Source organism: Nocardioides ferulae (assembly GCF_003660455.1).
Classification (GTDB): domain Bacteria; phylum Actinomycetota; class Actinomycetes; order Propionibacteriales; family Nocardioidaceae; genus Nocardioides; species Nocardioides ferulae.
This window is the reverse complement of sequence record NZ_QZVR01000002.1, coordinates 282,633-337,581: the sequence shown is the minus strand read 5'-3', so window position 1 is coordinate 337,581 and position 54,949 is coordinate 282,633. Positions and strand designations below refer to the sequence as shown.

The 54,949-nt window shown below is 72.2% G+C and carries 57 protein-coding genes and 1 riboswitch (2 of these 58 only partly in view); of the genes, 29 read left to right on the top strand and 28 right to left on the bottom strand.

The genetic code is table 11. From position 1 onward, the window contains the following. The 3 genes from D6B71_RS04680 to D6B71_RS04670 form a co-directional block, all read left to right on the top strand. Positions 1-203 carry the end of a sensor histidine kinase gene (locus tag D6B71_RS04680; RefSeq protein WP_121252477.1) on the top strand. Its footprint begins 1,414 nt before the window's first position, so 203 of the gene's 1,617 nt are visible here — the last part of the coding sequence; the start codon falls outside the window, past its left edge; the stop codon is at positions 201-203. Next, a complete protein-coding gene (locus D6B71_RS04675) occupies positions 200-856 on the top strand; it encodes a response regulator transcription factor (protein WP_121252474.1) in 657 nt (218 codons plus the stop codon). Before D6B71_RS04680 ends, D6B71_RS04675 begins: the two co-directional genes overlap by 4 nt. Before the next feature lie 146 nt (positions 857-1,002). Then, positions 1,003-1,212 carry a Flp family type IVb pilin gene (locus tag D6B71_RS04670; protein ID WP_121252472.1) on the top strand — a complete coding sequence of 70 codons (210 nt, stop codon included), beginning with the start codon at positions 1,003-1,005 and terminating at the stop codon, positions 1,210-1,212. On the opposite strand, the gene D6B71_RS04665 is transcribed toward D6B71_RS04670, so the two are convergent. The 5 genes from D6B71_RS04665 to D6B71_RS04645 all read right to left on the bottom strand — a co-directional run bounded on the left by D6B71_RS04665 (position 1,143) and on the right by D6B71_RS04645 (position 6,619). Continuing rightward, positions 1,143-2,483 (bottom strand): M48 family metallopeptidase, encoded by a 1,341-nt coding sequence (locus D6B71_RS04665; protein WP_121252470.1) that lies wholly within the window; start codon positions 2,481-2,483, stop codon positions 1,143-1,145. The genes D6B71_RS04670 and D6B71_RS04665 overlap by 70 nt on opposite strands. Then, complete coding sequence (locus tag D6B71_RS04660) at positions 2,480-3,730, bottom strand: hypothetical protein (RefSeq protein ID WP_121252468.1); 1,251 nt, start codon at positions 3,728-3,730, stop codon at positions 2,480-2,482. The genes D6B71_RS04665 and D6B71_RS04660 overlap by 4 nt, the downstream gene beginning before the upstream one ends. After that, positions 3,711-4,694, bottom strand: a complete 984-nt coding sequence (locus tag D6B71_RS04655; RefSeq protein WP_121252466.1) for a C40 family peptidase — start codon at positions 4,692-4,694, stop codon at positions 3,711-3,713. Before D6B71_RS04655 ends, D6B71_RS04660 begins: the two co-directional genes overlap by 20 nt. 14 nt (positions 4,695-4,708) lie before the next feature. After that, a riboswitch (cyclic di-AMP (ydaO/yuaA leader) is annotated at positions 4,709-4,873 on the bottom strand. Between the two features lie 194 nt (positions 4,874-5,067). Next, a complete protein-coding gene (locus D6B71_RS04650) occupies positions 5,068-5,274 on the bottom strand; it encodes a hypothetical protein (protein ID WP_121252974.1) in 207 nt (68 codons plus the stop codon). A gap of 76 nt (positions 5,275-5,350) precedes the next feature. Further along, a complete protein-coding gene (locus tag D6B71_RS04645) occupies positions 5,351-6,619 on the bottom strand; it encodes an NYN domain-containing protein (RefSeq protein WP_121252464.1) in 1,269 nt (422 codons plus the stop codon). A 133-nt stretch (positions 6,620-6,752) separates the two neighbouring features. Here D6B71_RS04645 and D6B71_RS04640 point away from each other — a divergent pair, with 133 nt between their 5' ends. From D6B71_RS04640 to D6B71_RS04630, 3 genes are read left to right on the top strand one after another with little or no spacing between them, the layout of a single operon-like run. Beyond that, complete coding sequence (locus D6B71_RS04640) at positions 6,753-8,534, top strand: DEDD exonuclease domain-containing protein (RefSeq protein WP_121252463.1); 1,782 nt, start codon at positions 6,753-6,755, stop codon at positions 8,532-8,534. Between the two features lie 40 nt (positions 8,535-8,574). Further along, positions 8,575-8,853, top strand: a complete 279-nt coding sequence (locus tag D6B71_RS04635; protein WP_121252461.1) for an Lrp/AsnC family transcriptional regulator — start codon at positions 8,575-8,577, stop codon at positions 8,851-8,853. Positions 8,854-8,857: 4 nt separating this feature from the next. Beyond that, the gene (locus D6B71_RS04630) at positions 8,858-9,484 is read left to right on the top strand and encodes a YgjV family protein (RefSeq protein WP_121252459.1); all 627 of its coding nucleotides are present in this window, start codon (positions 8,858-8,860) and stop codon (positions 9,482-9,484) included. Positions 9,485-9,488: 4 nt separating this feature from the next. Here D6B71_RS04630 and trpD read toward each other — a convergent pair whose 3' ends face one another. The 3 genes from trpD to D6B71_RS04615 are packed head-to-tail and all read right to left on the bottom strand — an operon-like array spanning position 9,489 to position 11,971. Then, the gene (gene trpD, locus D6B71_RS04625; RefSeq protein ID WP_240641076.1) at positions 9,489-10,562 is read right to left on the bottom strand and encodes an anthranilate phosphoribosyltransferase; all 1,074 of its coding nucleotides are present in this window, start codon (positions 10,560-10,562) and stop codon (positions 9,489-9,491) included. Between the two features lies 1 nt (position 10,563). Beyond that, entirely contained in the window at positions 10,564-10,977 is a 414-nt protein-coding gene (locus D6B71_RS04620) for an Rv3143 family two-component system response regulator (RefSeq protein ID WP_121252458.1), read from the bottom strand. Positions 10,978-10,987: 10 nt separating this feature from the next. Then, the gene (locus D6B71_RS04615; RefSeq protein WP_240641075.1) at positions 10,988-11,971 is read right to left on the bottom strand and encodes a cytochrome c oxidase assembly protein; all 984 of its coding nucleotides are present in this window, start codon (positions 11,969-11,971) and stop codon (positions 10,988-10,990) included. Between the two features lie 65 nt (positions 11,972-12,036). Here D6B71_RS04615 and ctaE point away from each other — a divergent pair, with 65 nt between their 5' ends. From ctaE to qcrB, 4 genes are all read left to right on the top strand, one after another. Continuing rightward, positions 12,037-12,684, top strand: coding sequence for an aa3-type cytochrome oxidase subunit III (gene ctaE, locus D6B71_RS04610; protein WP_121252454.1), 648 nt, complete (start codon positions 12,037-12,039; stop codon positions 12,682-12,684). A gap of 72 nt (positions 12,685-12,756) precedes the next feature. After that, positions 12,757-13,626 carry a cytochrome bc1 complex diheme cytochrome c subunit gene (gene qcrC / locus D6B71_RS04605; RefSeq protein WP_121252452.1) on the top strand — a complete coding sequence of 290 codons (870 nt, stop codon included), beginning with the start codon at positions 12,757-12,759 and terminating at the stop codon, positions 13,624-13,626. Beyond that, positions 13,623-14,708 (top strand): cytochrome bc1 complex Rieske iron-sulfur subunit, encoded by a 1,086-nt coding sequence (gene qcrA / locus D6B71_RS04600; RefSeq protein WP_206051558.1) that lies wholly within the window; start codon positions 13,623-13,625, stop codon positions 14,706-14,708. The genes qcrC and qcrA overlap by 4 nt, the downstream gene beginning before the upstream one ends. Then, positions 14,705-16,459, top strand: coding sequence for a cytochrome bc1 complex cytochrome b subunit (gene qcrB / locus D6B71_RS04595; protein ID WP_121252450.1), 1,755 nt, complete (start codon positions 14,705-14,707; stop codon positions 16,457-16,459). The genes qcrA and qcrB overlap by 4 nt, the downstream gene beginning before the upstream one ends. Positions 16,460-16,558: 99 nt before the next feature. On the opposite strand, the gene D6B71_RS04590 is transcribed toward qcrB, so the two are convergent. The 4 genes from D6B71_RS04590 to ctaC all read right to left on the bottom strand — a co-directional run bounded on the left by D6B71_RS04590 (position 16,559) and on the right by ctaC (position 20,969). Continuing rightward, positions 16,559-17,806: a L,D-transpeptidase gene (locus tag D6B71_RS04590; protein WP_121252448.1), complete on the bottom strand. Its 1,248-nt coding sequence runs from the start codon at positions 17,804-17,806 to the stop codon at positions 16,559-16,561. Between the two features lie 141 nt (positions 17,807-17,947). Further along, entirely contained in the window at positions 17,948-18,364 is a 417-nt protein-coding gene (locus D6B71_RS04585; RefSeq protein WP_121252446.1) for a cytochrome c oxidase subunit 4, read from the bottom strand. Then, on the bottom strand, positions 18,361-20,106 hold the full coding sequence (gene ctaD / locus D6B71_RS04580; protein ID WP_121252968.1) for an aa3-type cytochrome oxidase subunit I: 1,746 nt from the start codon (positions 20,104-20,106) through the stop codon (positions 18,361-18,363). Before ctaD ends, D6B71_RS04585 begins: the two co-directional genes overlap by 4 nt. A gap of 17 nt (positions 20,107-20,123) precedes the next feature. Next, positions 20,124-20,969 carry an aa3-type cytochrome oxidase subunit II gene (gene ctaC / locus D6B71_RS04575; protein WP_121252444.1) on the bottom strand — a complete coding sequence of 282 codons (846 nt, stop codon included), beginning with the start codon at positions 20,967-20,969 and terminating at the stop codon, positions 20,124-20,126. Between the two features lie 148 nt (positions 20,970-21,117). On the opposite strand from ctaC, the gene D6B71_RS04570 reads away from it, so the two are divergent. Then, positions 21,118-22,302, top strand: coding sequence for a cysteine desulfurase family protein (locus tag D6B71_RS04570; protein ID WP_121252443.1), 1,185 nt, complete (start codon positions 21,118-21,120; stop codon positions 22,300-22,302). After that, entirely contained in the window at positions 22,299-22,538 is a 240-nt protein-coding gene (locus tag D6B71_RS04565; protein ID WP_121252441.1) for a sulfurtransferase TusA family protein, read from the top strand. Before D6B71_RS04570 ends, D6B71_RS04565 begins: the two co-directional genes overlap by 4 nt. Positions 22,539-22,551: 13 nt before the next feature. Here the strand turns inward: D6B71_RS04565 and D6B71_RS04560 are convergent, their stop codons facing one another. Next, positions 22,552-23,535, bottom strand: coding sequence for a carbohydrate kinase family protein (locus D6B71_RS04560; protein ID WP_121252966.1), 984 nt, complete (start codon positions 23,533-23,535; stop codon positions 22,552-22,554). A gap of 64 nt (positions 23,536-23,599) precedes the next feature. Here D6B71_RS04560 and D6B71_RS04555 point away from each other — a divergent pair, with 64 nt between their 5' ends. Then, positions 23,600-23,869 (top strand): hypothetical protein, encoded by a 270-nt coding sequence (locus D6B71_RS04555; protein ID WP_240641073.1) that lies wholly within the window; start codon positions 23,600-23,602, stop codon positions 23,867-23,869. 283 nt (positions 23,870-24,152) lie between these two features. Here the strand turns inward: D6B71_RS04555 and erpA are convergent, their stop codons facing one another. Together erpA and D6B71_RS04545 are read right to left on the bottom strand one after the other, a co-directional pair. Beyond that, positions 24,153-24,515, bottom strand: coding sequence for an iron-sulfur cluster insertion protein ErpA (gene erpA / locus D6B71_RS04550; protein WP_121252439.1), 363 nt, complete (start codon positions 24,513-24,515; stop codon positions 24,153-24,155). A gap of 104 nt (positions 24,516-24,619) precedes the next feature. Next, entirely contained in the window at positions 24,620-25,705 is a 1,086-nt protein-coding gene (locus tag D6B71_RS04545; RefSeq protein ID WP_121252437.1) for a glycerate kinase family protein, read from the bottom strand. A 127-nt stretch (positions 25,706-25,832) separates the two neighbouring features. On the opposite strand from D6B71_RS04545, the gene D6B71_RS04540 reads away from it, so the two are divergent. Together D6B71_RS04540 and nadA are read left to right on the top strand one after the other, a co-directional pair. After that, positions 25,833-26,732, top strand: a complete 900-nt coding sequence (locus tag D6B71_RS04540; RefSeq protein ID WP_206051557.1) for a GNAT family N-acetyltransferase — start codon at positions 25,833-25,835, stop codon at positions 26,730-26,732. Positions 26,733-26,801: 69 nt separating this feature from the next. Next, positions 26,802-27,962 carry a quinolinate synthase NadA gene (gene nadA, locus D6B71_RS04535; protein ID WP_121252435.1) on the top strand — a complete coding sequence of 387 codons (1,161 nt, stop codon included), beginning with the start codon at positions 26,802-26,804 and terminating at the stop codon, positions 27,960-27,962. Positions 27,963-27,981: 19 nt separating this feature from the next. On the opposite strand, the gene pspAB is transcribed toward nadA, so the two are convergent. The 4 genes from pspAB to D6B71_RS04515 form a co-directional block, all read right to left on the bottom strand. Beyond that, positions 27,982-28,575 carry a PspA-associated protein PspAB gene (gene pspAB / locus D6B71_RS04530; protein WP_121252433.1) on the bottom strand — a complete coding sequence of 198 codons (594 nt, stop codon included), beginning with the start codon at positions 28,573-28,575 and terminating at the stop codon, positions 27,982-27,984. A 16-nt stretch (positions 28,576-28,591) separates the two neighbouring features. Then, entirely contained in the window at positions 28,592-29,521 is a 930-nt protein-coding gene (gene htpX, locus D6B71_RS04525; protein ID WP_121252432.1) for a zinc metalloprotease HtpX, read from the bottom strand. 87 nt (positions 29,522-29,608) lie between these two features. After that, the gene (pspAA, locus tag D6B71_RS04520) at positions 29,609-29,887 is read right to left on the bottom strand and encodes a PspA-associated protein PspAA (RefSeq protein WP_121252431.1); all 279 of its coding nucleotides are present in this window, start codon (positions 29,885-29,887) and stop codon (positions 29,609-29,611) included. Next, a complete protein-coding gene (locus D6B71_RS04515) occupies positions 29,884-30,675 on the bottom strand; it encodes a PspA/IM30 family protein (protein ID WP_121252429.1) in 792 nt (263 codons plus the stop codon). The genes pspAA and D6B71_RS04515 overlap by 4 nt, the downstream gene beginning before the upstream one ends. Positions 30,676-30,932: 257 nt before the next feature. Here D6B71_RS04515 and D6B71_RS04510 point away from each other — a divergent pair, with 257 nt between their 5' ends. Beyond that, complete coding sequence (locus D6B71_RS04510; protein WP_240641072.1) at positions 30,933-31,535, top strand: DUF3043 domain-containing protein; 603 nt, start codon at positions 30,933-30,935, stop codon at positions 31,533-31,535. A gap of 33 nt (positions 31,536-31,568) precedes the next feature. On the opposite strand, the gene D6B71_RS04505 is transcribed toward D6B71_RS04510, so the two are convergent. Further along, on the bottom strand, positions 31,569-32,573 hold the full coding sequence (locus D6B71_RS04505) for an aldo/keto reductase family protein (protein WP_121252427.1): 1,005 nt from the start codon (positions 32,571-32,573) through the stop codon (positions 31,569-31,571). An 83-nt stretch (positions 32,574-32,656) separates the two neighbouring features. On the opposite strand from D6B71_RS04505, the gene D6B71_RS04500 reads away from it, so the two are divergent. The 4 genes from D6B71_RS04500 to D6B71_RS04485 all read left to right on the top strand — a co-directional run bounded on the left by D6B71_RS04500 (position 32,657) and on the right by D6B71_RS04485 (position 34,660). Continuing rightward, positions 32,657-33,208, top strand: a complete 552-nt coding sequence (locus D6B71_RS04500; protein WP_121252425.1) for a GNAT family N-acetyltransferase — start codon at positions 32,657-32,659, stop codon at positions 33,206-33,208. 109 nt (positions 33,209-33,317) lie between these two features. Then, positions 33,318-33,575 carry a hypothetical protein gene (locus tag D6B71_RS04495; RefSeq protein WP_126688183.1) on the top strand — a complete coding sequence of 86 codons (258 nt, stop codon included), beginning with the start codon at positions 33,318-33,320 and terminating at the stop codon, positions 33,573-33,575. A 72-nt stretch (positions 33,576-33,647) separates the two neighbouring features. Continuing rightward, complete coding sequence (locus tag D6B71_RS04490) at positions 33,648-34,343, top strand: AzlC family ABC transporter permease (protein WP_121252421.1); 696 nt, start codon at positions 33,648-33,650, stop codon at positions 34,341-34,343. Next, positions 34,340-34,660: an AzlD domain-containing protein gene (locus D6B71_RS04485; protein ID WP_121252419.1), complete on the top strand. Its 321-nt coding sequence runs from the start codon at positions 34,340-34,342 to the stop codon at positions 34,658-34,660. Before D6B71_RS04490 ends, D6B71_RS04485 begins: the two co-directional genes overlap by 4 nt. Before the next feature lie 76 nt (positions 34,661-34,736). On the opposite strand, the gene D6B71_RS04480 is transcribed toward D6B71_RS04485, so the two are convergent. Beyond that, a complete protein-coding gene (locus D6B71_RS04480; RefSeq protein ID WP_121252417.1) occupies positions 34,737-36,728 on the bottom strand; it encodes a PTS mannitol transporter subunit IICBA in 1,992 nt (663 codons plus the stop codon). Positions 36,729-36,945: 217 nt separating this feature from the next. Between D6B71_RS04480 and D6B71_RS04475 the strand changes: the two genes are divergently transcribed. Continuing rightward, entirely contained in the window at positions 36,946-38,004 is a 1,059-nt protein-coding gene (locus D6B71_RS04475) for a zinc-dependent dehydrogenase (protein WP_121252415.1), read from the top strand. Between the two features lie 335 nt (positions 38,005-38,339). Here D6B71_RS04475 and D6B71_RS04470 read toward each other — a convergent pair whose 3' ends face one another. Beyond that, on the bottom strand, positions 38,340-39,947 hold the full coding sequence (locus D6B71_RS04470; protein ID WP_121252413.1) for a M4 family metallopeptidase: 1,608 nt from the start codon (positions 39,945-39,947) through the stop codon (positions 38,340-38,342). A 140-nt stretch (positions 39,948-40,087) separates the two neighbouring features. Beyond that, entirely contained in the window at positions 40,088-40,843 is a 756-nt protein-coding gene (gene dapB, locus D6B71_RS04465; RefSeq protein ID WP_206051556.1) for a 4-hydroxy-tetrahydrodipicolinate reductase, read from the bottom strand. A gap of 98 nt (positions 40,844-40,941) precedes the next feature. On the opposite strand from dapB, the gene D6B71_RS04460 reads away from it, so the two are divergent. The 3 genes from D6B71_RS04460 (at position 40,942) to D6B71_RS04450 (ending at position 42,661) form a co-directional block, all read left to right on the top strand. Then, entirely contained in the window at positions 40,942-41,457 is a 516-nt protein-coding gene (locus tag D6B71_RS04460; protein WP_121252411.1) for a class I SAM-dependent methyltransferase, read from the top strand. 68 nt (positions 41,458-41,525) lie between these two features. Next, the gene (locus D6B71_RS04455; protein WP_206051555.1) at positions 41,526-42,122 is read left to right on the top strand and encodes a sigma factor-like helix-turn-helix DNA-binding protein; all 597 of its coding nucleotides are present in this window, start codon (positions 41,526-41,528) and stop codon (positions 42,120-42,122) included. After that, positions 42,119-42,661, top strand: coding sequence for a hypothetical protein (locus D6B71_RS04450; protein ID WP_121252410.1), 543 nt, complete (start codon positions 42,119-42,121; stop codon positions 42,659-42,661). The genes D6B71_RS04455 and D6B71_RS04450 overlap by 4 nt, the downstream gene beginning before the upstream one ends. Positions 42,662-42,685: 24 nt before the next feature. On the opposite strand, the gene D6B71_RS04445 is transcribed toward D6B71_RS04450, so the two are convergent. The 4 genes from D6B71_RS04445 to ptsP all read right to left on the bottom strand — a co-directional run bounded on the left by D6B71_RS04445 (position 42,686) and on the right by ptsP (position 48,841). Beyond that, entirely contained in the window at positions 42,686-44,080 is a 1,395-nt protein-coding gene (locus D6B71_RS04445; protein ID WP_121252408.1) for a M16 family metallopeptidase, read from the bottom strand. A gap of 7 nt (positions 44,081-44,087) precedes the next feature. Continuing rightward, positions 44,088-46,310: a polyribonucleotide nucleotidyltransferase gene (locus D6B71_RS04440; RefSeq protein ID WP_121252406.1), complete on the bottom strand. Its 2,223-nt coding sequence runs from the start codon at positions 46,308-46,310 to the stop codon at positions 44,088-44,090. Positions 46,311-46,641: 331 nt separating this feature from the next. Beyond that, positions 46,642-46,917 (bottom strand): 30S ribosomal protein S15, encoded by a 276-nt coding sequence (gene rpsO / locus D6B71_RS04435; protein WP_121252404.1) that lies wholly within the window; start codon positions 46,915-46,917, stop codon positions 46,642-46,644. 178 nt (positions 46,918-47,095) lie between these two features. Next, entirely contained in the window at positions 47,096-48,841 is a 1,746-nt protein-coding gene (ptsP, locus tag D6B71_RS04430; RefSeq protein ID WP_121252954.1) for a phosphoenolpyruvate--protein phosphotransferase, read from the bottom strand. A gap of 85 nt (positions 48,842-48,926) precedes the next feature. On the opposite strand from ptsP, the gene D6B71_RS04425 reads away from it, so the two are divergent. From D6B71_RS04425 to D6B71_RS04415, 3 genes are all read left to right on the top strand, one after another. Beyond that, positions 48,927-49,694: a DeoR/GlpR family DNA-binding transcription regulator gene (locus D6B71_RS04425; protein WP_121252402.1), complete on the top strand. Its 768-nt coding sequence runs from the start codon at positions 48,927-48,929 to the stop codon at positions 49,692-49,694. Next, the gene (locus tag D6B71_RS04420; RefSeq protein WP_121252400.1) at positions 49,691-50,650 is read left to right on the top strand and encodes a 1-phosphofructokinase family hexose kinase; all 960 of its coding nucleotides are present in this window, start codon (positions 49,691-49,693) and stop codon (positions 50,648-50,650) included. Before D6B71_RS04425 ends, D6B71_RS04420 begins: the two co-directional genes overlap by 4 nt. A gap of 64 nt (positions 50,651-50,714) precedes the next feature. Further along, positions 50,715-50,972, top strand: a complete 258-nt coding sequence (locus D6B71_RS04415; protein ID WP_121252398.1) for an HPr family phosphocarrier protein — start codon at positions 50,715-50,717, stop codon at positions 50,970-50,972. On the opposite strand, the gene D6B71_RS04410 is transcribed toward D6B71_RS04415, so the two are convergent. Next, complete coding sequence (locus D6B71_RS04410) at positions 50,922-53,117, bottom strand: MMPL family transporter (RefSeq protein WP_121252396.1); 2,196 nt, start codon at positions 53,115-53,117, stop codon at positions 50,922-50,924. The two genes, D6B71_RS04415 and D6B71_RS04410, sit on opposite strands and share 51 nt — an antisense overlap. Before the next feature lie 157 nt (positions 53,118-53,274). On the opposite strand from D6B71_RS04410, the gene D6B71_RS04405 reads away from it, so the two are divergent. After that, positions 53,275-54,453, top strand: a complete 1,179-nt coding sequence (locus D6B71_RS04405; protein ID WP_240641161.1) for a sensor histidine kinase — start codon at positions 53,275-53,277, stop codon at positions 54,451-54,453. Then, a protein-coding gene (locus D6B71_RS04400; protein WP_121252392.1) for a LuxR C-terminal-related transcriptional regulator crosses the window boundary here: on the top strand, positions 54,405-54,949 show its 5' portion. The gene runs 97 nt beyond the window's last position; only the first 545 of its 642 coding nucleotides appear in the window; the start codon lies at positions 54,405-54,407; the stop codon falls past the right edge of the window. The genes D6B71_RS04405 and D6B71_RS04400 overlap by 49 nt, the downstream gene beginning before the upstream one ends.

The following is a 54,949-nucleotide window of genomic DNA, read 5'->3' as shown; positions in this document are numbered from 1 at the left end:
CTGGCCGTGACGACTCCCAAGGCCTGGAGATCATGCGGGAGCGGGCCCGGCTGATCGGCGCCGAGCTCTCGATCGGGGCAAGCGACCGCGGCGGGGTCGCGGTCTCGGTGCGGTTGGGCGAGCCGCCGGCTGCGGATCCGTCCCGGGACGGCACAATGGCCGGTGGCCGAGCGACCGACGACCCCCACAAGGTGAGTGCATGACCGAGCAGTCGATGACCCGTGTGCTGCTCGTCGACGACCACGAGCTGATCCGCAACGGCCTGGCGGGCGTCTTCGACCTCGAGCCCGACATGAGCGTCGTCGGCACCGCGGCCTCGGTCGCCGAGGCGCTGAGCACCTATGCCGAGCTGCAGCCCGATGTGGTGGTCGCCGACCTGCAGCTCCAGGACGGCACCGGCCTCGACATCGTCCGGGCGATCCGCCGCGAGAGCGACCGGGTCGGCATCGTGATCCTCACCATGCACTCCGGCGACGACCAGATCTTCGCTGCGATGGAGGCGGGGGCCTCCGGCTTCGTCGGCAAGGACGCCCCCTCGACCGAGGTGGTCAAGGCCGCCCGGCACGCGAACGTGTCCCCCCGCTCGTTCGTGTGCGCCGGGCTGGTGCAGGCGATGGTGCGGCGCAGCACCGGCGAGTCCAGCCGGCTCTCCGAGCGCGAGCACGAGGTGCTGGTGCTGCTCGCCGACGGTCTGGGCGCGGCGGCGATCGGCGAGCGGCTCTATCTCTCGGAGTCGACCGCGAAGTCGCACATCGCGCGGATCTACCAGAAGCTCGGCGCGGCCAACCGGGCCCAGGCGCTGGTCACCGCGATGCGGATCGGGCTGCTCTCCTCGGTGCGACCCACCGACCTCTGAGAGCCCCGGTCGCCTGGGGTGCCCTGGCCCGTTCGGGCTAGGCGGATTCGGCCGTTGGGCTGGTCAGGTCCGGCGCCGGCCTGCCGATCATTCTCGATGACCGGCTCGGCGCCCCCCGCGGAGCCACACCTCTCGAGGAGAACCCAGTGATCCAGTACCTGCGCATCCTGCTCGCGCCCTACCTGCCCGACCGCGACGACGAGCGCGGTGCCTCGGCCGTGGAGTACGGCCTGCTCGTCGCCGGAGTTGCGGCCGTTATCGTCGTCGCGGTGTTCCTCTTGGGGGACTACGTTGGAGGCGCTTTCGACGACACCAACACCAAGCTCGAGCAGGGTGGCGTTGTCGAAAGGCCCTGATCGTCCGGTGGCTTGACACCGGCCATTGCTCGAACCCCACACATCGCTTTGACGAGGCCCAGACGCGAACGTGACGACGGGTGACTCGAGAACCACCAATGCAGTAGCGCCGGTGGGGTGGGGTCGGCCAGTGACCTCTGCGCCAGCCGCCGCTGGACGGCGACGAACGCCTCCGGGTCCTGCGTGACCCGCAGCGCCTCGACGTCGGCCCGCAGCTCGATCCGCCGGCTGATCCCGTTCTCGATCGGCGCGGCGAGCAGTGATCCGACCGCGAAGAGCGCCAGCAGCAACGGCACGACGGCCGGCCCCATCGGGGCCGGCCGTCGTCGTTGCGCCCCGAGCACCACCAGCGCAAGCAGCCCCGCGGCCGCAACGACCCCGGCCGCGCCGAGCACCGATCCGACGACCACGTCTTGGTGCTTGGCGTGGGCCAGCTCGTGCGCCACCACCGAGAGCGCCTGGTCGGCCGGAAGGTCGTCGACCAGCGTGTCGTAGAGCACGACCCGGCGGGTGTTGCCGAAGCCGGAGACGTAGGCGTTGAGCGTCGTGGTGCGACGGGACGCGTCGACGACCAGCACGTCGTCGAGCGCCACCCCCTCGGCCTCGGCGACCTCCAGCACCGCCGTGCGCAGCTCGCCGCCGGGCAGCGAGTCGAAGTCGTTGAAGATCGGCTCGACCAGCAGCGGATAGCCGAACGACGCGACCAGCACGAAGGCGCCCAGCAGCCCGCCGACCACGGCGGGCCAGGCCCGGCGCCAGCGCCGGGCGACCGCCAGCACCACCACGAGCGCGACGCCGGTCACCATGATCGAGAGCGCCTCGCTCTTGGCGAGGTCGACCGCGAACCCGTCCCACGACTGCGTCGAGAGCCCGTAGTCGAGGCGGTGCTGGCGCTGCGCGACCGCGAACGGCAGCGTGACCAACCGGCGCAGCAGCTCCACAGCCGCCACCGCCAGCAGCGTCTGGGCCCACCACGGGCCCGGGAGCCGCTGCACCAGCCGCTGGCCGTGCCGGCTGAACCCGAGGAAGCACACGAACGCCAGCGACACCGCCAACGACCCGTAGCTCCACACCCGCGCCCACCGGGAGAACTGCTCGGCCCGCTCGATCTGCTCAGGGGTGAGCACGTCGGTGGCAGGCACCGGCTCCAGCGGCCCTCCGGGGATCGGATCCCACGGGACCAGCCACACCGCCAGCGCTACGAACAGTGCCCCGCCCACGAGCGCGGCCCACCGCGCGGTGACCTGGCCGGGTTCGCGGTCGGTGCTCACCCGGCCAAGTCTCGCAGGCGCTCCTGCCACAGCCGGGTGAGGTCGGCCTCGGTCAGCCCCGTCTCGTCCCGCAGCACCCGGCCGAGCGGCTCGCCGCCCTCGACGCGTCGGTAGAGCCCGACCAGCGCCTGCTCTCCCGCGCGCTCGGCCAGCAGCACGCAGGCCTGCCAGGCCGCTTCGTAGGTGGCGCCCAAGTGGCTCCGGGTGGTCTCGAACTCAGCCGGGCCGGGGAGCGCCGCGGGCGGGCCGTCGCGCCGGACCTGCTCGATGATCTGCCCGGCGGTGGTGCGCAGCGGCAGGTCGACGTCGCGCAGCGCGACGTAGTCGGCGAATCCCTCGGCCAGCCACAGCGGCAACACCGCCTGGGCGGCGCCGGTGGCGACGTGCACGGCCTCGTGGCTCATCACCACCTGCGCACCGGTCGGACGCAGCCCGCCGAAGACGGCCGGGTTCACGAACACGTGCACCGGGGCCTCGGGCGCCAGCGAGCCGTCGACGCTGGTGGTCACCGCCGCGATGCCGTCGTAGGTGCCCGGTGCCGCCGCCAGGGCCTCGTGCAGCTGCCCCGGGTCTGCGGGCACCTCCACCACCAGCCCGCCGCGCCACCCCGGCAGGACGCGCCGCACCACCGTGACCGCGCGCCGTGCCCACGCGGCGTACCGGTCCGGTGACTCGCCGCCCGCGGCCAGCACCAGCGTGCCCGGCCCGCGGCCGACCTCGAGCGGGCCGGTGAACCAGAGGGGGGTTCGGCCGTCGCCCCCGCCCACGGACGTGACCAGCACCCGGCCCTCGTGCAGGCGGAACCCGAAGGTCACCTCGCTGCGGGCCGCCGTTCGGTAGAGGCCGGCCAGCCGCCAGCGCACCTCCACGGCCGCCTGCCACGACCCGTCGGCTCCGGCGGCCGCCTCGTCGACGTAGCGCAGGTCGAGGTCGCGCAGCCGCAGCGCGACGCCGTTGTCGACGACGGCGGACAACAGCGCGCGAGCCGCGTCGTCGGCACCGAGGACGGCACCCGCCGGGGTGTCCCCGCCCTCGATGGCCCGCTCCAGCCGCTCGACCGCCTCGGCAGCCAAGGCAGGCGCGGACCGTTCGCCGTCGGTTCGGTCGCCCGGGGCGACGTAGGGCTGCTCACGCTGCAGCCACCAGGCGCCGGCGAGCACGGCCACCAGGAACAGCGAGAGGCCGGCCACCCACCATCGGGGGCGACCGGCCTCGGCGCGGTGCGGGTCAGCCAGGGCGGACCGCACCCACGTAGGGCATGGAGTAGAGCGGGGACACCACGACGCCGGTGCCCGGGTTGGCGGCGTGCACGATCATGCCGTTGCCGATGTACATGCCGACGTGGCTGATCGGGCTGTAGTAGAAGACCAGGTCGCCGGGCTGCAGCGCGCTCGCCGCGATGTGCGGGCCGCTGCCGTACTGGGCGCTGGAGGAGTGCGGAAGCGCCACGCCTGCCTGGGCCCAGGCCATCATCGTCAGGCCGGAGCAGTCGAAGGCGCTCGGGCCCGCGGCGCCGTAGACGTAGGCGTCGCCGACCTGGGCCATCGCATAGCCGATGGCCGCGCCGGCGCGGCCGGAGGTCGACACCGAGCTGGGCATCCGGTCGGTGTCGCGGGAGAGCAGCGCCTCGCGCTCCTCGGCCTCGAGCTCGGCGAGGAGCGCCTCGGCCTCGGAGTGCTTCTCGTCGATCTCCTGCTTCTCCTCGGCCAGCTGCTCCTTGAGCTCGCCGACCTGGGCGATGCGGTTCTCGGTGGCCGAGCGGCGGATCTCGAGTGCCTTGGCCTCGGTGGCGAAGCTGTCGTAGCGCTCGCTCTGCAGGTCGTTGTAGGCCGACATCGTGGAGAGCTGCGCGAGGAACGCCTGGGGGTCGTCGGAGACGACGACCTCGCCCACGGCGGAGAGCCCCTGGCCTTGGTACTGGTCGATCAGGGACTCCTGGACCTGCTCGCGGACCACGTCGAGCCGGGCGCCCTGGCGGCGCTGGTCGGCGCGCAGGGAGCGCAGGTCGCCCTGCAGGTCGGCCAGCTCGAGCCGGACGTCGTTGTAGCGCTCCGAGGCCTGCTCGGCCTCGTGGTAGAGCCGGTCGACGCGGGCCTGGACGTCCTCGATCTCCGGCTCGGCGCCCGCGGGGGCGCTGGGCACCAGGCCGACGGTGGCGACCAGGGCGAGACCGGACAGGGTGGGGATGAGTCGCTTGCGACCGTTGAGCACGAGCGCGCGGTCTCCTTGCTGGTGTCGTACGCCTACCGGGTGAGCTGACGGGTTCGGGCACGACTTGCCCTACGCCCGATCCTCGGCGGCCTGCGAACAGACCACCGCCTCGCGGGCGATTCACCCCAGGTGGGTTGGTTCCCCGGTTCTCGGTCCACCGGAGTGGGCCGAGACTCGACGCGGTGCCCGCGTGGACCGGTCGGACCACTCTCACGAGCACCTGGGAGCAGGTTAATCGGGATCGCCGGACGCTGCCCAATCTTCACCGGGTCGTGAGCGGTGTTTCTCGACATCCGGGCCAACCTTTGCCGACCCGCCGCCCCATCAGCCCCACGGGTCACACCGGCCCCGCGGCGGGCTGGCGTCTCGGGCATCAGGCGGACTGCACGTCCGGACCGTCGACCGGCCGGACCAGCCGCAGCGGCGGCACCAGGCCGCTCTCGGCCAGCACCTCCAGCGCGCGGCGCTCGTCGTCGTCGAACGCCAGCTCGGGAGGTGGCCCGAGCAGCACGGTCACCACGCAGTCACCACAGGCCGGGCCGCGCACCACGCAGGTGTCGCAGTCGATTCGCGTCGTCATGGCGGACACGCTGACAGGCACCGCCGACATCGGGTCTGGATCCCGGTCCCCCGAGGGCGGACCCATTGGGCCCGGCTCACCCGCTGCGGGTCAGCAGCCCCTGGAGCGCAGCGGCGCTGACCACCCGCGCACCCGAGGCGGCAGCGTGGCGGGCGACCTCCTGGTCGTCGGAGACCACCATCACCACGCGCCCGGGAGGCTCGGCCGCGACCAGGTCGCGGATCACGTCGTCGGCGATCACCCCGGGCGGGCTGAACAGCACCCTGACGCCACGGGGTGCGGGCACCACCGGCCGACTGGTCGCCGCGGCGGCGTCGAAGACCACGGTGGTCTCCGCCCCGGTGCGCGCCACCAGCGGGGCGAGCCCGTTGACGAGTCGCAGCCGCTGGGCCTCCAGCGAGGAGGCCGGCCAGGCGCTCTTGCTCACGTTGTAGCCGTCGACGATGAGCCGGGCCCGAGGCAGGGCGAGGTGCTGCTCCACGATGGCCGGGCTCGCCGACGGCGTGCGCGGGCGACCCCGGTCGGTCCCGTCGGCGGCAGCGGCCAGCTCCGCCTCGACCCGGTCGCCGGGCGCCCCCGTCGCCGAGGGCAGCGCCAGCTCGCGGCGCAGACCGGAGGCGGCGTCGATCACCGTGTCGAGCAGCAGCCTGGCCCGGAGAGTGGCCTCGTCACGCTCGACCCGGGAGGTCCGGCGCGCCACCTCGACCTGGGCCTCCAGCCGGGCGACCTCGGCGCGCAGCCGACGCAGCTCCTTGTCCTGGGAGCGCACGGTCGCCTCCGCACGGGCGAGGGCCTCCTCGTCGGCGGCGACCCGATCGGTGACCTCGGCCCGCGCCGCGCGCTCGGCGACCCGTGCCTCGCCCAGCTTGCGGCGCAACGAGGAGTTCTCGCGCTTGAACTCCGCCACCTGCTCGCGGTGGGCACTGCGCAGGTCGCGGATCGTCTGCTCGGCCTGGCCCAGCTTCTCGCGCAGCCGCGCGACCTGCTCGGCGTCCACCGCGCCCGCACCTCGCGCGGTCGACGCCTCGACGGCCTCGGTGAGCCGCTCGCGCCATCCGTCGCCGCGGACCAGCCAGGCCCGAGCCGCGCGGTCGACCGGGTCGGGAGAGAGCTCCTCCGGCCCGACCTGCACGCCCACCCGGCGACGCAGCTCGGGGTCGCGCAGCGCCGACAGGATCGCGCTCTCACCGGCGCGGGCCCGACGGGCGGGGGCGAACGCCGCCACCTTGCGCAGCGAGGCCGGAAGGTCCGCCACCGAGGGGAGCACCTCGGCGGCCAGGGCGGCGACGCGGGCCCGCACGGACGCCGGCAGCTGACCGATCGCGACCTCGGAGGTCTCGGTCATCGCAGACTCCTCCCTCCGTGGTCCGACGCGCGGTCGCGCGGCAACGCCTGCTCCCCCGTGCAAGTCCTGTCAGACAGACCCTAGTCCGCGCGCCGCCGCCGCGATGTCGGCGCCGACATCTAGCGTCACCGGCATGAGCACCGCCGTTCAGAGTGCGCCGCCCCGGTGGGAGTCGCAACGCACTTTCGACGAGCTGGGGCGGCCGCTGCGAGAGCTGACCTTCTGCGTGGTCGACCTCGAGACCACCGGAGGCTCGGCCCAGGGTGGCTCGCGCATCACCGAGATCGGTGCGGTGAAGGTCCGCGGCGGCGAGGTGCTCGGCGAGTTCCAGACGCTGGTCAACCCCCACACCGAGATCCCGGCGTTCATCGCGGTGCTCACCGGCATCAGCAACTCGATGGTCGCCGACGCCCCGCCCATCGAGTCCGCGCTGCCGGCGTTCCTCGAGTTCGCGGCCGGCTGCGTGCTGGTCGCCCACAACGCCCCGTTCGACGTCGGATTCCTGCGCTACTTCGCCGAGGAGCAGGGGCGGCCGTGGCCGCCGTTCGAGGTGCTCGACACCGCGCGGCTGGCCCGGCGGGTGATCACCCGCGACGACGCCCCGAACTGCAAGCTCTCCTCGCTGGCCCGGGCATTCGGCTCCGCCACCACCCCCAACCACCGCGCGCTCTCCGACGCCCGGGCCACCGTCGACGTGCTGCACGGCCTGATGGAGCGGCTGGGCGGCCTGGGGGTGCACACCCTCGAGGAGCTGCAGACGTTCTCCTCCCGGGTGACCACCGCCCAGCGCCGCAAGCGGCACCTGGCCGAGGCGCTGCCGCACGCTCCGGGGGTCTACCTGTTCCGCGACGACCGGGCCCGGGTCCTCTACGTCGGCACCTCCGGCGACCTCCGCACCCGCGTGCGCTCCTACTTCACCGCCTCCGAGACCCGCTCGCGGATGGGCGAGATGGTCGGCCTGGCCGCCGAGGTCACCGGCATCGAGTGCGCTACCGCCCTCGAGGCCGAGGTCCGCGAGCTGCGGCTGATCGCCGAGCACAAGCCCCGCTACAACCGGCGCTCCCGGTTCCCGGAGAAGGTCCACTTCGTCAAGCTCACCCGTGAGCCCTGGCCACGGCTCTCCCTGGTGCGACGGGTGCTCGACGACGAGGCCGACTACCTCGGCCCGTTCTCGTCGAAGAAGGCCGCCGAGAAGTGCCTGGCCGCCCTGCACGAGACCTTCCCGGTGCGCCAGTGCAGCGACCGGTTCGGCCGGAGCCCCGCGCGCACCCCCTGCGTGCTGGCCGAGATGAACCGCTGTCTCTCCCCCTGCGACGGCTCCGTCGACCACGACGCCTACGCCGAGGTGGTGCGCCAACTGCGCGACACCCTGCTCCGCCGCCCCGACGAGGTGGTCGAAGCGGTCAACCGCCGGATGGCCCTGCTCGCCGACGACGAGCGGTTCGAGGAGGCCGGTGTCCACCGCGACCGGTTGGCCGCGTTCATCCGCGCCGCGGCCCGCACCCAGCGCCTGACCGCCCTGACCCGGTGCCCCGAGGTGGTGGCGGCCCGCCGCGACGACGACGGCCGCTGGGCCGTGCACGTCGTCCGCCACGGCCGCCTGGCCGCGGCCGGGGTGATCCCCCCGGGCGCCGACGCCCACCGCTACGTCGCCGACCTGCGGGCGTCGGCCGAGACCGTCTCGCCCGGCCCCGGCCCGGTGCCGGCCGCCAGCGCCGAGGAGACCGAGCGGGTGCTGCGCTGGCTGGAGTCGCCGGGTGTCCGCCTCGTCGCCGTCGAGGGCGAGTGGACCTGCCCAGTGGGCGGGGCCACTCGCCACCTCGCCCTCCACGACGCCGTGGCCGCGTCGCGGTCCACGCTGGTGCCGTTCGCGGAGCGGCGCGACCTCGCGCCGGCGCACCAGCCGGCACGCTGACGATGGGGTCTGCTGCGCGTCTCCTGGATACGCTCAGCCCATGATCACCGCCATCGTGTTCGTCAACGCCGACGTCGCGCGCATCCCCGAGGTCGCCGAGGCGATCGCCGCCCTCGAGGGCGTCACCGAGGTCTACTCCGTGACCGGCCAGATCGACCTGATCGCCCTGGTGCGGGTGCGCCGGCACGAGGACGTCGCCACCGTGGTCGCCGACCGCCTCAACAAGGTGCCCGGCGTGCTCGAGACCGAGACCCACATCGCCTTCCGTGCCTACTCGCGGCACGATCTCGAGGCCGCGTTCTCACTCGGACTCGACTGATCCGGTGGACTTCCTCGCCGACCACTGGCTCGACATCCTGGGATGGGCCGGCAGCGCCCTGCTGGTCTTCTCCCTGCTCCAGGCCCGGGTGCTGCGGTTCCGCACCCTCAACCTGGTGGCCTCGTTCACACTCGTCGTCTTCAACGCCCTGATCGAGGTCTGGTCGATGGCGGCGATGAACGCCGTCCTGGTCGCGATCAACGCCTGGTTCATCGCCCAACTGGTGCGGCAGCGGCACGACGAGCAGACCTTCGACGTGCTCGAGGTCGGTCCGCGCGACGAGTTCCTGCGCCATACGCTCCGCGTGCACGGCGCCGACATCCTGCGCTTCCAGCCCGACTTCCTCTTCGACCCCGAGGAGCCCGGGGTGCACGCCTTCCTGGTGATGAGGGGTGATGAGACCGTCGGTGTCGTCGTCCTGCGCGAGGACGGCGACATCGCCCAGGTCGAGCTCGACTACGTCACTCCGCGCTTCCGCGACTTCTCCCCCGGCGAGTTCGTCTGGCGTCGCAGCCGGGTGCTGCGCGACCTCGGGTTCCGTCGCGTCGTGACGCCGCCGAACATGGTGGGCGCCTACTACGAGAAGGTAGGCTTCCGCAGCCACGGCGACCGCTTCGTGCTGGACCTCTGAGCGCTCAGGCGGCCGAAGCGGCCACCCACCGCTCCAGCACCGCCAGCGCGGCGCCGGAGTCGATGGCGGCGCGGGCCTTGTCGATGCCGGCCGCCAGCGCCTGCTCGACAGGCTGACCGGGTGCGTCGTGGACGGCGAGTGCGGCGCCGGCGTTCAGCAGCACCGCGTCGCGCACCGGCCCCGGCTCCCCCTCGAGCAGGCGGCGCACCACCCGTGCGTTGTGCTCGGTGTCGCCGCCCCGCAGGTCGCCCGGCGTGGCCCGGGCGATGCCGAAGTCGGCGGCGTCGAGCCGCGCCTCGGCGACCTGCCCCCGCGAGACCACCCAGACCGAGGAGGTGGTGGTCGTGGTCAGCTCGTCGAGCCCGTCGTCGCCGCGGAAGACCCACGCGTCGACGCCCCGGCGGGCGAAGACCCCGGCCATCACCGGAGCCATCGAACGGTCACCGCAGCCGATGGCCTGCGCCTGCGGCCGCGCGGGGTTCGCGAGCGGGCCCAGGATGTTGAAGGTGGTGCCGATGCCGAGCTCCTTGCGGGGCACGGCGACATGCCGCATCGCGGGGTGGAAGGCGGCGGCGAAGCAGAACGTGATGCCGACCTCACCGAGCAGCTCGGCCACTCGGGTGGGCGGCAGGTCGAGCCGGATGCCGAGGGCCTCGAGCACGTCGGCGGAGCCGGACTTCGACGACGCCGAACGCGAGCCGTGCTTGACCACCCGGGCTCCGGCCCCGGCGGCGACCACCGCCGACATCGTCGAGATGTTGACCGAGAAGGACCGGTCGCCGCCGGTGCCGACGACGTCGAGCACCCGGCCCTCGACCGCGAACGGCGTGGCCGCGGCATACATCGCCCGGACCAGACCGTCGACCTCCTCGACGGTCTCGCCCTTGGCCCGCAGCGCCACCGCGAAGCCGGCCACCTGCGCCGAGGTGGCCTCGCCGGCGAGGACCTCGCCCATCGCCCACGTCGTCTGCTCCACACTCAGGTCGCGGCCGGCGACCAGGGTGCCGAGGACGTCGGGCCAGCTGGACGCCGGTGCCGGATCAGCGTGCCGAGAGGCAGGGGTCAGGTCAGAGGCCACGTCAGGCGGGGACCCGCGAGCGCAGCAGGCCGATCACGGTCTCGGCGAGCTGGATCGGGTCGAGCGGGTGCGGCACGGCCGCCTCGGCGCGCGACCAGGTGGCCAGCCAGGCGTCCTGCGGCCGTCCGGTCAGCACCAGCACCGGCGGGCAGTCGAAGATCTCGTCCTTGAGCTGCTTGGCGATGCCCATGCCACCGGCCGGGGCGGCCTCGCCGTCGAGGATCGCCAGGTCGATGTGGCCGGCGTCCATGTTCGCGATCACGACCGGCTCGGTCGCGACCTCGACGTACTCGAGCTCGGGCAGATCGGGGTGCGGGCGCCGACCCAGCGCCAGGATCACCTGCTGCCGGGTGTTCACGTCGTCGCTGTAGACGAGCACCTTCAGCGGGGCGGTCTTCGAGTTCGCGTCGGTCACGGCCCCGATGCTACCGCTCCGTGCCGGTGTCGACCGGACCGCCCGCGGCTCCCGCGGCCGCGGCGCGCTCCCGCGCCTCCAGCCGGTCCAGTCGCCGATCCTCCCGGACCGCCTCCTTCATCGACGAGCGCACCCACTGCACGAACAGCACTGCGAAGAACGCCAGCGCGATCAGGTCGCCGCTGCCCCACAGGATGCCGCCGGCCAGGTGCTGGTCGTCGAGCGGGTCGGGCAGCCACGCGCCCATGGGTCCGGTGTGCAGCGACGGGTAGTGGTCCCCGCCGAGCAGCTCCTCCTGGTCCATGATCGTGATCCCCAAGAACGCGTGGAACGGCAGGGTCAGCAGGATCAACAGCATCCGGAACGGATAGCCCACCCGGCCGGGCACCGGATCGACGCCCATCAGCGGCCAGAAGAACAGCGTCCCGACCAGCACCAGGTGCACGTGCATCATCTCGTGCACGTAGGTCGAGCTCAGCGACGCCTCGTACCAGCCCGAGAAGTAGAGCGCCCACGGCGAGACGATGTAGAGGACCAGCGTCAGCGGCGGGAACGAGAGCACCTTGGCGACCCGGGAGTGCAGCACCGCCAGCAGCCAGGCGCGAGGCCGGCGCGGCAGCGTGCGCAGGGCCAAGGTGACCGGGGCCCCGAGGGCCAGCGCCAGGGGGACCAGCATCGACAGCACCATGTGCTGGACCATGTGCACGCTGAGCAGCGTCTCGTCGTAGGCGGCCAGACCCGACCCGGTGGCGAGGTAGAAGAACCCCATGCCGGCGCCGACGAACGCGATCGTGCGCCCCACCGGCCAGCGGTCCCCGCGCCGGCGCAGCGTGGCCACTCCCCAGAGGTAGACGCCGGCGATCCACACCGTCAGGATCGTCGTGAACGGAGCCCACGACCACTGGGTGAAGAACGTGTCGAACCCGAACGGAGGCAGGTTCGTGGAACTATCCAGGGCGAGCGGTGAGACGGGGAAGAGGCGAAGGTCCTGCACGCTGTGAACCTTATGACCACGATTCCCAGGGGGTCGGGGTGCCCTTCGAACGGAGCCAGGACATAATGACGCCCGTGGCGAGCACAGCAACCATTCCTGCATCCCGTCTGCACGGGCACCATGACCGACCGAGCATGGTCAGTGTCGGGACCATCATCTGGCTGTCCAGCGAGTTGATGTTCTTCGCGGCGCTCTTCGCTGCCTACTTCACGATCCGGTCGGTGAGCCCGGAGCTGTGGGCCGAGAACACCGCCGTCCTCGACGTGCCGTTCGCCTCGGTGAACACCACGATCCTGGTGCTCTCCTCGCTCACCTGCCAGCTCGGCGTGTTCGCCGCCGAGCGCGGCCAGGTCGGGCGCACGGGCTCGCTGCTCTCGGTCAAGGGCTGGGGTCTGCGGGAGTGGTTCGTCCTCACCTACATCATGGGCGCGGTCTTCATCGCCGGCCAGGCGGTCGAGTACGCCAACCTGGTGCAGGAGGACATCACGATCCAGGACTCCGCCTACGGCACCATGTTCTATCTCACGACCGGTTTCCACGGGCTGCACGTCACCGGCGGCCTGATCGCGTTCCTGTTCGTCCTCGGCCGCACCCTGCTCGCCCGCAAGTTCACCCACGAGCAGGCGGTGAGCGCGATCGTCGTCTCCTACTACTGGCACTTCGTCGACGTGGTGTGGATCGGCCTGTTCGCGACCATCTACCTCATCAAGTAGTCCCCCGGGCTCGCCCGAACCGCCTCCCGTTCCCGACCCGGCCCAGATCCCGGACCAGACCAAGGACTGATCGTGCGTTTCCTGAACCGCTCCGCAGGACGGCTCTCCCGGCACCGCCGGGGCCCGCTCGCCGGGCTCGTCGTCCTGCTGCTCGGCCTGCTGATGACCGGCGGCCTCTACGCCGCCCTCTCCCCCGCCCAAGCGGAGGAGGCCCAGACCGACGCCGAGCTCGTGGCCAAGGGGAAGGAGCTGTTCCTCGTGGGCTGCTCGTTCTGCCACGGCCGCAACGCCGAGGGGGTGCTCACCCAGAACGGCAACCAGCTCGGTCCGTCGCTGGTCGGGGTCGGTGCGGCCGCGGTCGACTTCCAGGTCGAGACCGGCCGGATGCCCATGGTGCGTCCCGGCACCCAGAACCCGCCCAAGCCCGAGGCCTACGACGACGAGGAGACCGCCGCGCTCGCCGCGTACGTCGCCTCGCTCGGCCCCGGTCCGGCGATCCCCGCCGAGAGCGACTACAGCATCGACGGGCTCAGCGGTGAGGAGCGGGAGGCCGCGATCACCCGCGGTGGCCAGATCTTCCTCACCAACTGCACCGCCTGCCACAACTTCGCCGGTGCGGGCGGCGCGCTGCCCCGCGGCCGCTGGGCGCCCAGCCTGCAGGGTGTCTCCGAGAAGCACATCTACGAGGCGCTGCTGACCGGGCCCTCGCAGATGCCGGTCTTCTCCAACGGCAACCTCTCTCCCGAGGAGAAGCGCGACGTCATCGCGTACCTCAAGAGCCTCGAGGAGCAGCCGTCCTACGGCGGCTTCACGCTCGGCCAGCTCGGTCCGGTGAGCGAGGGCGCCGCCGCGTGGCTGCTCGGCATGGGCACCATGGTCGGCTTCGCCGTCTGGATCGCCGCCCACACGACCCGCACGAGCAAGAAGAAGGTGGACGCGTGAGCGAGCACACCTCCGACAACCTGCCGGTCGGACCGTCCGGCGAGGAAGAGCCGATCGCCAACCCGGGCCTGCCCGAGCACACCTGGCGCCCGACCGACGTCGACGCGAAGGCCGAGAAGCGGGCCGAGCGACAGGTCGCCTTCTTCTTCGCGCTCTCCGCGATCTGCGCGGTGCTCTTCGTGGTCGCCTACTTCTCCCTCGACGTCGGCGACAACTGGGACACCTTCCTCGGGCTCGGCGCCAGCAACCTCGCGCTCGGCACCTCCCTGGGCGGCGCCCTGCTCTTCATCGGCATCGGCGTGATCCAGTGGGCCCGCAAGCTGATGGGCGACCACGAGATCGTGGAGATGCGGCACCCTGCCCGCTCCTCCGACGAGGACCGCGAGGGCACGCTGGCCGCGCTGGCCGCCGGCCTGGAGGAGTCCGGCATCAGCCGCCGTCCGCTCGTGCGCAACTCGCTGCTCGGCTCGCTGGCGATGCTCGGCCTCCCCGCGATCGTGGTGCTGCGCGACCTCGGCCCGCTGCCGGGCGACGTCTACGACGACGAGGAGTACGAAGGCGCCGGCCTGGAGCGCACCGTCTGGAAGAAGGGCATGCGGGTCGTCCGCGACGTGATCGGCACCCCGATCAAGCCCTCCGAGGTCGAGATCGGCGACCTGATCAACTGCGAGCCCGCGATCCTCTTCGAGACCGACGAGGAGGGCGAGCCGCTCCTGCACGGCGTCGAGGTGCAGATCGCCAAGTCCAAGGGCGCGGTGATCCTGGTGCGCATGGAGCCGGGCGACATCACCCACGGCGAGGGCCGCGAGAACTGGGCGGTCGACGGCATCGTGGCCTACTCCAAGATCTGCACCCACGTCGGCTGCCCGATCTCGCTGTACGAGCAGTCCACCCACCACGTGCTCTGCCCCTGCCACCAGTCGACCTTCGACCTGGCCGACAGCGCGCGGGTGGTGTTCGGGCCGGCTGCCCGGGCGCTCCCCCAGCTCGCGCTGGAGGTCGACGAGGAGGGCTACCTCGTGGCGCAAGACGACTTCAACGAGCCTGTGGGCCCGAGCTACTGGGAGCGTGACTCCGAATGAGTGTGGACACCAGCAAGGTCGCGACCACCAACGCGACCACGCCCGCCACGGGTGCGAAGAAGCCCGGTCGCGGCGGTGTCGTCGCGAACTGGGCCGACGAGCGCCTCGGCCTCGGCGGGCTGATGAAGAAGAACCTGCGCAAGGTCTTCCCCGACCACTGGTCGTTCATGCTGGGCGAGGTCGCCCTGTGGAGCTTCGTCGTCCTGCTGCTGAGCGGTGTCTTCCTGACGCTGTGGTTCAACCCCAGCATGGGCGAGATCGAGTACCAGGGCTCCTACGACCAGTTGCGCGACATCCCGATGTCGGAGGCGATGGCGTCCACGCTGCACATCTCCTTCGACGTCCGCGGCGGTCTGCTCATGCGGCAGATCCACCACTGGGCGGCGATGCTGTTCATCGCTGCGATGTTCGTGCACCTGATGCGGGTCTTCTTCACCGGAGCGCACCGCAAGCCGCGCGAGCTGAACTGGGTCATCGGCAGCCTGCTGCTCCTGCTGGGCAGCCTCGAGGGCTTCACCGGCTACTCGCTTCCCGACGACCTGCTCTCGGGCACCGGCGTTCGCGCCGCGGACGGCTTCATGAAGTCGATGCCGGTGGTCGGCACCTACATGTCGTTCTTCCTCTTCGGTGGCGAGTTCCCCGGCGAGTCGATCATTCCGCGGCTCTACATCGTGCACGTGCTGCTGATCCCGGGCCTGTTGCTGGCGCTGATCGCCGCTCACATGCTGCTGCTCGTCTACCACAAGCACACCCAGTGGCCCGGCCCTGGCCGCACCGAGCAGAACGTCGTGGGCTTCCCGATGCTCCCGGTCTACATGGCCAAGGCGGGCGGCTTCTTCTTCATCGTCTTCGGCGTCACCGCGCTGATGGGCGCCCTGCTGTCGATCAACCCGGTGTGGAAGTACGGCCCCTACGATCCGTCGAAGGTGACGGCGGGCTCGCAGCCCGACTGGTACATGGGCTGGCCGGATGGGGCGCTGCGCATCATGCCCGGCTGGGAGTCGAGCTTCTGGGGCACGACCTGGTCGTGGAACGTCTTCTTCCCGATCATCGTGCTGCCGGGCCTGATGTTCACGATCCTGCTGCTGCTGCCGTTCATCGAGAGCTGGATCACCGGCGACAAGCGGGAGCACCACCTGCTCCAGCGCCCCCGCAACGCCCCCACGCGGACCGCCGTCATGGTCGCGCTGATGACGTTCATCGGTGCCCTCTGGGCGGCCGGCGGCAACGACATCTTGGCGATCAAGCTGCACCTGAGCATCAACCAGATCACCTACTTCATGCGGGCGTTCGTGTTCGTCGGCCCGGTGCTGGCGTTCATCATCACCCGCCGCTGGTGCATCTCGCTGCAGCGCAAGGACAACCAGGACCTGCTCCACGGCTTCGAGACCGGCGTGATCCTGCGCTCCCCCGAGGGCGGCTACACCGAGCGGCACGCTCCGCTGCCGAGCTCGCGCCAGTACACCCTCACCGCGCGCGACCGCGGCACGGTCGACGCCGAGGCGCCCGGGCCGGACCCCAGCGGTCTGGCCCCCAAGCAGGGCCGCCTCTCCGGGCTGCGCCGACGGCTGAACACGATGTGGTACGCCGACGACGTGGCCAAGCCCACCCGCGAGGAGCTGGAGGAGGCGCACCACCACGCCGAGCACGAGCACGAGCTGCAGGCTCCGCTCGACGGGCACGCGGCCGACGGCCACCAGTTCGACGGCCACCACGCCGTGGAGGGCGAGGAGCTGCGCCCCCGGCACTGATCGGCACCGAGCGCGGCAATAAGAGGCCCCGGACCATACCGGTCCGGGGCCTCTTGCCGTCTCCAGCGCACTCCCGGGCCGTGCTGAGGAGACCGGCGATCAGCTGAGCGCGGACCCCCGGCGGTAGTCGGCGAACGGGAGGTTCCAGTCGCCGTAGCCGTTCTCGAGGGTCATCGGCCGGTCGGTGCCGGTGTATTCGACGACGTCACCGCGTTTGGTCATGGCGTAGAGCCAACCGGCGTCCGCGGTGCTCAGCCCGGTGCAGCCGTGGGAGACGTTCGCGTGGCCCTGGGAGCCCACCGACCACGGCGCCGCGTGGATGAACTCGCCGGAGTAGGTGACCCGCATCGCCCACTGCACGTTGTCGATGTCGTAGGCCTCCGCGCTGCCGGCGGGGATGCCGACGGTCTCCGAGTTCATCCGCTTGCTGTCGAACTTCTCGATGATCACCTTGGTGCCCGACCGCGTGGTGAAGCCGGGCTTGCCGGTGGTGATCGGGATGGTGCGCAGCAGCTCGCCGTCGGAGAAGACCTTCATCTGGTGGGTCTGGGCGTCGACGCGATAGATGTTGGCGGAGCCGACCTCGAAGTCGACCTGACGGTCCTCCTGGCCGTAGATGCCGGCGCCGGCGTCCACGCCGTTGACGTCGACGTCGACGCTGACCTGGGTGCCCGGCTGCCAGTAGCGCTTCGGCCGCCAGTGCACCTCGTGGTCGCTGATCCAGCGCCAGGCGCCGGGCTGGCGCGGCGTCGAGTCGACGCTGAGGTGCTCCTCGATGCTCGCCCGGTCGGTGACGGCAACGTCGAACTGCACGATCACCGGCATGCCCACGCCGACGGTCTCGCCCTCCAGCGGCGCCACCGACGGGTAGGTCTGCTGGTCCAGCGTCAGCGCCTGAGTGGTGAAGCTGGACCTCTCGACGAGCCGCTCGCCGTCGTCGCCCTCCCCCACCGCCTCGATCGTGTAGGTGGTGCCGGGCTCGAGCAGCTCCGAGGCCCTCCAGGAGCCGCCGTCAGCGGTCAGCTCGCCGGGCAGGGCGCCGTCCGCGGAGGTCACCCGCACCCGGCGCAGCGTCGCCGACTCGGCGGCCACCTCGACTCGACGGTCGACGGGGACTCCCTGGGCGCCGCGCCGGACGTTGGTGCGCAGCTTCCCGGGCTCGCCGGCCTCGGGCGCCGCTCGGTCGCCGGCCTCGGCGTCCGGGCCCGGCCGGCTGCCGGGCTCGGCCGAGCCGGCGTCACAGGCGGCCAGGCCGCTGACCAGCAGCGCGGTCGCGGCGGCGGCGAGCCCGCGCCGGGTGCGCTGGGACAGGCCGGACACGTGGCGGGTCGACGAGGTCGACGGCATGGAGAATCCCCCCGGAGGCGAAGCGGACGGTCGGGGGCGCCCCGACCAGCCCAGGGTAGCCGCGGCCGCCGACGATGCGACAAACCCCGCGTCACCGCGGACGCGGTGGCGCGGGGTCGGTCCCGTGCTGAGTGGTGCGGATCAGTGGGCGTGCTCGCCGCGGTAGTACTCGAAGACCCAGCCGGCCAGGGCGATCGCACCGAGCCCGCCGCCGATGATCACCAGCCACCAGGCGCCCATGGCGACCGCGTAGGTCATCGTGGAGAACGCCAGCGCGCACCACAGGGGCCACCACGAGTAGGGCGGGAAGAACCCCAGCTCACCGGCGCCGTCGGCGATCTCGCCGTCCTTGCGGTCCTCGGGGCGCTCGTCCATCTTGCGAGCGTGGAAGCCGAGGTACATGGTGACCATCGCCGCGAGCAGGAAGGTCATCGCCAGGGCCGAGGTGCCGGTCCAGTCACCGCCGTGGTCACCGGCCTCGGTGATGAACCAGTACGCCGGGGTGACCAGCGCGAAGAAGATCGCGCAGATCGCGAACATCCAGGTCTCGATCTTCATCGGATGTCGCCCTCCTGGTCACGGTCGGTGTGGGTCTGGGTGCGCTCCTTGAGCATCGTGTCGCGCCCGGAGACGTCCGGCGCGTCGGCGAACCCACCGTTGCGCTCGGCGTCGTTCTCCTGCATCTCGATCGCGGCGACCTCGGGGTGGTGCAGGTCGAAGGCCGGCGACTCCGAGCGGATGCGCGGCAGCGTGACGAAGTTGTGCCGCGGCGGCGGGCTGCTGGTCGCCCACTCCAGCGAGCGGCCCCAGCCCCACGGGTCGTCCACGTTCACCATCGGCGAGCGGGCCGAGACGTAGACGTTGTAGAGGAACGGCACCATCGACGCGGCCAACAGGAACGACCCGACGGTGGAGACCTGGTTCAGCGTGGTCCAGCCGTCAGCGGCGAGGTAGTCGGCGTAGCGGCGCGGCATGCCCTCCACACCCAGCCAGTGCTGGATGAGGAAGGTGGCGTGGAAGCCGAGGAACAGCATCCAGAAGTGCAGCTTGCCGAGCCGCTCGTCGAGCATCCGGCCGGTGAACTTCGGCCACCAGAAGTAGAACCCGGCGAACATCGCGAACACGACGGTGCCGAACACCGTGTAGTGGAAGTGCGCGACCACGAAGTAGGAGTCGGACACGTGGAAGTCGAGCGGGGGGCTGGCCAGGATGACGCCGGTGAGACCGCCGAACAGGAAGGTCGTCAGGAAGCCGATGGACCACAGCATCGGTGTGTCCATCGATAGGGATCCGCCCCACATCGTGCCTATCCAGTTGAAGAACTTCACTCCGGTGGGCACCGCGATCAGGAACGTCATGCCGGAGAAGAACGGCAGGTCGACCGCGCCGGTCACGAACATGTGGTGGGCCCAGACCGCGACCGAGAGGATCGCGATGGCCAGCGTCGCGCCGACCAGGCCGATGTAGCCGAAGATCGGCTTGCGGCTGAAGACCGGGAGGATCTCGGTCACGATGCCGAAGAACGGCAGCGCGATGATGTAGACCTCCGGGTGGCCGAAGAACCAGAACAGGTGCTGCCACAGGATCGCGCCGCCGTGCGCGGCGTCGAACACGTGGGCCCCGAGCTGCCGGTCGGCCTCGAGCATGAGCAGCGCGCCACCGAGGACCGGGAAGGCGATGAGCACCAGCAGGCTGGTGATCAGCGTGTTCCAGGTGAACATCGACATGCGGAACATGGTCAGGCCGGGAGCACGCATGCAGATGATGGTGGTGATGAAGTTGACCGCACCCAGGATCGTGCCGATGCCGGCCATCCACAGACCCATGATCCACAGGTCGCCGCCGGCCCCGGGCGAGCGGACGGCGTCCGAGAGAGGCGTGTAGGCGAACCAGCCGAAGCTCGCCGCGCCGCCGCGGGTGAGGAAGCCGGAGGCGGCGATCAGGCCGCCGAAGAGGAACAGCCAGTAGCTGAACATGTTCAGCCGCGGGAACGCGACGTCCGGCGCGCCGATCTGCAGCGGCATGATCACGTTGGCGAAGCCGAAGAACAGCGGCGTCGCGAACAGCAGCAGCATGATCGTGCCGTGCATGGTGAACAGCTGGTTGTACAGCTCCTCGTTCACGACCTGCGAGCCGGGGTAGGCCAGCTCGGAGCGGATCACCAGCGCCATCAGGCCGCCGAGGAGGAACCACACGAAGGAGGTGACGAGGTACATCTTGCCGATCAGCTTGTGATCGGTGGTGGTCATCAACGTGACCAGCTGCCGCCCCAGCGGCTTGCGCTCGGGGTAGTCGGCCATCCGGGCCGCGGTGGTCGTCACTTGCCCTCTCCCTCGGGGTTGTCGCTCTCAGGGGCACCGACCTGCGTGTCGGCGCTCTCGCCGCCGATCAGCGGGTCCTCGGTGACCTGGCCGGCCTCTTCGAGCTCGGCGAGGTGGGCCTCGTAGTCCGCGCGGGAGACGACGGCCACCGTGAACAGCATCCGCGAGTGGTAGGCGCCGCAGAGCTCGTAGCACTTGCCGGCGTACTCGCCGATCTCGGTGGGGGTGATCTGGTAGGAGTTCACCCGGCCCGGGATGACGTCCATCCGCATGATGAAGCCCGGCACACCGAAGTTGTGCACCACGTCGGGCGAGTGCAGCCGGAACTCGGCGACCTCGTCGACGGGGAGGTAGAGCGTCGGGATGTCGTTGCCGGTGCCCACCGTGTTCAGGTAGCGCTCGGCCTCGCCGTCGCCGTCCTCGTCGACGTTGTAGTTGAACGTCCACGACCACTGCTGGCCGGTGACGTCGACGACGACGTCCGGCTCGACCTTCTCCAGCACAGCGTTCTGGGTGGTGACGGTGGCCTTGAAGAACACGACCACCATCAGCACCGGCGCGATCGTGTAGAAGATCTCCAGCGGGAGGTTGTAGCGCGTCTGGACCGGGACCTCGTCGTCGCTGCGGCGGCGGAACCGGACGATCACGAAGATCGTCAGGCCCCAGACCAGCAGGCCGACCAGGAGCGCCGCGATCCACGCGCCCTGCCAGAGGGCGAGGGTGTGCTCGCCCTGCTCGCTCACCGGCTCGGGCATGGCGATGCGCTTGACCGCACCGGTCTGCTCCTCCGAGCATCCGGCGAGCAGTACGACGGTGGCGCCGAGCACGGCCAGCAGGGTCATCCGGCGCACGAGCCCGGGCTTCCTGGCCGAACGCCTGGGGAGTTGCAGACCCACGAACGAGCCTTCCTCTCAACGGTCACGGATACCGCCGAACCTTAGCCGAATCGCCTCCGGTCGAGGTGACTGGGGCCCCCGGTACCTTCAGCATGTGACAAATGCCCCTGGCGGTCCAGACCCCACCGGCGCTCCGGGCTCCCGCGGCGACCGCGCCTCCGGCCGGTCGGGCTACCTCGACGGCGCGTCGTCCGAACCGCTGCACCCGGCTGCGCGCGAGACCCTGCTGGCCGCGCTCGACCAGGGGTACGCCGACCCGCGCCGGCTGCACGGACCGGCCCGCTCGGCGCGCCTGCTGCTCGACAACGCTCGCGAGGTGGTGGCCAGCCTACTGGGCGCCCGCCCCGACGAGGTCAGCTTCACCCCTTCCGGCACCGACGCGGTGCACCGCGGGCTGCTGGGCCTGTGGCGGGGACGATCCCGCCAGGGCTCGAGCGTCGTGCACAGCGCCGTGGAGCACTCCGCGGTGCTGCACGCGGCCGACTGGGCCGGTGCCGAGCGGGTGTCGGTGCCGGTCGACGTCCTGGGGCGGCTGGACCTGGGGGCCTTCGCCGCCGCGGCCGGGGCGCCCGGCGTGGCGGTGGCCGCCGTGCAGAGTGCGAGCCACGAGGTCGGCACGGTGCAGCCGGTGGCGGAGGCAGCCCGCGCGGCCGGGGAGGTCCCGCTGTTCGTCGACGCCTGCGCCTCGGCCGGGCGCCTGGACCTGCCCGAGGGCTGGGCGGCGGCCGCGGCCTCGGCGCACAAGTGGGGCGGGCCGGCGGGCGTCGGGGTGCTGCTGGTGCGCAAGGGGGCTCGGTGGCGCAACCCGTTCCCCGGCGACGACAGGGTCGACGAGCGGACCACCGGGTTCGAGAACGTGCCCGCCGCCCTGGCGGCGGCCGCCGCCCTGCAGGCCGTGGTCGCGGAGCGTGCGGTGGTCGCCGACCGGCAGCGGCGACTGGTGGACCGGCTGCGCACCGCGGCCGCGGCGCTGCCGGACGTGGAGGTGGTGGGCGACCCCGAAGACCGCCTTCCCCACCTGGTGACGTTCTCGTGCCTCTACGTCGACGGAGAGGCACTGGTCACCGAGCTGGACCGGCGTGGGTTCGGTGTCGCCAGCGGCTCGGCCTGCACCGCGGCGACCATGACGCCGAGTCACGTGCTCGAGGCCATGGGGGTGCTCACCCACGGCAACGTGCGGGTGTCCGTGGGTCGCGGCACCCGGCCGGAGGACGTCGAGGAGCTGTGCCGGGTGCTCCCCGAGGTGGTGGCCGGGTTGCGGGCGCAGGTGGGCCTGTGACGAAGCCGGTCGCCCGGGAGCTCGACTGCCGCGGGATGCTCTGCCCGCGGCCGATCATCGAGCTGGCCAGACACATCGACAGCGTCCCTGTGGGGTCGGTGCTGGCGGTGGTCGCCACCGACGTGGCCGCGCGCACCGACGTGCCCGCCTGGTGCCGCATGCGCGCGCAGGAGTACCTCGGCGCTGAGCCGGCCGGCGACGGCGGGACCCGCTATCTGGTGCGACGGGTGAGCTGAGTCCGGGTCAGGGTCAGCGGATGGTGGCCAGGTGCGGCGCCACGTCGGCTGCCGCCTCGGCACCGTAGGAGTGCTCGACCCGGGCGCGGAACTGCTCCGCGGTGAAGGAGTACTCCTGGGTGCCGACCGTCTCGACGACGTAGGCGGCCAGCACGCAGCCGACCTGGGCGGACCGCTCGAGGCCGACGCCCCACTCGGTCGCGGCCAGGAAGCCGGCCCGGAACGCGTCACCGACGCCGGTGGGCTCGACGGCCGTCACGTCGCGAGCGGCCGGGAGCTCGATCGGCTCCTCGCCCGCCCGCAGCACCCGCACGCCGTCCTTGCCGAGCGTGGTGACCTGGACGCCGACCCGGTCGAGCACCTCGTCGGCGGACCAGCCGGTCTTCTGCTCGATCATCGCCGACTCGTACTCGTTGGAGAACAGGATGGCCGCGCCGTCGATCAGCTGCCCGATCAGCTCCCCCTCGCCGAAAGCCAGTTGCTGGCTGGGGTCGGCGATGAACCGGAAGCCGCGCTGACGGCACTCCTCGGTGTGGCGCAGCATCCCCTCGGGGTCGTCGGCGCCGATCAGCACGTAGTCCGGGTCGCCGACCTGGCGCACGATCGGGCCGAGCTCGATCAGCCGGGCCTCGGCCATCGCGCCGGGATAGAAGGAGGCGAACTGCGCCATCGTGGTGTCGGTGGTGCACACGAAGCGGGCGGTGTGCCGGGTCTCGGAGATGTGCACGTGGCTGCAGTCGACCCCGTGCCGCTCGAGCCAGGAGCGGTAGTCGGCGAAGTCCTCGCCGGCCGCGCCCACCAGCACCGGCTGCAGCCCGAGGCGGGCGAGGCCGAAGCAGATGTTCGGCGCCACTCCCCCGCGGCGGATCTCGAGGTCCTCGACGAGGAACGAGACCGACAGCTTGTCGAGCTGGTCGACCACCAGCGAGTCGGCGAACCTGCCGCCGAAGGTCATCAGATGGTCGGTGGCGATGGAGCCGGCGATCAGCAGGGACACGGACCGGAACACTACCTGCCGGTACTGCTGGGACTACCCCGCGGTAGCCCCTAGCGTCGAGGACATGACCACGATGCGCACCCCCACGAACCACTCCGCGGGGCACCGCCTCGCCTACGACGACGCCGACTCCCCCAGCGCCATGCATGCCGACTGCGAGGCCGCGGAGCGCAACCTCGGGCTGGATCGGCTGCACCGGATCGCCGTGGCCGCGTCCGCGCCCCCGCCGAGCATCCGCTTCGCCGACTACCCGCGTGAGGTGGCCAAGCCGCAGATCGAGATCTCCGAGGCCGCCGCGCGCCTCGCCGGGGCTCTGCACCTGCACCTGGACTGATCGCAGCCGCGGCAGCGGATGCGATCGAGGGTGGTTGAGCAGCGACCGCGACCGAGCTTGCGAGGTCGCGACGGAGCGTGTCGAAACCGCAGCCGCGGCAGCGGATGCGAAACAGCCCCCGTCCGAGCGGACGGGGGCTGTTCTCGTTGCTGGTGTCAGTGGTCGTGTCGGTGGTTGCGGCTGCCTTTCGGCTCACCGGGTCTCGACACGCCGGTCACGGCCTCGTTCTTCGGCCGTGCGGCTCGCTCGACCACCAACGATCGGGTCGGCTGCGCCGCCCCGATCAGTGGAACGAGTCGCCGCAGGCGCAGGAGCCGGTGGCGTTGGGGTTGTCGATCGTGAAGCCCTGCTTCTCGATCGAGTCGACGAAGTCGATCATCGCGCCGTTGAGGTAGGGCACGCTCATCCGGTCGACGACCACGGCCACGCCGTCGAAGTCGGTGACGACGTCGCCGTCGAGGGTGCGCTCGTCGAAGAAGAGCTGGTAGCGCAGTCCGGAGCAGCCGCCCGGCTGCACCGAGATGCGCAGCTGCAGGTCGTCGCGACCCTCCTGCTCGAGAAGGCTCTTCACCTTCGCGGCCGCGACCGGGCTCAGGTTGATCTGGTCGGTGCGACGCTCAGTGGTGGTCTCCACCTGCTCGGTCATGTGAGTGGCTCCCAGGTAGGTGCGGGTGTCGGTACTCGCACAATCGTCGCACACCCGCGGTTATTCCTCCGCCGGCGAGCCGTCGCCGGCAACGCGCCGGCAGATCAGCGGGACCAGGTGCGGGCCACCCGCGCCGCGAGCTCGGCGAGCGCCTCCGCGGGCTGCGCGAGCGCCCGCTCCTCGCCGACCAGGTCGACGACGGCGTACGCCGACTCGACACCGAGGGCGCGCATCTCCCGCGAGCCGACCAGGACGCGGCCGGCGAGCGCCACGCAGGGTCGCAGCGCCTCCGCGGCGACCTCGGCGACGCCGTAGGGCACCTTGCCGGAGCGGCTGGAGAAGTCGAAGGCCCCCTCACCGGTGACCACGAGGTCGGCGGCGCGGGCTCGCTCGGCGAGCCGGACCACCTCGGCGACCATGGCCAGGCCCGGTCGCCGTTGCGCGCCGAGCAGCAGCAGCGCGAACCCGAGCCCGCCGGCGGCGCCGGCGCCCTTCTCGAGAGCGAGCCGTCGGTCGGTGACGGCAGCGAGGGCCTCGAGCCGGCCGTCCACCGCTGGGAGTCGCTCCTCGGGGATGCCCTTCTGCGGGCCGAAGGTCTTGGTGGCTCCGAAGAGGCCGGTCAGCGGGCTGTCCACGTCGGTCGCGGCGACCAGCTCGACGCCGGCGACGCGGGCGCGCGCCGCGGTGAGGTCGACCTGGGAGAGGCCGGCCAGCCCGTCGGCGCCGGCGCCCAGGTCGGCGTCCGCCGTCGCGCCGAGGGCGGCCAACAGTCCCGCTCCCCCGTCGTTGGTGCCGCTGCCGCCGAGCCCGAGGACGACCCGGTCGACGCCGGCGTCGAGGGCGGCCGCCAGCAGCTGTCCGACGCCGGTGGTGGTGGCCTGCTCGCCGCGCTCGCCGCCGGTGAGGTGGATCCCGCAGGCCTGGGCGGTCTCGAGGTAGGCGGTGCCGCCCGCGACGAGCAGCGAGGCGGGCACCGGGTCGCCGAACGGCCCGTCGACGGTGACCACGAGCAGCTCGCCGCCGAGCGCGGTGTGCATGACGTCGACGAACCCGGGACCACCGTCCGCCATCGGCGCCAGGTCGAGCTCGTCGGCCGGCGCCTGTCGGCGCCACCCGGTCGCGATGGCCTCGGCCGCCTCCACCGCGGTGAGGGTGCCGGCGAACTTGTCCGGGGCGACCAGGATCCGCATGCGCACATCCTGCCCGTCCCACACATTGCCTCGACGCCGACCCGTCACTGATTCCCGCAGACACGCCGTGTCGCGGGGAAGGATCGACGCCTCGGCGGGCGGACCGGGCTCGGTAGGCTTCTCCACGATGAGCTCGACCGACGACGGACCGGCCCCGACGATCCGGCCGATGACCGAGGCCGACGTGCCCGCCGCCGAGCGGATCAGTGCCGAGGGCTTCTTCGAGCTCGACACCCGGATGGCTCGGCCGTCGTGGCCGGCGCCGCAGCCCCGCTCCGCCGAGGGCGCCCGCACCTGGGAGCGCCGCACCAGACACCTCGTCCGCACCGACCCCGGGGGCTGCTGGGCGGCCGAGGACGGCTCGGGGCTGCTGGGCTTCGCCACCTCGTTCAACCGGGAGCTGCTGTGGTGCCTGGCCACCTACGTCGTGCGCCCGGGGCTGCAGGGCCGGGGCGTGGGCCGACAACTGCTCGAGGCCGCGCTGCATCACGGCCGGGGTTCGCTGCGCGGGATGCTCTCGGCGTCGGCCGACCCGAAGGCCGCGCGCCGCTACCGGCTGGCCGGGTTCGACCTGCACCCGCAGATGTTCCTGGAGGGCACGGTCGACCGGTCGGCGATCCCCGTGGTCGAGAAGGTCCGCGAGGGCTCGATGGCCGACTTCGAGCTGATGGACTCGGTCGACCGGCGCACCCGCGGCGCGGCCCACGGACCCGACCACCCCGTGATGCTGGAGAGCTGGCGACTGCTCGTCTCCGACTCGAGCACCGGCTCCGGGTATGCCTACGTCGACGTCACCGGCAACGTCGCGGTGCTCGCCGCCACCAACCGGCGTACGGCCACCCGTCTGCTGTGGGCCACGTTGGCCGACGCGGGCGAGCAGGTGTCGATCCGGCACGTCACCGCCGCCAACCAGTGGGCGATCGACGTCGGGATGGCGGCCCGCCTCGAGCTGCACGCCGACGGCTACCTGGCGGTGCGCAACATGGCGCCGCCCGCGCCGTACCTGCACAGCGGCGCCCTCCTGTGAGCCTCCGCGTCGCATGTCGCGGGGGTGGGACGCCGAGCCGAGCGCGTCGACGCGGCATACGATGACGCCATGACGACCGTGGACCTGCCGCTGCTGCCGCTGGGACGCGGCGCCGATCCGCTCTCCGAGCGGGGCGTCGAGTGTCCCGGCGACCTGCCGCCCGCCTCCGACCCGGCCCTGGTGGCGCGCGCCCGGGCCGCCAAGGACGCGCTCGGCGAGCGGGTGTTCGTGCTGGGTCACCACTACCAGCGCGACGAGGTCATCGCGTTCGCCGACGTCACCGGCGACTCGTTCAAGCTGGCCCGCGAGGCGGCCGCCCGCCCCCAGGCCGAGTACATCGTGTTCTGCGGCGTGCACTTCATGGCCGAGTCCGCCGACATCCTGACCACCCCCGAGCAGCAGGTCGTGCTGCCCGACCTGGCCGCCGGCTGCTCGATGGCCGACATGGCGCGGCTGGCGCAGGTCGAGGACGCCTGGGACGCGCTCGCCGACGCCGGAGTGGTCGACTCGGTGGTCCCGGTGACCTACATGAACTCCTCGGCCGACATCAAGGCGTTCTGCGGGCGCAACGGCGGGGTGGTGTGCACCTCCTCGAACGCGGAGGTCGCCCTGGAGTGGGCGTTCGAGCAGAAGCCCGACGCGAAGGTGCTGTTCTTCCCCGACCAGCACCTCGGCCGCAACACCGCCGTGCTCCAGCTGGGCCTCTCCCTCGACGACTGCGTCGTCTGGAACCCGCTGCGCCCCCACGGCGGGCTGACCCCCGAGCAGCTGCGCGCGGCGAAGATGATCCTGTGGCAGGGCCACTGCTCGGTGCACGGGCGGTTCTCCCCCGACGTCGTCGACGAGCTGCGCGCCTCCGTGCCGGGCATCAACATCCTGGTGCACCCCGAGTGCCGCCACGAGGTGGTCACCAAGGCCGACCTGGTGGGGTCGACCGAGTTCATCATCAAGACCATCGAGGCGGCACCGGCCGGTTCGAGCTGGGCGATCGGCACCGAGCTGAACCTGGTCAAGCGGCTCGCCGACGCGCACCCCGACAAGCAGATCGTCTTCCTCGACAAGACCGTGTGCTACTGCTCGACGATGAACCGGATCGACCTGCCGCACCTCGTGTGGGCGCTCGAGTCGCTGGCGCAGGGCACCGTCGTGAACCGCATCGAGGTCGACCCCGAGACGCAGAGGTGGGCGCTGGTCGCGCTGGAGCGGATGCTGGCGCTGCCCGGTCGCTAGTGCCGGCGGCCCCCGGGGCTCACAGCCCCGGCGCACCCCAGATCGCCAGCCACCGGGAGAGCTCCCGCTCGACCGGCAGCTCCCCGGCCAGCGCGTCGCGGACCTGGATCTCGGTGAGGTTGTCCCGCTGCTGCCGCCCGGCCGGGGCGAAGGGGTAGAACGTGCCCTGCTTGTAGAGGTAGACCAGGCCCACCCGGCGTCCGGTGGTGTCGGCGAACGGCACCAGCGAGCAGAGCAGCCCGGGCCCGAAGCCCTCGGCCTCGAGCGAGGTGTTGACCGCGTGCAGGTCGGTGACCAGTCCGCCCACGTCGACGGGGCCGGCGGCCGGCTCCGCCTCGGTGCGGTCGACGACCAGCCACGTGTAGCCGAAGTCGTCCTGGCTCACGCTCACCTCGGGGGCGTCCGGCGCCGACCGCAGCAGCCGGAGTACGTCGTCCTGGGTGTTGCTGAACGCGGCCCCGCCGGCCGCGCGGAAGCAGACGGCTCCCTCGCCGGTGGGCCGCAGGCCCAGGGTGGTCTCCAGCGTCACCGCCGCACTCGGCACCAGGAACAGCGCATCGAGGTTGGCCTGCTTGGGGCGGGAGCGCCCGAGGACCGACTGCCAGAATCCCATGTCGTCGCTCCGGGCCTCAGGCCGTCGGCCGGCCGAGCTCGGCCTGGATCCGGGCGAGCTGCTCGAGTCGCTGCTCGAGGCTGGGGTGGGTGGAGGTCAGCGTGCGCAGCGAGACGCCGCTGATGGCCGGGGCGAAGAAGAAGGCGTTCATCGACTTGGTCGCGCGCAGGTCGCGCTGGGGGATCGTGTTCATCTCGCCGGTGATCTTCTGCAGCGCCGACGCCAGGGCCTGCGGCTTCATCGTCAGGTAGGCGCCGGCCCGGTCCGCCGAGAGCTCGCGGTAGCGCGAGAGCAGCTTGAGCAGCAGGAAGCTGATCACGTAGGTGACCACGCTGATCAGCAGCACGACCAGCCACACCGGGAGCGCGCTGTTGTTGTTGCCCCGGCGGTTGCCGCCGAGGAACGCGCCGTAGCGCGAACCCTGGGCGAGCATGCCGGCCACGATGCCGGCGGAGGAGGCGACCGTCATCACCAGCACGTCGCGGTGCGCGACGTGGGACAGCTCGTGGGCGAGGACCCCCTCCAGCTCCTCGGCGCTGAGCGTGCGCAGGATGCCGGTGGTCACGCAGACGACCGAGCGGTCGGGCGAGCGGCCGGTGGCGAACGCGTTGGGGATGGCCATGTCGGCGATCCCGACGCGGGGCTTGGGCATGTCGGCCATCGCACACAGCCGGTCGATCATGCCGTGCAGCTCCGGAGCCTCCTGCGGGGAGACCTCGCGGGCCCGCATGGCACGCATCGCCACCTTGTCGGAGGAGTACCACTGGTAGAACGCGATGCCGATGCCGGCGAGCCCGATGAACGGCACCAAGGCGCCGTAGCCGCTGCTGCCGGCCACGAGCATCAGGCCGACCACGAGCACGACCAGCAGCAGCCCGAGCAGGAACATCACCAGCGTCATCCGGGCGGTCAGACCACGGTCGGGGAGGAAGCGGGTGCGTGCCATGCCATCAGTCTCCCGGGTCCGCACAAGCAGTCGCGACCGGCCCCCGCGACGAGCGGCCGGCCGGGCACCGGTGGGATCAGCCGGGGATCAGCCGGGGATCAACCCGTCGTCGCGCATCATGTCGCGCACCTCGTCCAGGGTGGCGTCGGCCGGGGGAAGGATCAGGTCGGACTCGTCGAGGCTGTCGATCGCGTGCGGCGAGGCGACGCCGCGCACCTCGGTGAGGAGCTCGCCGAGCGCGGCCGCGAACGCGGTCTCGTCGCCGGCCTCGACGGCCGACTCGACCGCCGCGTCGAGCTCGTTGAGCCGGTCCAGGAGGGTGTCGGGCACGTCGAACTGCCCCTCGCCCAGGATGCGGATGATCACCGGGCACCGTCCTCGGTGGAGCGGGGCTCGGCCACCGGCTCCTCGCTGAGGATCTCACCGGATCCTTCGATCGCCTCCGGTGCCTTGGGCGCCGAGAGCCCCTTGAGCCGCGCCAGCTCGGCCTCGACGTCGGCCTGCGAGCTCATCGACTCCAGCTCGCGGGAGATGTCGTCGCCGGCGCTCACCGCGGTCATGTCGTCGAGGGCACCGGTGGCGATCAGCTCGTCGATCGCGCCGGCCCGGGCCTGCATCTGCGCCGTCTTGTCCTCCGCGCGCTGGACCGCCAGGCCGACGTCGCCCATCTCCTCGCCGATGCCGGAGACCGCCTCGTTGATGCGGGTCTGAGCCTCGGCGGCGGTGTAGGTGGCCTTGATGGTCTCCTTGCGGGTGCGGAACGCCTCGACCTTGGCCTGCAGCCGCTGCTGGGCGAGGACCAGCTTCTCCTCCTCGCCCTGGAGCTGGGCGTGCTGAGCCTGGAGCCCCTGGATCTGCCCGGCGAGCGCGGACTTGCGGGTCAGCGCCTCGCGGGCGAGGTCCTCGCGTCCCACCGAGATCGCCTTCTCGGCCTGGCCCTGCAGCTTCGCGGCCTGCTGCTCGAGCTGGTTGACCTGGAGCTCGACGCGCTTGCGGCTGGTGGCCACGTCGGCCACGCCGCGGCGTACCTTCGAGAGCAGGTCGAGCTGCTTCTGGTAGCTGTAGTCCAGCGTCTCGCGGGGATCCTCCGCGCGGTCGAGGGCCTTGTTGGCCTTCGACGAGAAGATCAGCTTGATCCGCTTCCACATGCTCATCGCTGGGGGTCCCTCTCACAGACGTGATCGATCGCAGGCACCGGCACGGCGCGTCCGATGGTGCATGGCTGCAGCCAGAGCCAACCCTAGGCCCAATCGCCAAGCATGGGGCAAGCACGGGCGCAGCGGTCCGGACGGTGCGGTCGTGGGCGCCCTGGAGTATCGACCCCCACCGCAGACCCCGCCGCAGCTCTCACGCAGTGGCCGCGGCGGGCCGGGCCGGCGGATAGGCTGGGACCGACCCGCCCGTCCGTCCCGTGAAGGCCCCCGTGTTCCGTCGCAGCAAGACCGAGACCCCCGCCCCCGCCGAGCAGCAGGCCCTGGCCCGACCGGGAGCCAAGGGGCGCCCGACGCCGACCCGCAAGGAGGCCGAGGCGGCCGCCCGGGCCCGCGCCAAGGCACCCCGCACCCGCAAGGAGCTGGCCCGCGCGCAGCGCGCGGCCCGGGCCGAGCAGTCCCAGAAGGCCCGGGCGGCGATGAAGGCCGGCGACGAGCGCTACTTCCTGCCCCGCGACAAGGGCCCGATGCGCCGCTTCGTGCGCGACTTCGTCGACAGCCGCTTCTCGTTCATCGAGCTGATGATCCCGCTGCTGGTCGTGACGATGATCCTCGGCTACTCCGGCAACGCCCGGCTGGCCGGCATCGGCAACACGGTGCTGATGGGCACGATCCTGCTGATCGTCATCGACATGGTGGTGATCCGGTTCCGCTTGCGCCGCCAGCTGGCGCGCCGCTTCCCCGGCGAGAGCCCGAAGGGCACCACCTACTACGCGATCACGCGTGCGCTGCAGATGAAGTTCATGCGGCTGCCGAAGGCCCAGGTGAAGATCGGCCAGGAGCTGCCCGAGCACTACCGCTGACCCCCGCGCAGCAGTGCCCGGGCTCGACGCCTCCTAGAAGTCGCGCGAGGCCGGTGACTGGGTGCGGGCCGGGTCGCGCTCGACGACCGGGTCCAGCACCTCGTCGATGCGGGCCATCAGCTCGGGCTCGAGCCGCACCCCCGCCGCCGCGACGTTGTCGGTGACCTGCTCGGGACGGCTCGCGCCGATGATCGCTGTCGACACCGACGGGTTCTGCAGCACCCAGGCCACGGCCAGCTGCGCCATCGTCAGCCCGGCGTCCTCGGCCACCGGGCGCAGCTGCTGCACCCGCTCGAGGACGTCGTCGCGCATCCAGCGGCCGATCATCCCCGCGCCGCCCTTCTCGTCGGTCGCCCGGGAGCCGGCGGGCGGCGGCTGACCGGGGAGGTACTTGCCGGTGAGGACTCCCTGGGCGATCGGCGACCACACGACCTGGCCGATGCCGAGCTCGTCGCTGGTGGGCACCACCTCGGCCTCGATGACCCGCCAGAGCATGCTGTACTGCGGCTGGTTGGAGACCAGCGGGATGCGCAACTCGCGGGCCAGCGCGTGGGCGGCGCGGATCTCCTCCGCGCGCCACTCCGAGACGCCGATGTAGAGCGCCTTGCCTTGGCGGACGACGTCGGCGAAGGCCTCCATCGTCTCCTCCAGCGGCGTCTCGTGGTCGAAGCGGTGGGCCTGGTAGAGGTCGACGTAGTCGGTGCCGAGCCGACGCAGCGAGCCGTCGATCGACTCCATGATGTGCTTGCGCGACAGGCCGTGGTCGTTGTGCCGGCCTGGCCCGGTGGGCCAGTAGACCTTCGTGAAGATCTCCAACCCCTCGCGGCGTTCGCCCTCGAGCGCCTTGCCGAGCACCGTCTCCGCGGCGGTGTTCGCGTAGACGTCGGCGGTGTCGAACGTCGTGATGCCCTCGTCGAGGGCGCGGCGCACGCAGGCCAGAGCGGCGTCCTCCTCGACCTGCGAACCGTGTGTCAGCCAGTTGCCGTAGGCGATCGCCGAGATCTTCAGGCCGCTGGCTCCCAGGTTGCGAATCTCCATACCGGCGAGAGTAGCCACGCGGGGGTCGGGTCGGCCGGGCACCCCGCGGGCGTGATGCGCCGGGCTCGAGACGATGGGCCACAATGGGCCCGGTGACCTCCTCCCCCACCGCCGATGTCTCCGTGCGCGTCGCCTGGGCCGACGACGCGCCCGCGATCGCCGACCTGCAGCTGCGCACCTGGCAGCGGACGTACGCCGGGGTGCTGCCGGCCGACGCGCTGCCGGACGTCGAGGCGGTGACCGAGGCCTGGCGCGGCTCCCTGGCCCGGCCCTCCGACGCCCGGCATCGCGCGCTGGTGGCGCTGGAGCGCAACCGGGTGGTCGGTCTGGCGGTCACCGGCCCGGCCGGCGACCCCGACTGCGACCCGGTCGCCGACGCCGAACTCGCCGAGTTGGCGGTCGACCCCGACGAGCAGCGCCGCGGCCACGGGTCGCGGTTGCTCCAGGCCGCGGTCGACACGATGCGCGCCGACCGCTTCCAGCGGGCGGTGCTGTGGAGCGTGGCCTCCGACGACGCGCTGCGCGCCTTCCTGACCGGGGCCGGATGGGCCCCGGACACCGCGCACCGCGAGCTCGACCTCGACGGTTCGGGCCAGGTGCGGGTCAAGCAGGTGCGGCTGCACACGGTCCTGTAGGGCCACCTTCCCTGCACCCGCTCGGCCGGCGGGTTTGGATCGTTCACTTGATTTGTGGCCGCGTTCGGCGACGATGGGTGGGCTGGCATGCCCCCGAGACTCGGGCGGCATGGAGCCCGGAAAGAACTGGTGGCGTCAGATGCTCGGTCCGCTTCCCCGTCTCTACCGCTCGCTGATCGTGGTCACGATCGTGGCCCTCGGGGTCGCCGCCGGCGCCTGGGTCGCCTACATGACCGCCCTGCCCGTAGCCGCCTCGGTGGGTGCCTGGCTGGGCGCCGCCGCGGCTGCTCTGGTGGCCTACGCCGTCGTCCACGAGTCGCACCGCGACCTGCAGCCCCACACCGTGCGCTCCGCACGCCGCCGCTGACGCCCAGCGATCTGCGGCCCCCGTCCCGCCCCGGATCGGTGCGGGACGGTGACGGCTGGCTATCGTCGCCGGGTGCTCGAGGATCCCGGCCCGTCCATCCCACCTGAGGAGCGGGCGGGCATCGTCCGCGACGGTCTCGGCGTCGGCGTCGCGACCGGCGCCTACGGGGTGTCCTTCGGCGCCGTGTCGGTCGCCGCCGGCCTCGACGTCTGGCAGACCTGCGTGCTGTCCCTGGTGATGTTCACCGGAGCCTCCCAGTTCGCTCTGGTCGGGGTCCTGGCCTCGGGTGGGAGCGCCCCGTCGGCCGCTGCCACCGCACTGCTGCTGGGCACCCGCAACACGCTCTACGGGCTCCGGCTCGCTCCGCTGCTGGCGTGGAGCGGCTGGCGGCGTGCCGCGGCCGCGCACCTGTTGATCGACGAGTCCACGGCCATGTCGGTGAACCGGCGATCGTCGCCGACCGCCCGGCTGGGGTTCCTGAGCACCGGCCTGGCCGTCTTCGTGCTCTGGAACGCGGCCACCCTGCTCGGGGCGGTGGCCGGCAACGCCCTGGGCGACCCACGCACCTACGGCCTCGACGCGGCGGTCGGCGCAGCCTTCCTGGCCCTGCTGTGGCCCCGCCTGCAGGGGCGCGCTGCGGGGCAGGAGCGGGTGGTCGCCGTCGGTGCGGCGGCGGTCGCCCTGGCTGCGGTCCCCCTCGTGCCGTCCGGCGTGCCGGTGCTCGCCGCCGGCGCGGTAGCACTGCTGGTGGGGGTGCTGCGCCGATGAGCGACCTGTCGCCGTCGACGGTGTGGACGCTGGTGCTGCTGGCCGGCGCCGGCTGCTACCTGCTCAAGCTGGCCGGCCTCTCGGTGCCGGCCGCGGTGCTCGACCGACCGGCCGTCGCCCGCGTGGCGAGCCTGCTGCCGGTCGCGCTGCTCTCCGCCCTGGTCGCGGTCCAGGTGCTCGAGCGGGACTCCTCGCTCACACTCGACGCCCGGCTGGCCGGCCTCGCCGTGGCCGCCGGGCTGCTGCTGCTCCGGGCGCCGTTCCTGGCCGTCGTCGGCGGGGCGGCGTTGGCGGCGGCCCTCGTCCGCCTCCTGTGAGACCGAGTCTCGGTCCAGTCGACGCACGAGGGCCCCGCACCGATCGGTGCGGGGCCCTCGCGGAGAGTGGCCGGGGTCAGGCTCCGGCGCCCGCCGGGGACGGGCTGACCTCGCCCAGCACCCGGCGTACGTCGGCGGCGGACCGGGCGGCCTCGAGCTCGGCGACCCGCTCGGGGTCGGCGAAGACCCGGGCGATCCGGCCGAGCAGGGCCAGGTGGTCGTTGCCGGTGCCCGCGATGCCGATCACGAAGCGGACCTCCTTGCCGTTCCAGTCCAGCGGCGCGCCGTAGCGGACGAACGAGAGCGCGGTGCGGTGGATGGATCCCTTGGCCTCGTTGGTGCCGTGCGGGATCGCCAGCAGGTTGCCCATCGCGGTCGACACCGACCGCTCGCGCTCGTGCATCGCGTCCACGTAGGCGTCGCTGACGGCCCCGACGTCGACCAGCAGCCGGCCGGCCTCGGTGATCGCCTCGTCGCGGGTCGCCGCGCGGCCGGACAGCACCACGGACTCCTCCGCCAGCAGGGTGCCGGACCCTGCTGCCTCCTCCTCGGCGACCGCCGCGCCGGCGCGGCCGTTGGTCCGCCCGAGCAGCTCGACGATCTCGTCGTAGCGCGGGCTGGCCATGAAGTTGTCGACCGAGACGTGCACCGCGTCGGGCGTCTTGAGCCGGGCCCGGTCGGTGAGGTCCTGGTGGCTGACGACCAGGTCGGCGTCGGAGGTCAGGTTCGCGATCGCCTTGTTGACCACGCTCACGTCGGCGTAGCCCGCGTCGCGGATCTTCTTGCGCAGCACCGAGGCGCCCATCGCCGAGGAGCCCATGCCGGCGTCGCAGGCGAAGACGATGTTGGTGATCGCACCCTGCTGGCCGGCGGTCCCGAGCAGGGCCGCGGTGGCGACCGACGACTTGCCCTTGAGCGCCTCCATGTGGGCGGTGGCACCGACCAGCTCGTCGTCCGCCTCCTCGGTCTTGTCGATCTTGAGCAGGAACGCGGCGACCACGAAGGTCACGGCGGCGCCGGCGAGCATCGACAGCGTCACCCCCAGCACGCTGTTGCCCGGCGTCTGGGCGTAGACGGCGATGACCGAACCCGGTGCCGCAGGGGCGCGCAGGCCGCTGTCGAAGACCACGTTGACGAAGACCTGGGTCATGCCGCCCGCGATCATCGCGACGATCAGCTTGGGCTTCATCAGCACGTAGGGGAAGTAGATCTCGTGGATGCCACCGATGGCGTGGATGAGGGCCGCGCCCGGGGCCGACGCCTTCGCCAGGCCCTTGCCGAACAGGGAGTAGGCCAGCAGCAGGCCGAGACCGGCCGCCGGGTTGGCCTCGAGCAGGAACAGGATCGACTTGCCGTTCTCGAAAGCCTCGTTGGTGCCGAGCGGAGTCAGCACGCCATGGTTGATGGCGTTGTTGAGGAAGAGGACCTTGGCCGGCTCGATGAGCACCGAGGTGAACGGCAGCAGGTCGTTCTCGACCAGCCACTTCACCGCGTCACCCGCACCGTTGCTGATGCGGGTGAGGATCGGGCTCATCGCGAAGAACCCGAAGGTCGCGAGCAGCAGACCCCAGATGCCGGCGGCGAAGTTGTTGACGAGCATCTCGAAGCCGGGCTTGATCTTGCCGTCCCAGATGGCGTCGATCTTCTTCATCGACCAACCACCGAGCGGGCCCATGATCATCGCGCCCATGAACATCGGGATCTCGGTGCCGGCGATGACGCCGAACGTCGCGAGCGCGCCGACGACGCCGCCGCGGGTCTCGTAGATCATCTTGCCGCCGGTGTAGCCGATCAGGATCGGCAGCAGGTAGGTGATCATCGGGCCGACGATGCCGCCGCCCGCGTAGTCACCCCAGCCGCCGATCTCGGCGACCCAGCTGTCCGCGCCGTCCCAGGCGTCGGTGAGCCCGGTGATCCACCCCTTCTCGATGAACAGGGCCGTGATCAGGCCCCAGGCGATGAAGGCACCGATGTTCGGCATGACCATGTTGGACAGGAACGTGCCGAACCGCTGCACGTGCACTCTGGTCGACGTCCGCGACGTCGGTGTCTGCGTGGCTGTCGCCATGCTCTCTCCTCAGGACTTCCAGCGCGCGCTGGTCGTGGTGTCGCCGACCGCGCCATCTCCCGGCTGTGACGCCTGTCATGCGAATCTGTGATTGCCTGTATATTCCCACAGAATCGGGCATGTCAAGGGAGGTTCCCAACATGATCGAAGATAAATGCAGAGAAACGGTGCTACCGTCGTCGGGCAGCCGACCCGATCCGAGCAACTGAGGAGACCCATGAAGGCCCTGCGCTTCTATGCACCCGAGGATGTGCGCCTCGAGGACGTGCCCGAGCCCGTCTGCGGACCGGACGAGGTCAAGCTCAAGGTCCGCAACTGCTCGACGTGCGGCACCGACGTCAAGATCCTGCACAACGGCCACCAGAACCTCACTCCGCCGCGCATCATCGGCCACGAGATCGCCGGCGAGGTCGTCGAGGTGGGCGCCGAGGTGAACTCCACCTACGGCAGCGACTGGCAGGCCGGCGACCGGGCCCAGGTGATCGCGGCGGTGCCGTGCGGTGACTGTCACGAGTGCCGCAAGGGCTGGATGGCGGTCTGCCAGAACCAGACCTCGGTCGGCTACCAGTACGACGGCGGGTTCGCCGAGTACATGATCGTGCCGCGCCAGGTGCTCAAGGTCGACGGTCTGAACCGCATCCCGGACGGCGTCGGCTACGACGAGGCCTCGGCCGCGGAGCCGTTCGCCTGCGCGATCAACGCCCAGGAGCTGCTCGGCATCGAGGAGGGCGACACGGTCGTGGTCTTCGGCGCCGGCCCGATCGGCTGCATGCACATCCGCATCGCCCGAGGCGTGCACAAGGCAGGACCGGTCTACCTGATCGACGTCAACGCGGACCGGTTGAGGATGTCGGCCGACGCCGTACACCCGGACGAGGTCATCAACGGCGCCGAGGTGGACGTGGTCGAGCGGGTCATGGAGCTGACCGGTGGGCGGGGCGCGGACGTCATCATCACCGCCACCGCCGCGAACGTCACCCAGGAGCAGGCGATCGCGATGGCCGCACGCAACGGGCGCATCTCGTTCTTCGGCGGCCTGCCCAAGACCAACCCGACGATCACCTGCGACTCCAACGTCGTGCACTACCGCCAGCTGCACATCCACGGCGCCAACGGCTCCGCGCCCGAGCACAACAAGCGGGCGCTGGAGTACATCGCCTCCGGCCAGGTGCCGGTCAAGGACCTGATCACCGAGCACATCCCGCTCGAGCGCGTGCTCGACGCGTTCTCGATCGTCCAGAACGGCGCCGCCATCAAGGTCACGGTCGAGCCGTAGCCGACGGAGTCGGCTACGGCGTCCGACCGGGAGGTTGAGCGAGCCGTAGCCGGCTGAGCCGGCGAAGCCGGCGTCAACGGCGAAGGTCGAGGAGCGTCGGCGCACACCCGAGCGAAGCGAGGGAGTGCGCGACGCGTCTCGAGACCCGGTGAGGTGCCCGCCGACGACGACCCAGACGAGGGGGGGCTCGGCAAGCTCGACCACCGGGCGAGCGAGGGTCTCGACAAGCTCGACCGCCGAGCACAAGCTCGACCGCCGAGCACCCGAACAGGGCGGTGACCATCCGGTCACCGCCCTGTCGGGTCCCCTGGTGCGGCCCGGAGCGAGCCCCCGGGTCAGCCGACGCCGACCGCACTCCAGGCCGCAGCCACCGCGCTCTCCTGGGTGCTGCCGGCGCCGTACAGGTCACGGGCAGCGCTGAGCGTCGCCGTGCGGGCTCCGGCGTAGTTGGTGCCGGAGGTCATGTAGACGTTCAGGGCACGGAACCAGATCTTCGCCGCCGCGTCGCGTCCGATCCCGGCGATCGTCGATCCGTTGCAGGTGGTCGAGCTGTGCGTGGTCCCGCCGATCGTCTTGGTGCCCGACCCCTCGGCCAGCAGGTAGAAGAAGTGGTTGCCGACCCCCGAGGAGTAGTGCACGTCGAGGTTCTTGGTGTTGCTGCTCCAGCAGTTGGGGGAGCTTCCGTCGGCGATCGGGTTGTCCATCCGCCGGAAGCCGGTGTGGTCGGCGAGGTCGAACTCCTCGCCGATCAGGTAGTCACCGGGGTCGTTGACGTTGGCGGCGTGGAACTCCACGAGGGTGCCGAAGATGTCGGAGGTCGCCTCGTTGAGGCCGCCGCTCTCGCCGGAGTAGGTGAGGTCGGCGGTGTTCTCGGTGACCCCGTGGGTCATCTCGTGTCCGGCGACGTCCAGGGACACCAGCGGGCCGTACTCGACGCCGTCACCGTCGCCGTAGGTCATCTTGGTGCCGTCCCAGAACGCGTTGACGTAGTCGTTGCCGTAGTGCGTGCGGCTATAGGACCCTCTGCCGTCGCCGAAGATCCCGTTGCGACCGTGCACGTTCTTGAAGTAGTCCCAGGTGACGTCGGTGCCGTACTGGGCGTCGACGCCGGCGGACTCGCGACTGCTGGTCGATCCGTTGCCGAACACGGCGTCGGTGCCGCTGTAGGTCGCCCCGGTCTTGCAGCCGGCCCCGAAGAGCTGGCAGAAGAACGAGTCCGTGCCGTTCGCGAGGTCGGTCGTGTAGGTGCCGCCGCGCGTGGGGTCCTTCATCGTGTATGTCGACCCCGACTGGGTCAGCTGGAGGGGCACCGTGCCGCTGTAGAGCGAGTGCCCGGTGCCGTCGACGGTCCGGATGTGCTCCTCGCGACGCAGCACCGCTCCGGTGCGGGCGTCGACGAAGGTGGTCATCCGGCTCGGTGTGCCGTCGGTGCGGCGTCCCGCGGTGGCGACCGCCCAGGCGAGCCGCGGCCGGCCGCTGAGCGTCTCGACCACGAGCTCCGCCTCGCCGCCGGCCCGCTGCCGACGGATGTCGCGGGTCTCCGCTGCCGGCGCGAGGGCCCGCCGCTCGGCCCGGTCCGCGGCGATGCGGGGGGTGACGCCCACGCGGACCGCGGTGTCGAGGGTCTGGCTGACGCCCTGCCACTGGCCCTCGGCGCCCCGGTGCACGACCAGGTCGCCGCCCACCACGTCCAGCCCGCGGTAGCGGCGGTCGATGCGGGTATGGGTGGTGCCGTCCCGGTCCGCCAGCGTCGCGGTGGGCCGGAAGCGGGTTCCGGCGCTGGCGTGGGCGGCGGCGGGGTGGTCGGTGAGGGCCTGGACGGCCGTCCGGCCCTCCGGCCGCCGGTCGGCCGGTCGCTCGCTGCCGGCGGCTCCCGCGGACTGCGCCCCGAGGGCGCCGGCGGCGAGCGCCGCGGCCGCGGTGAGGGCGAGGGTTCTGCGCATGTGCTGTCCTGTCTGTCACGACGTCCCGAGTCGAACGTGCGGCAGAGCATCGCGGAGCACACCCGCAGCGGGAAGAGCCGGTGGGACTCAGGTTCGTGCAGCGCAGATACCTGCAGAACTTCGACCGGCCGGGGCTGTGGTCAGGCCAGGTCGAGGAAGTGTTCGAGCCCCACGGTGAGCCCGGGGTGCGCGGCGACGGCTCGGACCCCCGCCAGGACGCCGGGGGTGAACGAGGCCCGGTCCAGGGAGTCGTGGCGGATCGTCAGCGTCTCCCCCAGGCCGCCCAGCACGACCTCCTGGTGAGCCACCAGTCCCCGGATGCGCAGCCCGTGCACCCGCACCCCGTCGACGTCGGCGCCGCGCGCTCCCTCCAGCGCGGTGCTGGTGGCGTCGGGGATCGGCCCACAGCCGGCCTCGCGACGGGCGGCGGCGATCAGCTCGGCGGTACGCCGGGCGGTGCCGGAGGGCGCGTCGGCCTTGTCGGGGTGGTGCAGCTCGACGACCTCCACCGACTCGAAGAGCGGGGCGGCCTGGGCGGCGAAGCGCATCATCAGGATCGCTCCGATCGAGAAGTTCGGGGCGATCAGGACGCCGGTGCCCGGGGACTCGTCGAGCCACCCACGCAGCGTGTGGAGCCGGGCCTCGTCGAAGCCGGTCGTCCCGACCACGGCGTGGATGCCGTGCCGCACGCAGTAGGCGAGGTTGTCCATCACCACGTCGGGGTGGGTGAAGTCGACGACGACCTGGGCGCGTTGCTCGACCAGCTGCGAGACGTCGTCACCGGCGTCGACCTCGGCGACCAGCTCGACGCCGGTCGCCGCGCGGACAGCTCGGCAGACCTCCGAGCCCACCTTCCCTCGCGCGCCCAGCACTCCGACCCTGATCGCCTCAGTCACACCGCCGACCTTAGTCGGGATGGCCGGCGGCTCGCCGAGGAGGCTCCTGACGCCGCCGGTCACCACCACGCCGACCCGGGTCTGGCAGGCTTGGCCCCATGGTGCTGCAGACGATTCCGCCGCGGATCCGGTGGGCGGTCGACTTGATGGACGTCCAGCCCGCCGACCAGATCCTGGAGATCGGCTGCGGTCCCGGCGCGGGTGCGGAGCTGATCTGCAGCCGGCTCGAGACCGGAAAGCTGTTCGCGATCGACCGTTCCGAGTCGGGGGTGGACCGCACCCGGCGACGCTGCGCCCGCTACGTCGAGGCGGGGCGGCTGACCGTCCGCCAGATCGACCTGGCCACGCTGCGGGTCCCCGTGAAGCGCCTGAACAAGGTGTTCGCGTTCAACGTGAACCTGTTCTGGGTGCGCGACTGCGCCGACGAGGTCGCGTTGCTGCACGAGAAGCTCCAGCCCGGCGGAGCCATCTTCCTCTTCTACGAGGTCAAGTTCCCCGACCAGGTGGCCACGATGGTCGAGAAGGCCAGCGGGGCGCTGGCCTCCGCGGGATTCCGGGTCTCGGTGGTCGAGTCGAAGTCGCCTGCGGTGATCGGGCTGATCGGCCGTCGTTAGGCTATAACCTAATGATTGAACATCATTAGATCAGAACCTGATACCGTGCTTCACTGGAGGTGGACCGGATGACCGTGGCCGTGCTCACCGTCGACCAGCGCCGGAGCCGCACTGAGCCGGACCGGGTGCCGCAGATGATCGACCGGATGGCGGGAGTGCCGCTCGACCGCCCGCTGCAGCGCACGGTCGGCGACGAGTTCCAGGCCGTCCTCACCGATCCCGCGTCGCTCCCCCTGGTCCTCGAGCCGTTGCTGCGCGACGGGGGGTGGCATGTCGGGCTGGGCTTCGGCGAGGTCGAGCGGCCACTGCCCGACAGCACCCGGGCCGGCCGCGGGCCGGCGTTCGTGGCCGCCCGCGAAGCGGTCACCGCGGCCAAGAACAGCCCCTGGCACCTCCGGCTCGCCGGTGACCGGCCGGGCGTGCGACCCCTCGAGAGCGCGATCTGGCTCTGGGCGGCCGTGCTGGCCCGCCGCACGAAGAACGGCTGGGAGGTCGCCGACCTGGTCGACGAGGGGCTGACCTACGAGGAGGCCGGCCGGCGCCTCGGGATCAGCCAGTCCGCGGTCAGCCAGCGCGCCCAGGCCGCCGGCATCGTCGAAGGACGTCGAGCCCGCGAGCTGGTCGGCTACCTGGCCGGCCAGCTGCTCGACGAGGCGGACCGATGAGCCCCGAGGACCTCGGGGCCCTGGTGCTCGTGCTGGCCACGGCCGCCACGATCGCGGCGGGCGCCGCCTGGACCCGCGCCGGCGCCGCGGTCTGGACGCCGGCCGCGGCGTGCCTGCTGGGTGCCGCGGCCCTGGTGGCCGCGGCCCCGGAGGACGTCGTGCTGTCCGGGTCGACCGCCCGCACCGCACTGGTCACCGCGGCCGCGCTGCTCGCCGTCCTCGGCGGCGGACCGGTGACCACGACGGTGTTCGGCCTGGTCGACCGGCAGGACCGTGGCGCTCCCGACCTCCGCCGGTCCGAGACCGTGCTCCGCGGTGGCGCGTGGATCGGTGCGCTGGAGCGCGCCGGGGTGTTCGTGACGCTGGTGGCCGGCTGGCCCGAGGGCGTCGCCGTCGTGCTCGGCCTCAAGGGCCTGGGCCGCTACCCCGAGCTGCGCAGTGGCGAGAACACCGGAGCGGCCGAGCGCTTCATCATCGGCACCTTCACCAGCGTGCTCTGGGCTGCCGCGTGCGCCGGCCTGGTCCGCCTGCTCCTGTGACCCCTTGCCCGCGCGGGATCGCGGTCAGGCGTGGGCGGCCCCCGGGCCGACGACCGCCAGCACCTCCGGCTGACCGAACACGTCCCGGGCGATGCTGCGGATGTCGTCGAGCGTGACCGCCTCGATGCGGGCGATCACCTCGTCGATGCCGAGCAGCTGGTCGTAGACCAGCTCGGCCTTGCCGAGCCGCGACATCCGGGACCCGGAGTCCTCGAGGCCGAGCACCAGGCCGCCGCGGAGCATCCCCTGGCCGCGCACCAGCTCGTCTCCGGTGATGCCCTCCGTGGCCACCCGGGCCAGCTCGGCGCGGACCGTGGCGAGCACGTCGTCGAGCTTGTTCGGCAGGCAGCCGACCGACACCCCGACCAACCCTGAGTCGGCGTGGTGGCTGGCGAAGGAGAAGACGGAGTAGGCCAGACCGCGGCGCTCCCTGACCTCCTGGAAGAGCCGGCTGGAGGTGCCGCCGCCGAGGGCGGTGTTCAGCACGCCGAGCGCGAACCTGCGGTCGTCGTTGCGGGTCACGCCGCGCATCCCGAGGACGACGTTGACCTGCTCGAAGGGGCGCTCGGCGAACACCGCACCGGGCGTCACGGTGCGGGCGCGGACACCGCCGCGCGGCGGCACCGGGGGCTCGTCGCCCTCGAGGAAGCCGTTGCGCCCGAAGGCCGTCCGCACCTGCTCGACCACCGTGTCGTGGTCGAGGTGGCCGGCCGCGGCGACGACCATGTTGGCGGGGCGGTAGTGCCGCCGGTAGAAGCGGCGGATCTGGGCCCGGGTCAGCGCCTCGATGCTCGCCTCGGTGCCCGCGATCGGGCGGCCCAGGGGAGACTCCTCGCCCCACGCCTGGGCGGCGAAGAGGTTGTGCACCACGTCGTCGGGGTCGTCGTCGTGCATGGCGATCTCGTCGAGGATGACGTCACGCTCGGCCTCCACGTCGACCTCGAGCAGCGTGGAGCTGGTGATCATGTCGCCGAGGACGTCGACGGCCAGCGGGAGGTCCTGGTCGAGCACCCGGGCGTGGAAGCAGGTGTACTCCTTCGCGGTGAAGGCGTTGAACTCCCCGCCCACAGCGTCGAGTGCCACCGAGATGTCGAGGGCGGAGCGCTCGCGGGTGCCCTTGAACAGCAGGTGCTCCAGGAAGTGCGAGCAGCCGTGCAGCGTGGCCGTCTCGTCGCGCGAGCCGACCCCCACCCAGACCCCCACGCTGGCCGAGCGGGCTCCGGCCATCTCCTCGGTGACGACCCGCAGGCCGCCGGGCAGCAGCGTACGCCGCACGCACGAGGTCACCCGCCCCTCGCCGTCGTGGACGGTCTGCAGGGTGTGGGTGGAGCCGGGCTCCTGGGCCGCAGTCGCGGCGGAGAGCCGCGACCGGCCGGCAGGAGCCTGCCGGCCGGTCGTGGTGGTGCGTCGGGAGACCACGGGTGGGTCAGTCCTCCTCGGTGGCCTCGGTGGCCTCGGCCGAGCCCTCGTCCTCGACGAACGGGACGAGCGAGAGCTTGCCCCGGTCGTCGATCTCGGCGATCTGGACCTGGATCTTCTGGCCCACCGAGACGACGTCCTCGACAGCGTCGACCCGCTTGCCGCCGGCCAGGGAGCGCAGCTTGCTGATGTGCAGCAGGCCGTCCTTGCCGGGCATCAAGGAGACGAACGCACCGAAGTTGGTCGTCTTCACGACGGTGCCGAGGTATCGCTCGCCGACCTCGGGCATGGTCGGGTTGGCGATCTGGTTGACCGCCGCCCGGGCCGCCTCGGCCGCCTCGCCGCTGGTGGCGCCGATGTAGATCGTGCCGTCGTCCTCGATGGACAGCGACGCGCCGGTGTCGTCCTGGATCTGGTTGATCACCTTGCCCTTGGGGCCGATGACCTCGCCGATCTTGTCGACCGGGATCTTGATCGTGATGATCCGCGGCGCGTGCAGCGACATCTCCTCGGGCTCGTCGATGGCCTCGGCCATCACGTCGAGGATGGCGTGCCGGGCGTCGCGGGCCTGCTTGAGGGCCGCGCCGAGCACCTCGGCGGGGATGCCGTCGAGCTTGGTGTCGAGCTGCAGCGCGGTCACGAAGTCGCGGGTGCCGGCGACCTTGAAGTCCATGTCGCCCATGGCGTCCTCGGCGCCGAGGATGTCGGTCAGCGCGACGTACTCGGTCTTGCCGTCGACCTCACCCGAGATCAGGCCCATCGCGATGCCGGCGACCGACGCCTTCAGCGGGACACCGGCCTGCAGCAGCGACAGCGTCGAGGCGCAGACCGAGCCCATCGAGGTCGAGCCGTTGGAGCCCATCGCCTCGGAGAGCTGACGGATCGCGTAGGGGAACTCCTCGCGGGTGGGGAGCACCGGCAGCAGCGCCCGGCGGGCCAGGGCGCCGTGGCCGACCTCGCGCCGCTTGGGGGAGCCGACCCGGCCGGTCTCACCGGTGGAGAAGGGCGGGAAGACGTACTTGTGCATGTAGCGGCGGTGCTTCTCCGGGGAGAGCGTGTCGAGCTGCTGCTCCATCTTGAGCATGTCGAGGGTGGTGACGCCGAGGATCTGGGTCTCGCCGCGCTCGAACAGCGACGAGCCGTGGACCCGCGGGATCAGGCCGACCTCGGCGTGCAGCGGACGGATGTCGGCCAGGCCGCGGCCGTCCATGCGCACCTTGTCGCGCAGCACGCGCTCGCGCATCAGCGACTTGGTCAGCGAGCGGAAGGCCGCGCCGATCTCCTTCTCGCGCCCCTCGAAGTCACCGCCGATCTTCTCGAGCAGGGAGGACTTGACCGCGTCCAGCTTCTCCTCGCGCTCCTGCTTGCCGGCGATGACCAGCGCCGCGGCGGTCTCGTCCTTGGCCGCGGCCTCGACGGCGGCGTAGACGTCGTCGTCGTAGTCGAGGAAGACCGGGAACTCCTGGACCGGCTTCGCGGCCTCCTTGGCGAGCTCGGCCTGCGCCTCGCACAGCTGCTTGATGAACGGCTTCGCGGCGTCGAGGCCCTCGGCCACGATCTCCTCGGTCGGCGCCTGCGCGCCCCCCTCGACCAGCGGGATGACGACCTCGGTGGCCTCCGCCTCGACCATCATGATCGCGACGTCGCCGGTCTCGGTGACCCGGCCGGCGACCACCATGTCGAAGACGGCGTTCTCGAGCTGGCTGTGGGTCGGGAAGGCCACCCACTGGCCCTCGATCAGGGCCACGCGCACGCCGCCGACGGGACCGGAGAACGGCAGGCCGGAGAGCTGGGTGGAGATCGAGGCCGCGTTGATCGCGAGCACGTCGTAGGGGGTGTCGGGGTCGAGCGCCAGCACCGTGATGACGACCTGGACCTCGTTGCGCAGGCCCTTCTTGAAGGTCGGGCGCAGCGGCCGGTCGATGAGGCGGCAGGTGAGGATCGCGTCCTCGCCGGGGCGACCCTCGCTGCGGAAGAACGAGCCGGGGATCTTGCCCGCGGCGTACATCCGCTCCTCGACGTCGATCGTCAGGGGGAAGAAGTCGAAGTGGTCCTTGGGGTGCTTGCCGGCGGTGGTCGCCGAGAGCAGCATGGTGTCGTCGTCGAGGTAGGCGGTCACGGAGCCGGCCGCCTGCCGGGCCAGCAGCCCGGTCTCGAACCTGACGGTCCGCTTTCCGAAGTTGCCGTTGTCCAGCACGGTCTCGACGGCGGAGATGACGGGTTCAGTCAAGGGTTCATCCCTGTTCTGTTCGCGGAGCGATCCGCGGCGTCCCGCTCGTGGTGGCGGGTGGTCCCTCGAGGATCCCCCGCCGGTGATGCACTCCCCCACCGCGGTGGGGGGGCCGGTCTTCGATCGAGGCCCGCAGCGACGTCGACGCCCACCTGAGGTGGACGGCCGCCCTGAGGGCCACTACCGAGGACCGGGCCAGAACGTGCGGGTCGCTCCTGGTTGTCTTCATTCAGTTGGATCGGTCCGAGCCTATCGGTCCCGTCCCGGTGAGCGACGAACGCTGGACGCCGCGGCGAGCGCGACGTCCAGCGTCAGGCGTGCGCTGGGTCGCTCAGCGACGCAGGCCGAGCCGCTCGACGATGGAGCGGTAGCGGTTGATCTCGGTCTTCTGCAGGTAGTTCAGCAGCCGGCGACGCTGGCCCACCAGCAGCAGCAGACCACGACGGCTGTGGTGGTCGTGCTTGTGCTGCTTGAGGTGCTCGGTCAGGTGGGCGATGCGGTGGCTGAGCAGCGCGATCTGCACCTCGGGCGAGCCGGTGTCGCCCTCGGTCGTGGCGTACTCGGCGATGATCTTCTTCTTGGTCTCCGCGTCGGTACCGATCGACATGCGGGCTCCTTCCGGCCCTCGCGGGCTCTCTCGCTGCGCGGCGCGCCGGGGCCTGTTCACCCGGGCACTCTGGATCCGCGGCCGTTGGACGGCAGTGGTGTGACAGTCGCCCGCAGCCCTCGCTCGTGGACCGAGGTGGACGCGGACAACCGCCCAAGGCTATCGCGGCGCCGGAGGATCACCCAATCCGGTCCGCGCCGCCGCCGAGAACCTCCCGGACCGCCTCGCGCGCACAGCGGGGGTCGGCCGCGGCGAGCGCCGCCTCCGCGGCCTCCTCGCACTGTCCCGACGACACCGACCCCAAGAACGCCCCGACCGGACGGACCGCGGCGGCCGCCATCGACAGCGAGGTCACCCCCATGCCGACCAGCGCGGCCGCCAGGGCCGGGTCCGCCGCGGCCTCGCCGCAGACGCCGACCGGCTTGCCGGCGTCGCGGCCGGCGTGGGCGGTGATCGCGATCAGCTGCAGCACGGCCGGCTGCCAGGGGTCGGTGAGGTGGGCCAGGTCGCTGGCCATCCGGTCGGCGGCCATGGCGTACTGGGTGAGGTCGTTGGTGCCGAGCGAGAGGAAGTCCACGACCTCCAACATCCGGTGCGCCAGCAGGGCCGCACTCGGGATCTCGACCATCACGCCCGCGGTGAGCCCACGGCCGTGGACCCGCTCGGCGAAGTCGGCGGCCTCGCCGACGGTCGCGACCATCGGCGCCATCACCCACGTGGGCGTGCCGGTGCGCTCGGCGGCCAGCGCGATCGCGTCCAGCTGCCGGTCGAGCAGGCCGGGGTTGTCGAAGGCCAGCCGGAGCCCGCGCACGCCCAGCGCCGGGTTCTCCTCGCCCGGGTGGGTCGCGAACGCCACCGGCTTGTCCGAGCCCGCGTCGAGGGTGCGGACGACGACGTGGCGCTCGCCACCGAACGCGGAGAGGACCTCGGCATAGATCTCGGCCTGCTCCTCCACCGAGGGCTCCTCGGCCCGGTTGAGGAAGCACAGCTCGGTGCGGAAGAGACCGACGCCCTCCACGGGGGCTCCGGCCGCCGACCGGGCGGAGTCGCCGTCGGCCACGTTCGCGAGGACCTTCACCCGCGCACCGTCGGCGGTCGCGCCCGGGCCGGTCCAGCCGGCGGTCGCGGCGCGGGCGGCCAGGTCGGCGGCGACCTGCTCGCGAGCCCGGTCCGGGTCGGCCGTGGTGTCGATGCGGCCGGTGGCGCCGTCGACGAGCAGCGGCGTGCCCGGCACGGTCGCGAGCGCGCCGGCGACGCCGACCACGCACGGGATGCCCAGTTGCCGGGCGATGATCGCGGTGTGGCTCGTGGGCCCGCCCCGCTCGGTGACCAGCGCCACCACCAGGTTCGGGTCCAGCCCGGCGGTGTCGGCGGGGGCGAGGTCCTCGGCGACCAGCACGGAGGGCTGGTCCGGAGTGGGGACGCCGGGCTCGGGCTCCCCCGCCAGCCGGGCCAGGGTGCGCCGCTCGATGTCGCGCAGGTCGGTGGCCCGCTCGGCCATCAGGCCGCCCATCTGCTCGAAGACCCCGACGAACTGCTCGACGGCCGAGTGCAGGGCGTCGGTGATCCCGGTGCCGGCCCGCAGGTGCTTGCGCACGGCGCCGCGCAGTCCGCGGTCGCGCGCCAGCCCGGCGCTGGCGGTGAGCACCTCGGTCGCCGCGCCGGACGCCGCCCCCGCCCGGGCCTCGAAGCCCTCGGCGACCGCCTGGGAGGCTTGGTCGTAGGCCGCGAGCGCGGCGTCCGCGTCGGGGAAGCCCTGCGCCTCCAGCCGCGCCACGGCCTCGGCCGCGACCTCCTGGCGCACCACCAGCGCGGGGGCGTAGGCCAGGCCCGGGACGACCGGGGTGCCGCTCAGGGTGGCGCCCCCGCGCCCGGTGGATCCACGGGGGCCAGGGGAGCCGGTGGGGGTGGTATCGGTGACCATGATCACGAGTTAACGCCGAAGTTCCTTGACAGTCAACACAAACGGGACTAAAACAACAGATACACAGATCACCGGGAGGACGTGGATGTACGCCGAGGAGCGCCAGCAGGCGATGGCCCAGCTCGTGGCTGCGCGGGGCCGGCTCTCGGTCGCGGTGCTCGCCGAGCAGTACGACGTGACGACCGAGACCGTGCGCCGTGACCTCTCCGCCCTGGAGCGGATGGGTCTGGTCCGGCGCGTCCACGGCGGCGCGGTGCCCGCGAACAGCCTGGCCGTCATCGAGTCCGGGCTGGGCGAGCGGGACGCCGCCAACACCGCCGAGAAGGAGCGGATCGCCAAGGCCGCCCTCGACCTGCTCCCCCCGGCCGGGGCCACGGTGCTGATCGACGCCGGCACCACCACCGCCCGGCTGGCGATGCTGCTCCCCCGCGACCACCGGCTCGTGGTCTTCACCCACGCCGTGCCCGTCGCGGCCCGGCTGGCGACCTACCCGCAGGTCGAGCTGCACCTGCTCCCGGGCCGGGTGCGCCGCACCACCCACGCGGCCGTCGGCACCGACACCGTCGCGGCGCTGGCCGACCTGCGCGCCGACGTGGCGTTCCTCGGCACCAACGGGCTCACCGTCGCGCACGGCCTCTCCACCCCCGACCGGGACGAGGCCGCGACCAAGCGGGCCCTCGTGGCGGGAGCCCGCCAGGTCGTGGTGCTCGCCGACGCGAGCAAGATCGGCCAGGAGTCCACGGTCCGGTTCGCCGGCATCGACGACATCGACGTGCTCGTCACCGACTCCGGCGTCGACGCCGAGGAGCAGGCAGAGCTGGCCCAGGCCGGGGTCGAGGTCGTGATCGCGTGATCCTCACCCTCACCCCCAACCCGAGCCACGACCGCACCGTCACGCTCGGTGAGCCGCTCCAGCGCGGCGCTGTGCAGCGCGCTGAGTCGGTGGTCTCCCAGGCCGGGGGCAAGGGCGTGAACATCTCGCGAGCCTCGGTCGCCGCCGGCATCCCCACCATCGCCGTGGTGCCGGCCGATCGCGACGACCCGTTCGTCGTCGAGCTGCTCACCGCCGGCATCGACTGCCGGCCGGTGCCGCCCGCCGCCGGAGGGCTCCGCGTCAACATCACGATCTCCGAGCCCGACGGCACCACCACGAAGCTGAACAGCCCGGGCCCGGTGGCGACCCAGGAGGTCCTCGACGACCTCGCGACCTCACTGCACCACCGCGCGGGCGCGGCCGACTGGGTGGTGCTGGCCGGGTCGCTGCCCCCGGGCACGCCCGACGGCTGGTACGCCGACCTGGTCGAGGCCCTGCGCGACACCGGGGCCTCGGTGGCCGTCGACACCAGCGACGAGCCGCTGCGCGTCCTGGTCTCGCGGCTGCCCCGGAGCGCCCCCCACCTGATGAAGCCGAACGCCGAGGAGCTCGCCTCGTTCACCGGCACCGAGGCCGCCCGGCTGGAGGCCGACCCGGCCGCGGCCGCGGCCGCGGCCGGCACGCTGGTCGATCGGGGCGTGGCGGTGGTGCTGGCGACCCTCGGGGCCCGGGGCGCGGTGCTGGTCACCGCCCAGGGCGCCTGGCACGCCGAGCCGCCGCCCGTCGAGGTCGTGAGCACCGTCGGCGCCGGCGACTCGAGCCTGTTCGGCTACCTGCTGGGCGAGATCCGCGGCCTCCCCGCGCCGGAGCGCCTGGCGCTCGCGGTCGCCTACGGCAGCGCCGCCGCCAGCCTGCCCGGCACCACCATCCCCCGGCCCAACCAGGTCCGACCCGACCTCGTGACCGTCCACGACCTGTCCCTGACCGGGGTCTGAGTGCCCCTGCCCGACCCGTCGCACCGCCCCAGGCACCATCAGCCGCCCTCACCAAGGAGAGCCCATGCCCACCAAGACCGTCGTCGTCGGCTCCACCGTCGGCCTGCACGCCCGTCCTGCCTCGATCATCTCCGAGGCGGCCGGCGAGCTCGACTCCGAGGTGCTGATCGGCCTGCCCGGTGACGAGCCGGTCGACGCCAGCTCGGCGCTGCTGATCATGACCCTGGGGGCCGGGTTCGGGGCGACCGTCGAGGTGTCGGGCGACAGCCAGTCAGACGTCGACGCGATCGCCGCGCTGGTCGAGAAGGACCTCGACGCCTGAGGTCGTCCGATCCACGGCCGCTGGGGCCGGCCGGGCGGGCCACCAGGCCCGGTCGCCGAGCAGCACCAGCACCGCCGGCAGCATCACCAGGCGCACCAGGGTCGCGTCGAGCAGGATCGCGACGCTCAGCGCCACCCCCATCATCTTCATCTCGAGCATCGACAGGGTCGCGAAGATCGCGAACACCGACACCATGACCGCGGCGGCGCTGGTCACGACCCCGGCGGTGTCGGCGATGCCGCGGCGCACCGCGAGCCGCGACGGCACCCCGGCGTCGACGAGCTCACGGACCCGGCTCAGCACGAACACGTGGTAGTCCATCGACAGCCCGACCAGCACCACCAGCACGAACACCGGCAGCCAGCTGATCACGAAGCCCGGGCTGGTGAAGTCGAGCAGCCCCTCCAGGTGGCCGTGCTGGAACACCAGCGTCATCAGCCCGAACGCCACGCCGACCGAGGCCAGGTTCAGCGCCGCCGAGACCAGGGCGATCGGCACGCTGCGGAACGTCGTGCCCATCACCAGCAGGGTCAACAACAGCACCAGGCCCACCACCACCGGCAGCCGCTCGCGCAGCAGGCCGGCGAAGTCGACCGAGGACGCAGCGTCGCCGCCGACGGCCACCTCGGCACCGGCCACCCCGGCCACCGCGGCGGGGGCGAGGTCGGTGCGCAGCAGCTCCAATGCCTGTTCCACGCGCGGGTCGGACTCGTCGTACGGCATCGAGAGCAGCAGCAGCGAGGTCTGTCCGTCCTCCGAGACCCGCACCGGCACCTCGGCTCCGTCCAGCAGCGGCGAGGCCGCCGCCCGCTCCTCGAGCCCGAGCAGCGCCTGCTCGACCTCGGCACGCTGCTCGCGAGGCGCGTGGACGACGACCTCGGCCACGGTCCCCTCGGAGGGGAACGCCGTGGTGATCGCGCGCAGGGTCTGGACCTCGCCGATCGAGCCGGGCAGCGTCTCGAGGCTCGAGCTGTGCGTCTTCATGCCGAGCACCGGCCAGGCCATGGCCCCCACGGCCAGCACGGACACGGCCAGGGCGGCCACGGGGTGCCGCACCACCGGTGTCAGCAGGCGGCCGCTGACGCTGCCACGACGGACCCGGGAGGTCAGCCGCCACAGCAGCGGCACCCGCGGCCGGTCGACCCAGCGGCCCAGCCTGGCCAGCAGTGCGGGCAGCACCGTGATCGACCCGAGCACGGCGATCGCCACGACCAGGATCGAGCCGACCGCGAGCGAGTTGAACGTCGCGTCCCCGAGCACGAACAGCCCGGCCATCGAGCAGATCACCGCACCGCCCGAGACCAGGATGGCGTGCCCGGAGGTGGCGGCCGCGATCTCGACGGCGTCGAGGTGGGTGCGGCCCGCGGCCCGCTCCTGCCGCTCCCGCTTGAGGTAGAACAGCGAGTAGTCGACGCCCACGGCCATGCCCACCAGGACCACCATGCTGGTCACGGTGGGGTCGTTCGGCACCAGGTGCGAGATCGGCACCATCAGCCCGATCGTCGCGGCCACGCTCGTGGCCGCGAGCAGCACCGGCAGTCCCGCCGCGATCAGCGCCCCGAAGGCCAGCAGCATCAACAGCAGCGTGACCGGCACGCTGGTCAGCTCCGCGGACCGGAGGTCGTCGGCGACCCGGTCGTCGATCGCACCGTCCACGGTGAGCTCTCCGGCCTGGCGGACCACCAGTCCGGGATGGGCCGCGGCCACCTCCTCGGTCGCCGCGACGATCGGGCCGGCGTCCTCCAGGTCCGGGTCGAGCGTGACCGAGACGAGCAGTGCGTCACCGCCGCCGCCCACCATCGGTTCGGACACCGCGTCCACCCCGGCCAGCGTGCCGATCGCCGCGGCGAGGTCGGCGGCGGCCCTGCGGGCCTCGCCCACGTCCAGGGGGCCGGAGCGGGCGGTGATCAGCACGCTCTCCGACGGCGGCTCCTCGAGGCCGGCCTCGGCGACCAGCGCCTCGGCTCGGCCGGACTCGCCGTGCCGCCAGTCCTCGTCCTGCGCCTCCTGGGTCGAGACCAGCGAGCCCGCGGCGACGGCGGCCACCACCAGCACCAACCACCCCAGGATCGCCCGCCACGGGTGCTGGGCGCTCCACCGGGTCGCCCGCAAGGGAACGGCGGACAGCGATCGCGGTCGGGACATCGACGGCTCCTCTCGAACTGCCGGGCGCGTCCCGGCTGCACGATCCAGCCAACCGCCGTCGGGGCCCGCCGTCAGGGGCGTGCACCCCCCGGCACGAGGTGGTGCTGGCACCACCGCGCCGGCCGCCCTGGTGCGCGAGGATGGAGCGGTGAGCAGCATGGCCGGCAGCGAGCACGACTCCGGAGGAGAGCCCTCCCGACCCGGCCCGCTCCGGCTCACCGGCTACGCCGCCGAACAGCTGCTGCTGCTGGTCCCCCTGCTGGTCACGCTGGTGCTCGTGCTGGTCGGCGCGCTGCTCGTCGTGGTCTGGATCGGCATCCCGCTGGTGATCGCGGGGCTGGCCGCGCTGCGCGCGATCGCGCAGCGTCAGCGTCGGGTCGCCGCCCGGGTGCTCGGCTCGCCGGTCCCCACGCCGTACCGCCCGCTGCCCCCGCACGGGGTGCTCCCCCGGCTGCGCACCCGGGCCGCCGACCCGATGACCTGGCGCGACCTGCTGTGGCTGCTGTGGGCGATCAGCTACGGCTGGGTGCTCTCGCTGGTGGTCGTGGTGCTGCTGCTCGCCGTGGTCACCGGGTTCCTCTGGTGGTTCGGGACAGGCCCGCTGCTGCGCATCCGCGCGCTGGTGGACCGCGGCCTGCTCACCTACGGCAGCACCGAGCTCCTCGAGCGCCGGGTGCAGGTGCTCGCACAGAGCCGCGCCGACGTCGTGGACCACTCGGCAGCGGAGCTGCGCCGCCTCGAGCGCGACCTGCACGACGGACCCCAGGCCCGGCTGGTGGCCCTGTCGATGAGCCTCGGCATGGCCGAGGAGATGTTCGACGACGACCCCGAGGCCGCCCGCCGCAGGGTCGGCGAGGCACGCCAGGCCACCACCGCCGCGCTCGGCGACCTCAGGTCGCTGGTGCGGGGCATCCACCCACCGGTCCTGGCCGATCGGGGCCTCGACGGCGCGGTGCGGGCGCTCGCGCTGGACCTCACGATCCCGGTCGACGTCACCGGCGGCGTGCCGGGCCGGGCCCCCGCACCGGTCGAGTCGGCGCTCTACTTCGCGGTGGCCGAGTGCCTGGCCAACGCCACCAAGCACGCCCGCCCCACCCGGGCTGGGGTGCACCTGGAGCACCGCGACGGGCTGCTGCGGGCGACGGTCACCGACGACGGCATCGGCGGCGCCGACCCCGACCGCGGCACCGGTCTGCGGGGAGTCGCGCGCCGGTTGGGCGCCTTCGACGGCAGGATGGAGGTGTCGAGCCCCGGCGGCGGGCCGACCGTCGTGTCGTTGGAGGTCCCGTGCGCCTTGCCCTCGCCGAAGACAACGCACTCCTCCGGGCCGGCCTGACCCAACTGCTGGAAGGTGGCGGCTTCGAGGTCGCGCGGGCCGTCGACCACGCCGACGACCTCGCCGCCGCGCTCGCCGACCCCACCCTCGACGGTGCCGTGCTCGACGTCCGGCTTCCCCCGTCGTACACCGACGAGGGCCTGGTCGCGGCCGTGGCCGCCCGCCGGGAGCGCCCGGCGTTCCCGGTGCTGGTGCTCTCCCAGTACGTCGAGCGGCTCTACGCCCGCGAGCTGCTGGCCAGCGGTGCCGGGGCGGTGGGCTACCTGCTCAAGGACCGGGTCGCCGACGTCCGCGACTTCCTCGAGGCGGTACGCCGGGTGCTCGCCGGCGGCACCGTGCTCGACCCGGAGGTGGTCGCCGCGATCATGGCGCACCACCGCGAGGAGCCGCTCGACCGGCTCTCGCCCCGGGAGCGTGAGGTGCTGGCGCTGATGGCCGAGGGCCGCTCCAACGCGGCGATCGCGCACCACCTGGTGGTGACCGAGAAGGCCGTGGC

What these genes read in the sequence shown, in the direction of transcription:
- D6B71_RS04675 (WP_121252474.1), top strand. Translation starts at nt 200, where the DNA reads ATGACCGAGCAGTCGATGACCCGTGTGCTGCTCGTCGACGACCACGAG.
- D6B71_RS04650 (WP_121252974.1), bottom strand. Translation starts at nt 5,274, where the DNA reads ATGACGACGCGAATCGACTGCGACACCTGCGTGGTGCGCGGCCCGGCC.
- D6B71_RS04645 (WP_121252464.1), bottom strand. Translation starts at nt 6,619, where the DNA reads ATGACCGAGACCTCCGAGGTCGCGATCGGTCAGCTGCCGGCGTCCGTG.
- D6B71_RS04640 (WP_121252463.1), top strand. Translation starts at nt 6,753, where the DNA reads ATGAGCACCGCCGTTCAGAGTGCGCCGCCCCGGTGGGAGTCGCAACGC.
- D6B71_RS04635 (WP_121252461.1), top strand. Translation starts at nt 8,575, where the DNA reads ATGATCACCGCCATCGTGTTCGTCAACGCCGACGTCGCGCGCATCCCC.
- ctaE (WP_121252454.1), top strand. Translation starts at nt 12,037, where the DNA reads ATGACGCCCGTGGCGAGCACAGCAACCATTCCTGCATCCCGTCTGCAC.
- qcrB (WP_121252450.1), top strand. Translation starts at nt 14,705, where the DNA reads ATGAGTGTGGACACCAGCAAGGTCGCGACCACCAACGCGACCACGCCC.
- D6B71_RS04590 (WP_121252448.1), bottom strand. Translation starts at nt 17,806, where the DNA reads ATGCCGTCGACCTCGTCGACCCGCCACGTGTCCGGCCTGTCCCAGCGC.
- D6B71_RS04585 (WP_121252446.1), bottom strand. Translation starts at nt 18,364, where the DNA reads ATGAAGATCGAGACCTGGATGTTCGCGATCTGCGCGATCTTCTTCGCG.
- ctaD (WP_121252968.1), bottom strand. Translation starts at nt 20,106, where the DNA reads ATGGCCGACTACCCCGAGCGCAAGCCGCTGGGGCGGCAGCTGGTCACG.
- ctaC (WP_121252444.1), bottom strand. Translation starts at nt 20,969, where the DNA reads ATGACCCTGCTGGCCGTGCTCGGCGCCACCGTCGTACTGCTCGCCGGA.
- D6B71_RS04555 (WP_240641073.1), top strand. Translation starts at nt 23,600, where the DNA reads ATGACCACGATGCGCACCCCCACGAACCACTCCGCGGGGCACCGCCTC.
- erpA (WP_121252439.1), bottom strand. Translation starts at nt 24,515, where the DNA reads ATGACCGAGCAGGTGGAGACCACCACTGAGCGTCGCACCGACCAGATC.
- D6B71_RS04545 (WP_121252437.1), bottom strand. Translation starts at nt 25,705, where the DNA reads ATGCGGATCCTGGTCGCCCCGGACAAGTTCGCCGGCACCCTCACCGCG.
- D6B71_RS04540 (WP_206051557.1), top strand. Translation starts at nt 25,833, where the DNA reads ATGAGCTCGACCGACGACGGACCGGCCCCGACGATCCGGCCGATGACC.
- nadA (WP_121252435.1), top strand. Translation starts at nt 26,802, where the DNA reads ATGACGACCGTGGACCTGCCGCTGCTGCCGCTGGGACGCGGCGCCGAT.
- pspAB (WP_121252433.1), bottom strand. Translation starts at nt 28,575, where the DNA reads ATGGGATTCTGGCAGTCGGTCCTCGGGCGCTCCCGCCCCAAGCAGGCC.
- htpX (WP_121252432.1), bottom strand. Translation starts at nt 29,521, where the DNA reads ATGGCACGCACCCGCTTCCTCCCCGACCGTGGTCTGACCGCCCGGATG.
- D6B71_RS04515 (WP_121252429.1), bottom strand. Translation starts at nt 30,675, where the DNA reads ATGAGCATGTGGAAGCGGATCAAGCTGATCTTCTCGTCGAAGGCCAAC.
- D6B71_RS04505 (WP_121252427.1), bottom strand. Translation starts at nt 32,573, where the DNA reads ATGGAGATTCGCAACCTGGGAGCCAGCGGCCTGAAGATCTCGGCGATC.
- D6B71_RS04500 (WP_121252425.1), top strand. Translation starts at nt 32,657, where the DNA reads ATGGGCCCGGTGACCTCCTCCCCCACCGCCGATGTCTCCGTGCGCGTC.
- D6B71_RS04495 (WP_126688183.1), top strand. Translation starts at nt 33,318, where the DNA reads ATGGAGCCCGGAAAGAACTGGTGGCGTCAGATGCTCGGTCCGCTTCCC.
- D6B71_RS04485 (WP_121252419.1), top strand. Translation starts at nt 34,340, where the DNA reads ATGAGCGACCTGTCGCCGTCGACGGTGTGGACGCTGGTGCTGCTGGCC.
- D6B71_RS04480 (WP_121252417.1), bottom strand. Translation starts at nt 36,728, where the DNA reads ATGGCGACAGCCACGCAGACACCGACGTCGCGGACGTCGACCAGAGTG.
- D6B71_RS04475 (WP_121252415.1), top strand. Translation starts at nt 36,946, where the DNA reads ATGAAGGCCCTGCGCTTCTATGCACCCGAGGATGTGCGCCTCGAGGAC.
- D6B71_RS04470 (WP_121252413.1), bottom strand. Translation starts at nt 39,947, where the DNA reads ATGCGCAGAACCCTCGCCCTCACCGCGGCCGCGGCGCTCGCCGCCGGC.
- D6B71_RS04460 (WP_121252411.1), top strand. Translation starts at nt 40,942, where the DNA reads ATGGTGCTGCAGACGATTCCGCCGCGGATCCGGTGGGCGGTCGACTTG.
- D6B71_RS04455 (WP_206051555.1), top strand. Translation starts at nt 41,526, where the DNA reads ATGACCGTGGCCGTGCTCACCGTCGACCAGCGCCGGAGCCGCACTGAG.
- D6B71_RS04450 (WP_121252410.1), top strand. Translation starts at nt 42,119, where the DNA reads ATGAGCCCCGAGGACCTCGGGGCCCTGGTGCTCGTGCTGGCCACGGCC.
- rpsO (WP_121252404.1), bottom strand. Translation starts at nt 46,917, where the DNA reads ATGTCGATCGGTACCGACGCGGAGACCAAGAAGAAGATCATCGCCGAG.
- ptsP (WP_121252954.1), bottom strand. Translation starts at nt 48,841, where the DNA reads ATGGTCACCGATACCACCCCCACCGGCTCCCCTGGCCCCCGTGGATCC.
- D6B71_RS04425 (WP_121252402.1), top strand. Translation starts at nt 48,927, where the DNA reads ATGTACGCCGAGGAGCGCCAGCAGGCGATGGCCCAGCTCGTGGCTGCG.
- D6B71_RS04415 (WP_121252398.1), top strand. Translation starts at nt 50,715, where the DNA reads ATGCCCACCAAGACCGTCGTCGTCGGCTCCACCGTCGGCCTGCACGCC.
- D6B71_RS04410 (WP_121252396.1), bottom strand. Translation starts at nt 53,117, where the DNA reads ATGTCCCGACCGCGATCGCTGTCCGCCGTTCCCTTGCGGGCGACCCGG.
- D6B71_RS04405 (WP_240641161.1), top strand. Translation starts at nt 53,275, where the DNA reads ATGGCCGGCAGCGAGCACGACTCCGGAGGAGAGCCCTCCCGACCCGGC.